54 protein-coding genes, 1 tRNA gene and 1 pseudogene (2 of these 56 cut by a window edge) are annotated in these 57,671 nt (G+C 45.6%); 21 read left to right on the forward strand and 35 right to left on the reverse strand.

Annotated elements, in window-relative coordinates:
* The 10 genes from F4V45_RS00530 to F4V45_RS00575 all read left to right on the forward strand — a co-directional run.
* Positions 1–1,020: the 3' portion of a M16 family metallopeptidase gene (locus F4V45_RS00530; RefSeq protein WP_150336585.1), read on the forward strand. 252 nt of this gene lie to the left of the window's left edge; the window shows 1,020 of its 1,272 coding nt (coding positions 253–1,272); its start codon lies beyond the left edge, outside the window; the stop codon is at positions 1,018–1,020.
* Positions 1,010–1,276 carry a hypothetical protein gene (locus F4V45_RS00535; protein ID WP_150336586.1) on the forward strand — a complete coding sequence of 89 codons (267 nt, stop codon included), beginning with the start codon at positions 1,010–1,012 and terminating at the stop codon, positions 1,274–1,276. Before F4V45_RS00530 ends, F4V45_RS00535 begins: the two co-directional genes overlap by 11 nt.
* Complete coding sequence (gene gatB / locus F4V45_RS00540) at positions 1,273–2,700, forward strand: Asp-tRNA(Asn)/Glu-tRNA(Gln) amidotransferase subunit GatB (protein ID WP_150336587.1); 1,428 nt, start codon at positions 1,273–1,275, stop codon at positions 2,698–2,700. Before F4V45_RS00535 ends, gatB begins: the two co-directional genes overlap by 4 nt.
* Positions 2,701–2,781: 81 nt before the next feature.
* The gene (locus F4V45_RS00545) at positions 2,782–3,291 is read left to right on the forward strand and encodes a hypothetical protein (protein WP_150336588.1); all 510 of its coding nucleotides are present in this window, start codon (positions 2,782–2,784) and stop codon (positions 3,289–3,291) included.
* A 46-nt stretch (positions 3,292–3,337) separates the two neighbouring features.
* Complete coding sequence (locus tag F4V45_RS00550; protein ID WP_150336589.1) at positions 3,338–4,087, forward strand: glycosyltransferase family protein; 750 nt, start codon at positions 3,338–3,340, stop codon at positions 4,085–4,087.
* A complete protein-coding gene (locus tag F4V45_RS00555; RefSeq protein ID WP_150336590.1) occupies positions 4,087–4,881 on the forward strand; it encodes a glycosyltransferase in 795 nt (264 codons plus the stop codon). Before F4V45_RS00550 ends, F4V45_RS00555 begins: the two co-directional genes overlap by 1 nt.
* On the forward strand, positions 4,868–7,522 hold the full coding sequence (locus F4V45_RS00560; RefSeq protein WP_150336591.1) for an FAD-dependent oxidoreductase: 2,655 nt from the start codon (positions 4,868–4,870) through the stop codon (positions 7,520–7,522). Before F4V45_RS00555 ends, F4V45_RS00560 begins: the two co-directional genes overlap by 14 nt.
* Before the next feature lie 97 nt (positions 7,523–7,619).
* A complete protein-coding gene (locus F4V45_RS00565) occupies positions 7,620–8,864 on the forward strand; it encodes an efflux RND transporter periplasmic adaptor subunit (protein WP_150336592.1) in 1,245 nt (414 codons plus the stop codon).
* Positions 8,861–9,553, forward strand: a complete 693-nt coding sequence (locus F4V45_RS00570) for an ABC transporter ATP-binding protein (protein WP_150336593.1) — start codon at positions 8,861–8,863, stop codon at positions 9,551–9,553. The genes F4V45_RS00565 and F4V45_RS00570 overlap by 4 nt, the downstream gene beginning before the upstream one ends.
* Before the next feature lie 10 nt (positions 9,554–9,563).
* Complete coding sequence (locus tag F4V45_RS00575; protein ID WP_150336594.1) at positions 9,564–10,778, forward strand: ABC transporter permease; 1,215 nt, start codon at positions 9,564–9,566, stop codon at positions 10,776–10,778.
* Positions 10,779–10,821: 43 nt separating this feature from the next.
* Here the strand turns inward: F4V45_RS00575 and F4V45_RS00580 are convergent, their stop codons facing one another.
* Positions 10,822–12,534: a cation:proton antiporter gene (locus F4V45_RS00580; RefSeq protein WP_150336595.1), complete on the reverse strand. Its 1,713-nt coding sequence runs from the start codon at positions 12,532–12,534 to the stop codon at positions 10,822–10,824.
* Positions 12,535–12,719: 185 nt separating this feature from the next.
* Here F4V45_RS00580 and F4V45_RS00585 point away from each other — a divergent pair, with 185 nt between their 5' ends.
* Positions 12,720–13,571 carry a cheVAW transcriptional regulator CheP gene (locus F4V45_RS00585; protein WP_150336596.1) on the forward strand — a complete coding sequence of 284 codons (852 nt, stop codon included), beginning with the start codon at positions 12,720–12,722 and terminating at the stop codon, positions 13,569–13,571.
* Positions 13,510–14,499: a hypothetical protein gene (locus tag F4V45_RS00590; RefSeq protein WP_150336597.1), complete on the forward strand. Its 990-nt coding sequence runs from the start codon at positions 13,510–13,512 to the stop codon at positions 14,497–14,499. Before F4V45_RS00585 ends, F4V45_RS00590 begins: the two co-directional genes overlap by 62 nt.
* A gap of 40 nt (positions 14,500–14,539) precedes the next feature.
* Here the strand turns inward: F4V45_RS00590 and pstC are convergent, their stop codons facing one another.
* From pstC to F4V45_RS00635, 9 genes and pseudogenes are all read right to left on the reverse strand, one after another.
* Complete coding sequence (gene pstC / locus F4V45_RS00595; protein WP_246144961.1) at positions 14,540–15,625, reverse strand: phosphate ABC transporter permease subunit PstC; 1,086 nt, start codon at positions 15,623–15,625, stop codon at positions 14,540–14,542.
* 51 nt (positions 15,626–15,676) lie between these two features.
* On the reverse strand, positions 15,677–15,889 hold the full coding sequence (locus F4V45_RS00600) for a hypothetical protein (protein ID WP_150336598.1): 213 nt from the start codon (positions 15,887–15,889) through the stop codon (positions 15,677–15,679).
* A 10-nt stretch (positions 15,890–15,899) separates the two neighbouring features.
* Positions 15,900–16,577: pseudogene (locus F4V45_RS10025) on the reverse strand (methyl-accepting chemotaxis protein); the annotation flags it as partial.
* A gap of 704 nt (positions 16,578–17,281) precedes the next feature.
* Positions 17,282–17,782 carry a PAS domain-containing protein gene (locus tag F4V45_RS00610; RefSeq protein ID WP_023929004.1) on the reverse strand — a complete coding sequence of 167 codons (501 nt, stop codon included), beginning with the start codon at positions 17,780–17,782 and terminating at the stop codon, positions 17,282–17,284.
* 93 nt (positions 17,783–17,875) lie between these two features.
* Positions 17,876–18,616, reverse strand: coding sequence for a tRNA pseudouridine(38-40) synthase TruA (gene truA, locus F4V45_RS00615; protein WP_150336600.1), 741 nt, complete (start codon positions 18,614–18,616; stop codon positions 17,876–17,878).
* Positions 18,617–18,621: 5 nt separating this feature from the next.
* Complete coding sequence (locus F4V45_RS00620) at positions 18,622–19,113, reverse strand: hypothetical protein (RefSeq protein WP_023929006.1); 492 nt, start codon at positions 19,111–19,113, stop codon at positions 18,622–18,624.
* An 86-nt stretch (positions 19,114–19,199) separates the two neighbouring features.
* Entirely contained in the window at positions 19,200–21,626 is a 2,427-nt protein-coding gene (locus F4V45_RS00625; protein ID WP_170235109.1) for a PD-(D/E)XK nuclease family protein, read from the reverse strand.
* A gap of 54 nt (positions 21,627–21,680) precedes the next feature.
* On the reverse strand, positions 21,681–22,214 hold the full coding sequence (locus F4V45_RS00630; RefSeq protein WP_023929009.1) for an HdeD family acid-resistance protein: 534 nt from the start codon (positions 22,212–22,214) through the stop codon (positions 21,681–21,683).
* A 102-nt stretch (positions 22,215–22,316) separates the two neighbouring features.
* Positions 22,317–22,910: a bacteriohemerythrin gene (locus tag F4V45_RS00635; protein WP_084330887.1), complete on the reverse strand. Its 594-nt coding sequence runs from the start codon at positions 22,908–22,910 to the stop codon at positions 22,317–22,319.
* Positions 22,911–23,042: 132 nt separating this feature from the next.
* Between F4V45_RS00635 and bioB the strand changes: the two genes are divergently transcribed.
* From bioB to F4V45_RS00650, 3 genes are read left to right on the forward strand one after another with little or no spacing between them, the layout of a single operon-like run.
* Positions 23,043–23,993 (forward strand): biotin synthase BioB, encoded by a 951-nt coding sequence (gene bioB, locus F4V45_RS00640; RefSeq protein WP_150336602.1) that lies wholly within the window; start codon positions 23,043–23,045, stop codon positions 23,991–23,993.
* Between the two features lie 60 nt (positions 23,994–24,053).
* Positions 24,054–24,545 (forward strand): NAD(P)H-dependent oxidoreductase, encoded by a 492-nt coding sequence (locus F4V45_RS00645; protein ID WP_150336603.1) that lies wholly within the window; start codon positions 24,054–24,056, stop codon positions 24,543–24,545.
* 3 nt (positions 24,546–24,548) lie between these two features.
* Complete coding sequence (locus F4V45_RS00650) at positions 24,549–25,304, forward strand: TSUP family transporter (RefSeq protein WP_150336604.1); 756 nt, start codon at positions 24,549–24,551, stop codon at positions 25,302–25,304.
* A 20-nt stretch (positions 25,305–25,324) separates the two neighbouring features.
* Here F4V45_RS00650 and F4V45_RS00655 read toward each other — a convergent pair whose 3' ends face one another.
* Complete coding sequence (locus F4V45_RS00655) at positions 25,325–28,852, reverse strand: S8 family serine peptidase (RefSeq protein WP_150336605.1); 3,528 nt, start codon at positions 28,850–28,852, stop codon at positions 25,325–25,327.
* A 121-nt stretch (positions 28,853–28,973) separates the two neighbouring features.
* Entirely contained in the window at positions 28,974–30,761 is a 1,788-nt protein-coding gene (locus tag F4V45_RS00660; protein WP_150336606.1) for an ATP-binding protein, read from the reverse strand.
* A gap of 129 nt (positions 30,762–30,890) precedes the next feature.
* On the opposite strand from F4V45_RS00660, the gene ilvC reads away from it, so the two are divergent.
* Positions 30,891–31,916 (forward strand): ketol-acid reductoisomerase, encoded by a 1,026-nt coding sequence (gene ilvC / locus F4V45_RS00665; RefSeq protein ID WP_150336607.1) that lies wholly within the window; start codon positions 30,891–30,893, stop codon positions 31,914–31,916.
* Here the strand turns inward: ilvC and F4V45_RS00670 are convergent.
* Together F4V45_RS00670 and F4V45_RS00675 are read right to left on the reverse strand one after the other, a co-directional pair.
* Positions 31,913–32,560 carry a YigZ family protein gene (locus tag F4V45_RS00670; RefSeq protein ID WP_150336608.1) on the reverse strand — a complete coding sequence of 216 codons (648 nt, stop codon included), beginning with the start codon at positions 32,558–32,560 and terminating at the stop codon, positions 31,913–31,915. The genes ilvC and F4V45_RS00670 overlap by 4 nt on opposite strands.
* On the reverse strand, positions 32,560–34,404 hold the full coding sequence (locus F4V45_RS00675; RefSeq protein ID WP_150336609.1) for a menaquinone biosynthesis decarboxylase: 1,845 nt from the start codon (positions 34,402–34,404) through the stop codon (positions 32,560–32,562). The genes F4V45_RS00670 and F4V45_RS00675 overlap by 1 nt, the downstream gene beginning before the upstream one ends.
* A 230-nt stretch (positions 34,405–34,634) precedes the next feature.
* On the opposite strand from F4V45_RS00675, the gene F4V45_RS00680 reads away from it, so the two are divergent.
* Positions 34,635–35,819, forward strand: a complete 1,185-nt coding sequence (locus tag F4V45_RS00680; RefSeq protein ID WP_150336610.1) for a hypothetical protein — start codon at positions 34,635–34,637, stop codon at positions 35,817–35,819.
* Between the two features lie 316 nt (positions 35,820–36,135).
* Here F4V45_RS00680 and F4V45_RS00685 read toward each other — a convergent pair whose 3' ends face one another.
* The 4 genes from F4V45_RS00685 to F4V45_RS09640 are packed head-to-tail and all read right to left on the reverse strand — an operon-like array spanning position 36,136 to position 39,783.
* Complete coding sequence (locus tag F4V45_RS00685) at positions 36,136–38,079, reverse strand: glycosyltransferase family protein (protein WP_150336611.1); 1,944 nt, start codon at positions 38,077–38,079, stop codon at positions 36,136–36,138.
* Positions 38,076–38,303 (reverse strand): hypothetical protein, encoded by a 228-nt coding sequence (locus F4V45_RS00690; protein WP_150336612.1) that lies wholly within the window; start codon positions 38,301–38,303, stop codon positions 38,076–38,078. Before F4V45_RS00690 ends, F4V45_RS00685 begins: the two co-directional genes overlap by 4 nt.
* 57 nt (positions 38,304–38,360) lie before the next feature.
* Entirely contained in the window at positions 38,361–39,107 is a 747-nt protein-coding gene (locus F4V45_RS00695; RefSeq protein WP_246144962.1) for a glycosyltransferase, read from the reverse strand.
* A gap of 10 nt (positions 39,108–39,117) precedes the next feature.
* On the reverse strand, positions 39,118–39,783 hold the full coding sequence (locus tag F4V45_RS09640; RefSeq protein WP_246144963.1) for a glycosyltransferase: 666 nt from the start codon (positions 39,781–39,783) through the stop codon (positions 39,118–39,120).
* 81 nt (positions 39,784–39,864) lie between these two features.
* Between F4V45_RS09640 and bioD the strand changes: the two genes are divergently transcribed.
* Positions 39,865–40,539, forward strand: coding sequence for an ATP-dependent dethiobiotin synthetase BioD (gene bioD, locus F4V45_RS00705; RefSeq protein ID WP_150336614.1), 675 nt, complete (start codon positions 39,865–39,867; stop codon positions 40,537–40,539).
* 93 nt (positions 40,540–40,632) lie between these two features.
* Here the strand turns inward: bioD and rpsI are convergent, their stop codons facing one another.
* Positions 40,633–41,022 (reverse strand): 30S ribosomal protein S9, encoded by a 390-nt coding sequence (gene rpsI, locus F4V45_RS00710; RefSeq protein WP_023929024.1) that lies wholly within the window; start codon positions 41,020–41,022, stop codon positions 40,633–40,635.
* A gap of 12 nt (positions 41,023–41,034) precedes the next feature.
* Positions 41,035–41,454 (reverse strand): 50S ribosomal protein L13, encoded by a 420-nt coding sequence (gene rplM / locus F4V45_RS00715; protein ID WP_147600339.1) that lies wholly within the window; start codon positions 41,452–41,454, stop codon positions 41,035–41,037.
* A gap of 304 nt (positions 41,455–41,758) precedes the next feature.
* On the opposite strand from rplM, the gene F4V45_RS00720 reads away from it, so the two are divergent.
* Positions 41,759–43,837 (forward strand): DUF262 domain-containing protein, encoded by a 2,079-nt coding sequence (locus F4V45_RS00720; RefSeq protein WP_150336615.1) that lies wholly within the window; start codon positions 41,759–41,761, stop codon positions 43,835–43,837.
* A gap of 227 nt (positions 43,838–44,064) precedes the next feature.
* Here the strand turns inward: F4V45_RS00720 and F4V45_RS00725 are convergent, their stop codons facing one another.
* Together F4V45_RS00725 and pyrH are read right to left on the reverse strand one after the other, a co-directional pair.
* On the reverse strand, positions 44,065–46,497 hold the full coding sequence (locus tag F4V45_RS00725; RefSeq protein WP_150336616.1) for a tetratricopeptide repeat protein: 2,433 nt from the start codon (positions 46,495–46,497) through the stop codon (positions 44,065–44,067).
* A 15-nt stretch (positions 46,498–46,512) separates the two neighbouring features.
* Complete coding sequence (gene pyrH, locus F4V45_RS00730; protein WP_150336617.1) at positions 46,513–47,226, reverse strand: UMP kinase; 714 nt, start codon at positions 47,224–47,226, stop codon at positions 46,513–46,515.
* A gap of 188 nt (positions 47,227–47,414) precedes the next feature.
* On the opposite strand from pyrH, the gene F4V45_RS00735 reads away from it, so the two are divergent.
* Positions 47,415–47,499: transfer RNA gene (locus tag F4V45_RS00735), tRNA-Leu, on the forward strand.
* A 75-nt stretch (positions 47,500–47,574) separates the two neighbouring features.
* On the opposite strand, the gene F4V45_RS00740 is transcribed toward F4V45_RS00735, so the two are convergent.
* The 13 genes from F4V45_RS00740 to F4V45_RS00800 all read right to left on the reverse strand — a co-directional run bounded on the left by F4V45_RS00740 (position 47,575) and on the right by F4V45_RS00800 (position 56,440).
* On the reverse strand, positions 47,575–47,940 hold the full coding sequence (locus F4V45_RS00740; RefSeq protein ID WP_150336618.1) for a hypothetical protein: 366 nt from the start codon (positions 47,938–47,940) through the stop codon (positions 47,575–47,577).
* Positions 47,940–48,371: a hypothetical protein gene (locus tag F4V45_RS00745; protein ID WP_150336619.1), complete on the reverse strand. Its 432-nt coding sequence runs from the start codon at positions 48,369–48,371 to the stop codon at positions 47,940–47,942. The genes F4V45_RS00740 and F4V45_RS00745 overlap by 1 nt, the downstream gene beginning before the upstream one ends.
* Entirely contained in the window at positions 48,347–48,721 is a 375-nt protein-coding gene (locus tag F4V45_RS00750; RefSeq protein WP_150336620.1) for a hypothetical protein, read from the reverse strand. Before F4V45_RS00750 ends, F4V45_RS00745 begins: the two co-directional genes overlap by 25 nt.
* Positions 48,722–49,477: a hypothetical protein gene (locus F4V45_RS00755; protein ID WP_150336621.1), complete on the reverse strand. Its 756-nt coding sequence runs from the start codon at positions 49,475–49,477 to the stop codon at positions 48,722–48,724.
* Between the two features lie 9 nt (positions 49,478–49,486).
* Complete coding sequence (locus F4V45_RS00760; RefSeq protein ID WP_150336622.1) at positions 49,487–50,137, reverse strand: hypothetical protein; 651 nt, start codon at positions 50,135–50,137, stop codon at positions 49,487–49,489.
* 125 nt (positions 50,138–50,262) lie between these two features.
* Positions 50,263–50,463: a DUF4006 family protein gene (locus F4V45_RS00765; RefSeq protein ID WP_023929038.1), complete on the reverse strand. Its 201-nt coding sequence runs from the start codon at positions 50,461–50,463 to the stop codon at positions 50,263–50,265.
* Between the two features lie 15 nt (positions 50,464–50,478).
* Positions 50,479–51,354, reverse strand: coding sequence for a cytochrome-c oxidase, cbb3-type subunit III (ccoP, locus tag F4V45_RS00770; protein WP_023929039.1), 876 nt, complete (start codon positions 51,352–51,354; stop codon positions 50,479–50,481).
* Complete coding sequence (locus tag F4V45_RS00775; protein ID WP_150336623.1) at positions 51,351–51,563, reverse strand: cytochrome c oxidase, cbb3-type, CcoQ subunit; 213 nt, start codon at positions 51,561–51,563, stop codon at positions 51,351–51,353. Before F4V45_RS00775 ends, ccoP begins: the two co-directional genes overlap by 4 nt.
* Positions 51,564–51,573: 10 nt before the next feature.
* On the reverse strand, positions 51,574–52,260 hold the full coding sequence (gene ccoO, locus F4V45_RS00780) for a cytochrome-c oxidase, cbb3-type subunit II (protein ID WP_023929043.1): 687 nt from the start codon (positions 52,258–52,260) through the stop codon (positions 51,574–51,576).
* A gap of 10 nt (positions 52,261–52,270) precedes the next feature.
* Positions 52,271–53,737, reverse strand: a complete 1,467-nt coding sequence (ccoN, locus tag F4V45_RS00785; protein ID WP_023929045.1) for a cytochrome-c oxidase, cbb3-type subunit I — start codon at positions 53,735–53,737, stop codon at positions 52,271–52,273.
* A gap of 111 nt (positions 53,738–53,848) precedes the next feature.
* On the reverse strand, positions 53,849–55,786 hold the full coding sequence (locus F4V45_RS00790; RefSeq protein WP_150336624.1) for a primosomal protein N': 1,938 nt from the start codon (positions 55,784–55,786) through the stop codon (positions 53,849–53,851).
* Complete coding sequence (locus F4V45_RS00795) at positions 55,786–56,196, reverse strand: hypothetical protein (protein ID WP_150336625.1); 411 nt, start codon at positions 56,194–56,196, stop codon at positions 55,786–55,788. The genes F4V45_RS00790 and F4V45_RS00795 overlap by 1 nt, the downstream gene beginning before the upstream one ends.
* Positions 56,189–56,440 (reverse strand): hypothetical protein, encoded by a 252-nt coding sequence (locus F4V45_RS00800; RefSeq protein ID WP_150336626.1) that lies wholly within the window; start codon positions 56,438–56,440, stop codon positions 56,189–56,191. The genes F4V45_RS00795 and F4V45_RS00800 overlap by 8 nt, the downstream gene beginning before the upstream one ends.
* Positions 56,441–56,518: 78 nt before the next feature.
* Here F4V45_RS00800 and uvrB point away from each other — a divergent pair, with 78 nt between their 5' ends.
* Positions 56,519–57,671 carry the 5' portion of an excinuclease ABC subunit UvrB gene (gene uvrB / locus F4V45_RS00805; protein WP_150336627.1) on the forward strand. It continues 824 nt past the right edge of the window, so only the first 1,153 of its 1,977 coding nucleotides appear in the window; its start codon is at positions 56,519–56,521; its stop codon lies off the right edge, out of view.

Consider the following 57,671-nt stretch of genomic DNA (forward strand, 5'->3'; position numbering starts at 1 on the left):
AGCGGCTTGCAGTCTCTAAGCTTTAGCCTAAACTTCTTGCAAGATGACAAAGAGCAGGCGATAGACTTGCTTGGCGAGCTGCTCTTAGACCCAAATCTAACCAACGAAGAGCTGCAAAAGGTCAAAACCGCCATCACAGCCCAAATCCTAGCCAAGCAAAATGATTATGACTACTTAGCTAGCAGGCTGCTAAAAAGCCTGCTTTTTGATAGCACCCCACTAGCTAGACCAAAGCTAGGCACGCAAGAGTCCATTGCCAAAATCCGCTTAGAAGATGTGAAAAAAGCCCTAGAATCTACCCTAACGCTACAAGGGCTTATCATCGTCCTAGGCGGGGACATAGATAGAGAATCCACTCTAGCTCTCCTAGCACCGATTTTATCCAAGCTCCCTCAAGGCACGCCCTACACAAAGCCTAGCTTTAGCGCGCGCAAAGAGCCTACCACACAGACCCAATACGCCCCCACACAGCAAGCCTACATCTACTTTGGCGCACCTTTGTATTTAGAAGATTTAGAGAGTGAATCCCACCTAGCAAAAGTCGCTAGCTTTATCCTAGGCTCTGGGGGCTTTGGCTCAAGGATTTTAGAAGAAGTGCGCGTGAAAAGGGGGCTAGCATATAGCGCGTCCATTAGCTATAGTATCAACCCCTACACACCCTATATGAGCGGGCATTTGCAGACAAAGCTAGAATCTAAAGATAAAGCCATAGAAGTAGTGAAGCAAACTATCGCAGACTTTGTAGCAAAGGGCGTGAGTGAAGAAGAGCTACAAGCTGCAAAGCAGTTTATCCTAGGGAGCGAGCCCTTGCGCAATGAGAGCTTATCGCAGCGACTAGGGCGTGCTTTTAATGAGTTTTATATGGATAGAGGTATAGGCTTTAGCAAAAGAGAGCTAGAGAAAATCGCTAGCCTTGATCTTACAACGCTTAATGCCTATATCAATAAGCACACAGAGATACAGAATCTAAGCGTGGCGATAGTAACAGCAAAAGAGAAGAAGCAACAAAGTGGATTCTAGGGAAAATGTGGATTGCCACGCGGTGCAAGCACCGCTCGCAATGACAGAAAAAAACGCCGCAAGTAAAAAAGTGGATTCTAGGAATAACACTAAAAAATATAACCACGCCGCAGGCGGCAGGATTTTTGATGAAAAAGTGGGGTTGTGCAGCCTTTTGTGCGGAGATAAGCCTAGTGGGCTATCGCACAAACAAAAGGCAAACTCCCCGCTTTTTCGCAAAAAGCCAACGCCAAAACCAAAAAAGGAGAAACAATGAGTGCTTTTGAAACAATCATTGGGCTTGAAGTCCATGTCCAGCTAAACACCGCCACAAAGATTTTCTGCTCCTGTGCCACAAGCTTTGGGCAAGAGCCAAACAAAAATGTCTGCCCCACTTGCTTGGGACTGCCCGGTGCATTGCCTGTGCTTAATCGTGAAGCCGTGAAAAAGGCGATTAGCTTTGGCACAGCAATCAATGCTACAATCAACCAAAACTCCATATTTGCGCGCAAAAACTACTTCTACCCAGACTTGCCTAAAGCCTACCAAATCAGCCAGTTTGAGATCCCAATTATAGGGCGTGGGGAGATTGAGATTGAAGTAAATGGAGAGCAAAAGACTATCGGCGTTACGCGCGCTCACCTAGAAGAAGATGCGGGCAAAAATATCCACGAAAGCGACTTTTCAAAAGTGGATTTAAACCGCGCTTGCACGCCGCTTTTAGAGATTGTCAGTGAGCCAGATATGAGAAGTAGCGATGAAGCAATAGCTTATCTTAAAAAGCTGCATTCTATCGTGCGATTTTTAGGCATTAGTGATGCCAATATGCAAGAAGGGAGCTTCCGCTGTGATGCCAATGTCTCTATCCGCCCTAGTGGAGATTCTAGGCTTTATACACGCGTAGAGATTAAGAATCTAAACTCCTTTAAATTTATCCAAAAAGCCATAGAATACGAAGTGGAGCGGCAGATTGAAGCGTGGGAAGATGGCAAGTATGAAGAGCAAGTCGTGCAAGAAACGCGCCTTTTTGATACCGCAAAGGGCGTAACTCGCTCAATGCGTGGCAAGGAGGAAGCGGCAGATTATCGCTACTTCCCAGACCCAGATTTACTGCCTGTGTTTATTGATGAAGAGTTAATGACACAGGGCAAGCAAATCCCAGAAATGCCCGATGAAAAAGCACAGAGATATGTCAAGGACTTTGGCATTAAGCCCTATGATGCCGGAGTGCTGACTTCAAGTTTGGAGCTAACAAAATACTTTGAATCTATGCTAGATTTTGGTGCAAGTGCCAAAGGCTCTCTCACTTGGCTGACAACCGAGCTTCTAGGGCGATTAAAAGGCGATAATACTCTGCAAACTTGCGGGATAGATTCTGCCACACTCGCCACACTAGTTAAACGCATAGATGAGAGCAAGATCAGCGGCAAAAGCGGCAAAGAAATCCTAGATGTGCTTGTGGAGCAAAAAGGCGGCGATGTGGATTCTCTCATAGATTCTATGGGATTAGCACAAGTCAATGACGATGGAGCAATCCTAGCTGTCATAGATTCTGTGCTAAGTGCCAACCCTGATAAAGTCGCAGAATTTAAAAGCGGCAAGGATAAGCTTCTAGGCTTTTTTGTAGGGCAGGTGATGAAAAATGCCAAAGGTGTAAATCCCGCCAGAGTAAATGAGCTTTTAAAAGAGAGACTACAATAGTTGCGCACAAGCCCCCGCACAGCATAGCCCGCTAGAATCTATGCTACAATGCCAAATCCACATAAGAGTAAGGACTGCAACTTGGTAGCACATAGCCAGATCATCTCTGTCGCGCTTTTGCATCATCGCTGCTCTTTAGAGAGCCTAGAGAAGCTCTACCGCGCGCTTAAAGATCGCTTCGCATATTTTGAGATCGTGCTGCTAAACCCTGTGCTAGAGCCCAAAGCCCCAAATGAGCAAAAGCTAGATTCTAGTATGGATTCTAAAGAAACATCGGCTACGCCCAAGCAGTATCCCTTGTTTTCTAAAGAAGCTACGCTTTGCCACGCAAGCACTAGTGCGCTTGCTCGCAATGACAGAAAAGTAGATTCTAGACGAACTTGCTCGCGGTGGGATTTGGGTGATAAAAATGGGGCTTACTCTTTTATATTCTCAGCACAGGATTCTAAGATTGCGGGGCTAGAATCGGGGCTTTTCAAGGCTTGCAAGGAAGATAAGACTAGTGGTCTATCGACGCCGCAAGGCGCAGAAATCCACGATTCTAGTCTGCAAGCTGAATCCCTAAATATTGCCCCCCCCCCCCGCTACTAGCATAACCCACACTATCCCAAATTGCCGCGTGCTGCAGGTGCGCTCTATGGCTGGAGATTATAAGAATCTAGGTGCGCTCTCTTATGAGATTTTCTTACGCCATTGCATTGGGGATTATGTGCTGTTTATGGATTTGCAGAGCGACCCGCTTGATGTAGCACTTGCAATACTAGAATCCTGCCATAATTATGACATCACCATAGCTAGCCGCACGCGCAAGCCCTATGGCTTTGTGCAAGCATACGCATCAAGGCTCTTCTATAAAATATTGAGAATGTTTAGCGATGGCGAGTATAGAGAAGAGCTTAGTGAGTTTTGTGTGCTCTCACGCAAGGCGATCAATGTGCTTTTACGCACGCAAGATGATATTAAGCTTTTGCGCTTTATTGATTTTGATAGCACGCTAAAGATCTGTGAGCACCCCTACACCCCTACCAAAATACCTAGAAAATCACTGCTAGATCATATCAATCTAGGGCTTGATATGATCTTTGGTCGCTCCTATAAGCTACTGCGGCTAGGCACTTGCCTGTGCTTAGCGTTTGCGGTTTTTAATGGAGTCTATGGGATCTACATCGCTATCTCATTTTACTTTATGCCCCATATCACGCAAGGCTGGACTTCGACTTCTGCCTATATGGTGCTAAGTAATATTGGGCTATTTTCTATGCTCTCAATCATCGGCGAGTATATGCGCATAATCCTACTCAAGCAAAAGGGCGCAGCCTATGAGATCATTGATGAGCAAAGCTCTGTCGTCTTAGACTACACAGAGACTAATATCAAGGACTCCTAATGCAAAAGACACTTAATATCCTGCTGCCTGTGCTAAATGAGCAAGACCGCCTAGAATCTGGGGTGCGCACGCTTGCAGCATTTATGACAGAGCACAATATCCCCTGTATCCTTACTATCATCGATAATGGCTCAACTGATGCTACGCAAGAAATCGCCCTATCGCTAGCGGATTCTAGTGGTAAAGCCCAATCGCGCATTGCCATAGAATACCTCCGCCTAAATCAAAAAGGCGTAGGCTTAGCCCTGCAAGCCGGCATAGATCACAACAACTCTAGGCAATGCAAAAGCGCGTTTATTGGCTATATGGATATTGATCTATCTACCAACCTCTGCCATTTACTTGAAGCCTATGAGAGTCTGTGCGTGGGCTCTATGGTCGTTGTAGGCTCAAGACTGCTGCAAGGCTCTAGAGTCATAGGGCGAAGCCTAAAGCGCGAAATCATCTCAAAATCGCTTAATGCCATCATCAAAGCCGCCTTGCACACGAGCTTTAGCGATGCAATGTGCGGGTTTAAATTCTACCAAGCAGACATCGCTACACTACTGCGCCAAAAGTGCAGCGATGATCCAAGCTGGTTTTACTGCGCACAAATGCTTATACAAGCCCAAGCCCTAGGGATAGAGATTGAAGAAATCCCCGTGCAATGGGAAGATGACCCCCTAGGCTCAAAGGTGCAAATCACAAAGCTTGCTAGAATCTATCTCAAAGAGATCTACCGCTTGCGCCCCCTGCGCCAAGCAATCCTAGCACATAAACGCTCAAAGCTCTCCCAAAGCAATGCAGCCAAATAAGCCTAAAGCCCTGCTTATAGGGAGTGGATACTTTGGGCAGATTCTACGCCCTTACATTGCCAAGCACTGCAAGATCCTAGCCATAGCCAACACTGCTACAAGCAACCTTAGCACCCTGCTAGTGCAAGTGGATATATGCTTTGTCATCACGCCACTAAATGCGCATTTTGAGCTAGCTAAAGCCGCCTTGCAATCGGGCTGCCACACTTTCATAGAAAAGCCAGCCACTAGCAATGCCAAGGAATACCGCGAGCTTTTATCCCTAGCCAAAGAGCGAAATCTCGTGCTTTTTACAGACTATATCTACACACTTAGCCCATCAATCCGCCACGCACTTTCACTCTGCAAGCACAAAAGCCTAGAATCTATCTATGCTAGCTTTACGCAATATGGGAAATTCTATAAGAATGAAAGCGTGCTTGAAGTGCTAGGTGTGCATTATCTAAGCGTGTTTGCTCTAATGCAAGAGCTTAGCATTATCACAGATGTAGAAGTGCAAGAGTGCGTGTTTTTAGATTCTAGTAGGCTTAGTGCTAGACTTATACTTAGTGCTAAACAAGGGGGCAAGGCTATCCCAATCACCCTAGAGTGCTCGCTTCTTAGCTCAAGTCGCCAAAGGGTGCTGCAGCTTTTCTCTAGCAAGGAGCATTGCTTGCAAATAGATATGCTAGATTCTACCCCGCTATCGCACAAAGCCGATAAAGCCCTAGAATCTAGCTTGCCTATCTTTGATGAGAGTGGCAACCTAGCCCATAGCCTAGCGACATTTATGAGCTTCATAGCAAGCGATAATCTCGCTAAGAATGTGCATTATGTGGCGCATACAAATGTGTGTGCAAGGACAGCCTGCTTGCTAGATTCAGCTTTGGGTAATCATTCCGCAGATTTTGGGGATTTTCTAAAGAAACATCGCCTAGCGGCGAGCGGTATCCCTTGTTTTAGGGCAACCGCAGACCGCAAGTCTCGCTCTACCCTAAAATCCCCAAAAAACTACGAAAGCAACACCACAAAACAAGCGATAGCGGTGCAAGGCGAAGCCGCAGCAGGTTTCTTTAGAAATCTTAGAATCTTGGAAAAAGAAAACAACCAAACCGAGCTAGAATCTAGCGTGCAAGTGGATTGCCACGCAAACGCTAGCGCGCTTGCTCGCAATGACGGAAAAACCCAGAATCTAAAGTCGGCACAGGATTCTAGGAGTTTCAACAAAAACGCTAAAAATCTAACAACGCCGCAGGCGGAAGCAAAGCTAGATTCTAGCGTGGATTGCCACGCGGACAAATCCGCTCGCAATGACGATGAAGCCACACAAACCAAAAGCCCCTGCGATTCTAAGATTTTGGAGCTAGAATCGGGGCTTTTCGAGCCGCGCGCGGAGATAAGACTTGGCGGTCTATCGCACAAGCACGGCGATGAAATCCACGATTCTAGCCCAAAACCAGCGACAGCGGTGCAAGGCGAAGCCGCAGCAGGTTTCTTTAGAAAAGCTGAATCGCCCACGATCAAAAAAGCCACAGCACACTACGACTGCATCATCATCGGCGGCGGCTTCTTTGGCACATATATCGCAAGCACCCTGCGGCAAAAATACAGAAAGATTCTCATCGTAGAGAAGGAGCGCGATCTGCTCTTGCGCGCCAGCTTGCGCAATCAAGCGCGCGTGCATAATGGCTACCACTACCCACGCTCCCTTAGCACAGCCCTAAGCAGTGCTAGGCATTTTACGCGCTTTTGCGATGAGTTTGCCCCAGCTATTCTTAATGCGTTTGAAAAATACTATGCCATCGCTGCGTATGGCTCTAAGACTTCTGCCACGCAGTTTTATAGACTTTTTAAGCAGTTTTCTATCCCTATTGAGCGGGCAAGTGATGCGGTGCAGGGGCTTTTCACACGCGAGCTAGTTGAAGAAGTCTTTTGTGTGCAAGAATATGCCTTTAATGCCAATATCTTGCGCGAGATTCTGCAAGAGCGACTGCGCACAAGTGGCATAGAAATCGCGCTCAATACACAGGCTATGCGAGTCTTTAGCGATTGGGGGGAAGTAGGGGTTAGCGTGCTAGAATCTAGTGCGCAAAGAGAGCAGACCTTGCACGCACCTCTTGTGCTAAACTGCACTTATGCAGGGATCAACGCCCTGCTAGCCCGCTCAGCTCTCCCGCCTTTGCCGCTGAAATATGAGCTTACAGAAATGGCTTTAGTCCAAGTGCCAGAGTCTCTAGCTCGCTTAGGGGTTACCATTATGGACGGGGCGTTTTTCTCACTTATGCCCTACCCTGCTAAAAACTGCTACACGCTAAGCCATGTGCGCTATACGCCACATTGTGCGTGGAGTGATAGCAGCCAAGCGTGCGACCCTTATGCCTTGCTAGATTCTCTCCTGCACCCTACAAGCAAGTCCCGAAAGCTAGAATCTAAATTCCCCCTTATGTGCCAAGATGCAGCGCGCTATCTCCCAGAGCTATCAAAGCTAGAGTATATCGACTCTTTGTATGAGATAAAGACACTTCGCACGCACAATGAAATCGATGATGGCAGACCCATAATCTTTGCCAAAGACTATGGAGTAAAGGGGTTTTGCACGATTATGGGTGGCAAAATCGATAATATCTATGAGATTATCCACGCGCTACAAGCGCATTTCTAGCACTTCATCATCGCTTCACATTATTCTTATAGAATCTGCTACAATTTTTACCCCAAAATGCGTGCATTGCGCAGAAGCTAGAATCTAGGAGATATGAGTGAGCGTTTTAGCCAAGGATATTTACGCTAGGCTCTACCCCAAGCCCACAAAGCGCAAGTGGCTTTTGTTTGCCGCTATTGCGCTGTGTCTAGTCATCGCACTTCTATGGTGGTGGCTCTACCCTAGCGCACCAAAATATACCTACAAAACCACTACTCCAAAGACTGCGACTATCACGCAAATAGTCTCTGCTGCTGGCACACTCTCGCCTATTGATACCGTTGAAGTAGGTAGTCAAATCTCTGGGCGTATCCAAGAAGTATTTGTCGATATAAATGATAGCGTGCAAGAAGGGCAAGTGCTAGCCACCATAAACCCAGAAAAACTCAATCAAACGCTAAATAAGCAAAAAGCCTCCCTAGAATCCGCGCGCGCCCAGCACGCTCTAAGTCTCATCGCGCAAGAAAAAGCCAAGTGGAACTATGACCGCTTGCAAGAGCTTTTTACCCGCACACAAGGCAAATCCCCCTCCAAGCTTGAGCTACAAACCGCCAAGCTAGAATACGAAAATGCCAAAAGCAGCGTGCAAGTCAATGCCCTTAGCATTAAAAACATAGAAGCCGATGTCAAAAGCAGTGAGATTGATATAAAAAACTCCATCATCATAAGCCCTATCAATGGTATCGTGCTAGAGCGTAGCATTGATCCGGGGCAAACCGTGGCAGCGAGCTTCCAAACGCCCACCCTTTTCAAGCTAGCTAAAAGCCTTGAAAAAATGAGCCTAGTTGTCAATGTCGCAGAAGCTGATATAGGCAAGGTGCAAATCGGGCAAGATGTGCGCTTTAGTGTTGATGCCTACCCAGATACAGATTTTAGTGCTAAAGTCGATCGCGTAAGCTATGCCGCCACGCAAGATAGCAGTAACAATATCATAAGCTATGAAACTAGAATCCTAGTCAATAACCAAGCCAAGCTTTTGCGCCCAGGTATGAGTGCTAGTGCTAATATCATTATCCAAACGCAAAAGGACACCCAGACGATCCCTGTAAGTGCGCTATTTTTCGAGCCACCTAAGCTTACTGCTAGCAAAAAGTCCTTTTCCTTCTCCACCCCACCACCGCCGCGCAGAAGCAGTGCTAAGGCGAGTAAAAAGCCTAGTAAGACCATCTATATCCTAGAAAATGGCGCGCCAAGCCCCATAGAAGTAGAAGTGGGGATCAATGATGGTATAAATGCCCAAATCCTTAGCCCAAAGCTTGCGCCAAATACCCAAATCATCACACAAGCAAGCCAAAAACAATGAGCTTTATCCTCCTAGAAAATGCGCATAAAACTTACAAAGCAGGCTATCAAGCTATGCGCGGGGTCAATCTAGCCATAGAGCAAGGAGAGTTTGTCGCGCTTATGGGTCCTTCTGGCTCTGGGAAATCCACCACCGCAAATATCCTTGGCTGCTTGGATTCTCTAACAAGCGGTCGCTATCTCTTTAATGGTGTAGATGTAACTAGCCTTTCACGCAAGCAGCGCGCTTTGCTACGGCGGTTTTACATAGGCTTTATTTTTCAAGGTTTCAATCTACTCTCGCGCACTTCTGCACTAGAGAATGTCGAGCTGCCACTTTTATATCGAGGGATACACAAGCACCAAAGAGAGCGAAAGGCTTTGCAAGCCTTAGAAATGGTGGGACTAAAGGAGTGGGCAAATCATCTAAGCAATGAGCTAAGCGGCGGACAGCAGCAGCGTGTAGCAATCGCTCGGGCAATCGCCCAAGAGCCAATGTTTCTAATCGCTGATGAGCCCACGGGCAATTTAGATTCTAAGCGCAGCGTGGAGATTATGCAGCTCCTTAGCGAGCTTAATCAAAATCTAGGCATCACAATCCTTATGGTAACGCACGAGCACGATATGGCGCAATATGCATCAAGGGAGCTACACTTCCTTGATGGGCAAATCCAGCACGATTTGACACAAACGCCCAAAATGCCTAGCTAATGGATAAGCAATGTTTCTAAATGCTCTATTTCTAGCTTTTAAGCAAATCCGCCGCAATCTCTTGCGCGCATTTTTGACAATGCTAGGGGTTATCATCGGTGTCATAAGCGTAGTTGTGATGATAGCCATAGGCAATGGCGTGAAGCAAAATATCCAAACCCAAATCAAAAACCTAGGGAGCAATATCATTATGCTAAACCCTGCGCGCGGATTTGGGAGCGGGGGTGGGAGTTTAAGGCGCAATTTTAGCAGCGCAGAAGTGGCAACATTAAAGCACAATCTAGCCTTCGCGCGCGCGGTAGCACCTGTGGTATATAGCGAAACGCTTGTGCGCTATGGTGGGAAAAATGCCCAAGTGCAAATTAGCGGAGTTGATGAAGACTACCTGCTAGCTAGTGCGTGGGAGCTAGAATCTGGGCGCGCCATAGAAGCTAGAGAGTATGACACAGGTGCGCGCGTATGTCTAGTGGGACAAAGTGTGGTAAAAGAGCTCTTCAACCAAGAAAACCCCCTTGGAGCTAGAGTGCGTGTCCGCGATAGTATGTGCGAGATTGTGGGCGTACTAGAATCTAAAGGGCAAGGCTTCCGCGGCAATGACCAAGATAATATTATCCTTATGCCCTTAAAGACATTTTCAAACTTTGTCTTTGGGACTAATAGCCCCTTTTTCATCTCACAGGTGCTAATCTCACTTGATGATGGGGTGGATAATGTAAGCTCTGTGGCAAAGCTACGGCAGATAATGCTCCAAATCCGCCCGCCACAAGAGGGGCAAAGAGAGCTATTTGAAATCTGGGATACAAAAGAAATGGCAAAGGCTATGGAGGAGACGACAAAGACGATGACGCTATTTCTAGGAGCGATTGCAAGTGTGAGTCTCTTTGTAGGGGGGATTGGGATTATGAACATTATGCTTGTCTCTGTAACGGAGCGCACAAGAGAGATAGGCACTAGGCTTGCCATCGGTGCGCTGGAGAGCGAAGTGCTTATGCAGTTTCTTGTAGAATCTGTGGTGATTAGCTCGCTTGGCGGGTGCATTGGGATTGTGCTTGGATTTTTTGGGGCATTGATCGCTAGCTATGTGCTGGTGCTACCATTTGTGTTTGATATAGGCGTGGCTTTTATGGCGTTTTGCATTTCTGTGCTTATTGGCATAATCTTTGGCTATCTACCTGCCAAAAAGGCATCAATGCAAGATCCTATCAATGCCCTGCGCTATGAGTAGCACAAGAGCAAACAAGCTAGAATCTAGATTCTAGCTTGAGAGCTTAAAACTCAACTGCCTTTTGCACAAGGAGTTTGGCGATCTCTGTGCGTGAGTTGAAATTGATCACATCAATAGCATCTAGGCTTGCTTGCACCTCCCTAGAATCCACTTTAGCGATGATTGGGATATGTGGGTCAAAATCCAGCACTTCATCACAAATATCCTTAATCGTTTCTGCATCATCGATGGCTAGGATCATACATTGGGCTTCTTTAGGTTTAAGCAGTTTAAGAAACTCCACTTGCTTGATATTGCCATACACTACGCGATCTTTAATCTTGAGCCCTAGCTCCACGCGCTCGCCATCAGAATCCACTGCGACATAGGTTTTCCCCGCCTGCTTTAATAGATCTACCACTTCTATGCCAAACTCACCATAGCCCACGACGATAATATGCCCACTTTGCAAGTCGCTTGGGATTTTTGTCAGCTCATCGCTTGGATGGGATTGGCGGATCTTTTGCTTCAGCACAAAGGCGCAAATTGGATCTAAATATTTCAAAATAAATGGCGTAGCAATCATTGAGAAAGTAACCATAAGCACAAAAAATTGGTAAATATCCCCATCGCCAAAGCTAATAATCCCAGCATCCTCCAACGCGCCAAATAGCCCACCACTCACACGCTCGGCAAAGATATTTTCCCTATTTGCCATTAAGAAAATAGCGAAGGAAAACTCCCCGATTTGGCAGAGTGAGAGAGCGGTTTTAAGCGCGCTAGTATAGCTACGAAACCACCGCAAAATCCAATACACAACCGCCGTCTTAAACACCATAACAAGAGCTAGTGCCAACATCAGCGCGAAAAACTCTTGGAACAAAAACCCCACATCAATTTGCATCCCAACGGTAACAAAAAACAACCCTAAGAAAATATCTTTAAAATGCGAGAGATCCGACTGCACTTGATAGCGGAATCTAGTCTTAGAAATACTCATACCAGCGATAAATGCGCCAAGCGACATTGAAAAGCCAAAGGCGTGAGCTAGAAGCGCAGAGCCAAGCACCAAAAACAGCACGCTTACCATAAATAGCTCATTAGTCCCAGCACGGGCTGCGCGTGAGAGCATACGCACCGCTAGCCACCGCCCGGGGATTAGCAAAAGTGCTAGCACCAGCACACCAGATATAAAGGTCTTAATGAGCATATCCCCAAGTGATGCTTGAGAGTCTGTCATTATCGCCAAAATTAGCAAGATGGGGATTACTGCAATATCTTGCATAATCAAAATCCCCACAGCATTTTTACCAAATGATGTATCAAGCTGCTTGTTTGCCTCATAGTGGCTAAGCACAATTGTCGTTGAAGAAAGCGAAAACCCCATACTCACCACAAGCGAGAAGACAAATGAGAATCCAAGAACATAGTAATTGACAATCAAAAATGCGCAAGTGGTAATGCACACCTGCAAGATCCCAAATGTCAGCACTTCTTGGCGCATAGACTTTAAGCGATCAAAGCTAAACTCCAGCCCTATCATAAACATCAAAAAAACAATCCCAAACTCCGCCACATCTGTGAGGATCTCATTCCCACGAATGTCAAACAAATACACAATAAGCACACCGGTAACGATATAGCCAATGATTGCCGGAATGTCAAAGTATTTGAGCGCGAGATTTAGCGCGATTGAAAGCCCAAGACCAGCCACAATAATAAGTGAAATAAACTCCATAAGAACAAACCAAATAATAAAATAGTAAAGGTAAAGCATACATTTACTTAGCTTAGATTCTAATTTGATCATTACGAGCTAGAGTGAGAGATTGTGTGTTTTACCCAAAATCTTTGGCGCATTAACCACAAACCAAATAAATTTTAGATAGAATGGACGCCCACTAAGACTAATAGCTTTGAAGCCCTTACAGAATCCGCAAGGCTTGAAGCAAAGGATTTTCAATGAATGATATGCTTTTAACACTTGTTGAGCAAAATCTCCCCCCACTACCAGATACGGTGATAAAACTACGCGACTATATCGATGAAAAAGGCTCAAAAATAGAGATCAAAGGCGTAGTCGATATTATTTCAAAAGACCCGCTTGCCACAGCCAATCTCCTAAAAACCGCTAACTCCGCATACTATGGATTCTCCCAAGAGATTTCTACGATCAATCAAGTTATAGCACTGCTTGGGATTGAAAATGTCAAAAATATTGTAATGGCAGATTCTCTGCGCTCTAGGATCAAGATCAATGTCAGCCCCTATGGGCTTGATACAAATCTTTTCATTGGCAACTGCGCTAAAGAAGTAGATTTCATCTCAAATTGGCTTAATGAAGAAGACCGCAAGCTCTCTCAAACCCTTATCCCGTGTGCTATGCTCTTGCGCCTTGGTATGATCCTTTTCTCCAGCGTGCTTATCAAATCCAAAAAAGATGAAGAGTTTCTCAAAGCACTTCAAGCAAGCGATTTTCAAAATATCGCGCTCATAGAGCAAGAATTTTTCGGCGTGGATCATATCTCTTTCTTAGCCTATTGCTTTGATTTATGGAAGTTTGATGAAATCCTTACCCAAACGGTTGTCTATGCGATCAACCCCCACTCCGCACCACCAAGCATTAAGAAAAAGGCTTATGCACTAGCGATCACTAATCGTATCTTTGAGCCTTATGAGGGTGGGAATGACTACAACACCAACGAAGCCTTAGCACTTGTCAAAGAAGCCGCCCAGCAAGATGTCGTTTTTGATGAAAAAAATCTTATCAAGCATATTTCTAACTTCTCCCACAATCTCCCGACTAATAACTAGCTTTACAAAGCTTGTAGCTCTGGCGTGTGTCTGTGCAGCTCACGCCAATCCTATTGGCAAAAAGCTTGATATTGATATAGAGCGAGAAGGCTGGCTCATAGATTTATCCCGTGCATCAATCAACTTCTCTTCTACCAAAATCACCAATCAAGATGACTATGCTCAATTTGCCAACAGCCGCCTTAGTGGCGACTCTCAGCTAATAATGCAGTTTTATGGCTATATGCTTGCAGATTATTATTCTAAACGATTTGTGTTTTTCAACTCCTTGCTTGCAGAATATGGTGAGACGATGGTGTTTCTCTCGCCACAAAAACACTTAAGAAATAAAACACTTGATAGGATCTTGTTCTCCACCGGATATACACAGAGAATTTGGAAGCTAGAGAGAATCGGTGGGGGCGAGATTGGTCCTTATGCGCAGCTAAGTCTGCAAAGTGAATTTACCCCTTCACTAAATCTCCCCTACCGCAAGAAGTTTTTCCGCTTTGCTGCTGGGGTCAGGCTCTTTGATGGCAAATATGTCGAAAACCTAAAGCTCAATTTCTTTGGCGAAGAAGATTTCAGCGATATTCATAATCTCATAGAATCTATGGGCGTGGAGACAGGGCTAGCACTTAAGCGCACTTTGCGCGAGGGCGTGCAGTTTAGCTCACTTCTCAACTACCGCCACTATATTATCAACAACTACCCAGACTTGCGCAACCCAGAGCACGAGCTAGAGTGCAATCTCCGCCTTGACACAACGCTATGGAGCAGCTTTAGTATCTCGCCATTTATCAGCTTCTATCTACTCAAAGGTCGCTATATCGACAAGCCAGCGAGCAATCTCTTCATCGGGGTATCGCTAGGCTATGGCAAAATCCTAAAGGACAATAAAATCAAGCCCCAAGAAGAGCTAGACACATCACACAAGCCCCTTCTCTAGCCTTTTACCAAAGCACGGAGCTTCTAGTCTGCAAACTTACTTATAGTCTTTTAGCAATGGCGCGGAAGCAGAGATTAAGCAAGAGGATAAAGGCAAATAGCACCACCCCACAAGCGATGAGCACATCGCGGTGCAAGCCCTCTGCATACCCTAGCTCCATAACGATATTTGTCGTTAGCGTGCGCACACCATCGGTTATGGATTCTGGGATTAGGGGCTGATTCCCCGCGACAATGATAACAGCCATAGCCTCGCCAATCGCGCGCCCCATACCTAGCACAATGCTCGCTAGAATCCCGCTTCTAGCCGCCTTAATCACGACAAAAAACACCGCCCTCTCTTTGCTCGCTCCTAGTGCTATGGCACCTTCATAGTAGGACTTTGGCACTGCTTCTATGCTTGTTTTAGAGATGAGAATGATTGTGGGCAAAATCATAATCGCTAGCAAAATGCTAGCAGTTAGCAAGCCTTTCCCGCCATTATCAGCAAAAAAATCCACAAACTCCACCAGCACAATAAGCCCAAAAAATCCATACACAATCGAGGGTATCCCAGCAAGCAGCTCCACGCAAGGGGTTAGAATCTTTAGCACAGATTTTTTGCAAAAATAAGCTAGATATATCGCACTTAGCACACCAATTAGCGCGCCAAACACCACAGATAGCACACTCACAAGCAAGCTTCCAATAATCATAGGGAAGATTCCAAAAACTTCACTTGTAGGCATCCACCTATCACCTAGCAAAAAGTCCCAAACTCCCACTTCCATAATCGTAGGCACCGCCTTGCCAAAGAGAAAGAAGCAAATCGCCAGCACCGCCACCACGCACAAAAGCGCGCAAAAGGCAAAGAGCATACTCATCACAAACTCTAGGCACGCCACGCGCGCTTCGTGTTTATATGGAATCTCTAGCAAAGTTGTAATCGCGTTAAAAGCCCCCACGCGCACCTTGTGCGCAATACGCTTGAGTATGGGGGTAGATTCTACCTTATGTGCATTTTCAGTAGGCTCTAGCGGCTCATCAAGCAAAGTAGCGCGCATACGCTTAATAATGCGCTTATAGTTTCTTTGCGCTAGGTGGAATTGGACTTGGACTCTTCGTGCTTGGGTTTTAGGCTTGGGCATAAGGTGCCTTTGTGTAGGTTTAGGCAATTATAATCCTACCTTGTAAAAACTCTAAGCCCTTTTGTAAAAACTCTGTAAAGCTAAGATTCTAGCCTTTGTATAAAGCTTGCGTAGCCATAGCCTTGGGTGGATTCTAGGGGGGCTAAAATCTCTTAAAATACTTGCAAGGGCGTGTCTGCCTGCTTCTCTTGCTCCTTTGCCGCGCATACACAAGGCAGAAGCAAAAGTGCTAAAAGCACGCTCGATACATAGCCGCCACACCACAATCCTATCCTTAATGCTTCTCTAGTGATTGTAGCAACTCATCAGAGACAACTTCTAGTGCCTTGACATTGTCGATAATAGCCTTAGAAGAATCTATTGTAATAGGCTCTGCAATGCGGACGATAGAATCCTTAGCGTGGTGCAAGATCTTATCTCGTATCATCTCACACTGGTGCTGCGGACAGTTTTTATACAGCCTATCTACCACACTCTCATCATCAATAAGCCTTGATATAGGCTGGGCGTTTTCCAAGTCTATTGGGGCTTGGGTGTTGAGAGAGTCATACACTCTAGTTTTAAAAGAAATGTGATCAAGCTTTGCCACAGATAGGATAAGCCCTTCTGAAAGCTGGGCAAAGATAGCATCAAGCGATGAGCTGTTTTCATCAACTTTGCTAAAGACTTCATTAAACTCTGTGATTTTAGATTCTGAATCTTGGGCGATTTGTGAGACTCTCTCGCTTCCACTTTGGATCGTCTCCATTTCTTGCTGCATTGTTTGGATAGAGACAGAGATTTGGTTTGTAGCTTGCTGGGTTTTTTCAGCAAGCTTTCTTACCTCATCTGCTACGACTGCAAAGCCTCTGCCGTGCTCTCCTGCCCTGGCTGCTTCAATGGCGGCATTAAGGGCTAGGAGGTTTGTTTGATCAGCGATGTCTGAAATGATCCCAACCACATTGCCAATATCCTTTGACTTCTCAGCAAAGCTCTCCACAGAGCTATTGTTAGCTTCGATAAGCTCTAGGAGATTGTGGATAGATTCTGTTAGCATAGTGATGTCTTTCTTGCTTTCTTTAGAAGAATTGCTGATTTCTTGGATATTAGAATCTACCTTTTTCATATAGGAAATATCTTGGTTAAGCCCATTGGCGATTTCATTCAAATCTCTTGTTTGATGAGAGAGATTGAGATTCATTAGATTCTTACTTAGGGCGTTTTTCACACTTTCTTTGGCATTTTGCTCAATTTGCGTAAGAGCGTGGTTGATACCTTGGATATTTTGCGCAAATGTCCCATCAAGCCCGCCGCTAAGTGCGTGGCGGTAGTATTCTCCCTTTTGGGAGCACTCAATGGCTGTTTGCACCTCGCGTAAAAATGCTTCTAAGTGGTCGATGAGATCATTTAGATTCTCACAAATCTGTGCCATAACGCTTGCCCCTCTAATATGCACAATCCGCCCTTCAAACTTCCCATCTGCATACTGCTTGCTAACTTCCGCAAGTGATTTAAGCAAATATGCATCGTGGCGACTAAGAAAAAGGCGAAGTCCCACCCCTACACACACGAGCAAAAGCGCGATACACGCATACCAGATAGAATCCAGCGCGATACTTAGCCCCACCCCAAGCACACTTAGTGTGATAAAAACAATATCTAGTATCTTTGCATTCATTACGCACCCCTTTGTAGCTCAAAGATAAATTCATTGTAGCTTTTGCCAGCTTGCATCAAAGCACGCTCCAAAATCGCCGTGCTAGATTCTATCGAGCCATTTCTCTCAGCTTCCACCATAGCACTATAAAGCGGCGCAATCGCTTCAAGTGCCTGTGGATTAGGCTTCCTGCGCACAGAGTAGTAGCCCACGATATTTTTGTCAATATCAATCGATGGCGTAACATTAGCAAACACCCAGTAGTGAGAGTTGTCTTTGGTGCGGTTTTTCACAAAGGCAAACACTTCCTTCCCCTGCTTGATATAGTCCCAAAGCAGCTTAAATACAGCTTTAGGCATATCTTTGTGGCGCACGATATTGTGAGGCTTGCCTAGCACTTCACTCTCGCTAAAGCCGCTATATGTGTAGAAGTCGTGATTGCAGTAAGTGATGGCACTTTTTAGATTGGTTTTTGATGTGATTAGTGTGTCGTTGTGTAGCTCCATACCTAGGTCTATCATTGATTTTCCTTGTCTAATGTTTGTAAAATTTAAGGTGCGCAATTGTAGCAAAAATACACAAATATTTGATGATACAAATTATTACTATAAGGACTAATACCACACCTTACCAAAATACAGCCCCTGCGGACTCGCTGGCATAGAGTAGCTGCGACGCACTGCGCTAAGCTGGGCTAGAAAATCTTCTTGTGTGATGATACCTTTTGAAACAGCAAGACAAGCTCCAAGCAGCAGCCGCACTTGCGCGCGCAAAAAGCCATTTCCCACAAGACGCACGACATAGCACTGCTGCCCAGCATAGATTCTAGGGCTTATACACGCGCTATAAATGGTGCGTGTGGTGGTTTTGGGATTTGAGCCGGTTTTAGAAAAAAGCGCGAAATTATGCTCCCCTACACAAAGCTGCAAGCACTCTTGCAAAGTGCGGTAATCCCCTAGCGACTCCCTTGCGATAAAAGGGGCAAAAAATGGCAGCAAATAATGCGGGCTAAAAATGTAGATATACGACCTTGCGTGCGCGCTAAATCGTGGGTGAAAGTCCTTAGACACTTCCCATAGTGCGCGAAGCTTGATATGGGGGTAAAGCTTTGGGACTAGCAGCTCATAGAGTCGCGCACTCTCCCAGCAGTCTCTAGCACAAATGCGCACAATCATTCCTAGAGAATGCACCCCTTTATCTGTGCGCCCTGCGCCAACTATGGGAGAATCTATGCCAAGTGTTAATAAAGTGGATTCTAGTGTCTCGCTAACACTTGTAATGCCAGCGGTGCGCTGCGGAGCAAACCCGCTAAAGCTCGCTCCATTATAAGCGATCTTTAGCGCGAAGTATTTCATAAGTTTTAGAAGATAAGTCCTAGTGTCAAAGCAACTTGGTGCTGTGATTGGCGGACATCTGTGCCAAGGATTTTAGGCTTCTGCCAGCTTGCATCAATACCGATACTTAGAGGCAAGATAGGAATATCAAAGTAGATTCCATAATTTAGCGCAGTTGTATCTGCATAGCCAGCATCTTTAAACCCAGACCAGCTCGCCCCGACATACGGCGTAAAGCGGAAGATCCTATACCCCATAAGTCCGCCTGCTTGGATATTAGCAAAGCCTTTTTGCTCATCTACTCCAAAGATGTAGTTATACTTCACCATAGGCGCGACTGTGAAGCCATTACCACCAAGCCAGATTCTAGCATAGCCACCTAGATCGCTTGTCTTGCTCGGCGTAGCCACACCATAGCTCACACCCGCTTCTGGATTGATCTTAAACTTCCCAATCCCAATTGCAAAGCTTGATGACACAAGCCCACAAAGTAAAGCAACTGCTACTAGCTTTTTCATAGTAGTCTCCTTAATAATTAAAATAAAGTCGCAACTATAACACAAACTTCTTTACACTTGGTTACACAAGTAAATCTAGGTAGAATCTAGCTTCTATTGCACATATTGACATACGCGCAATATTGACACTTCGTGCCATCTTGCACTTTCTCAAAGCACACTTCTTGGCTCATCTGCGCAAGAGTCTCTATAATGAGTGCCCTATGCTCTTCAAATGCATCTGGCGCGAGTATTTCTACGCGCTTTTGGAGAGTCTTAGACTCTTTTAGATAATACACTAGCGACTCTATATGGCTAGGCTTTGTGCCTTGCAAGCCCTGCGCATAAGCAGAGTCTTCAAACCTAAGTGCGCTAGATTCTAGGGCTAGGCGGTAGAATGCCAGCTGGGATAAATGCTTAGCTTTAATCTTACTATCTGCGCTAGGCTTAGAGAATTTATAGTCGATCACGCGCCAGCTGCCATCTGCTAGTATATCGATGCGATCGATTTTGCCAGCGACTTGGTAGTGCATACCACCAGCGCAAATACTAGAGCTAAACCCCTGCTCACACGCCGCCACGCGGAATCCATACCGCTTGGCAAATGCCTTCTCCTGTGTGAAAATCCCCTTTAGCCCCTGTGCGATTAGCTCATAGTCAAAGCCCTGTGTAGCATTGTCGCAAAGCTGCTTGCCTAATGCCTTCAAGCACTCCTGCCAAACCTTCTCCACAAGCTTTTCATCACACAGCGCAAGTGCCTGTGCGCCAAAGGCTTGCTCCAAAGCATTATGCACAATCACACCCAAAGCCTTAGGCTCTAAGCTAGATTCTAGTGAAAGGTCTGGCTCTTTGAGCCTAGCGATATAGCGGTAGTAAAACTTCCTTTTACACTCCATAAACATCGCCAAACTCGTAGGTGAGAAAGTAAAGTCCTTTACAAGCCCTACAATCTCTTCTTCTGCATAGGGCTTTAAAGAGCTTGGCGGAAAAAGTGCGTAGAGATTATCGCCATTATCGCGCTTAATAGCTATGCCTTGTAGCTCTAGCTCATCGAGCAAGCTAGATTCCCTAGATTCTTCATTATGTGTAAATGTGAGAAACACTCCCTTGCGCGTTTTAGAAAAAAGCTGGTAGTAATAATGCTTTTGTAGATTCTCCCTATCTTGCAAGGTGGGCATTTGCAGTCTCTCTCTAATTGCCGTGTTTAAGAACACATCGCTTTCTTTAATCCTAGGGATAAAGCCACTATTGCAATCCACCACAATCGCATAATCACACGCAAGCCCCCTAGTCTCTAAAATCCCCATAACGCGCACTTTACCCCCACGCACATCATCAACACTTAGCTCCGCAAGGCGCAAGAAAACTAGCTCAAGCAGCTGCTCATAGCTAAAATCTAGCACGCCCTCAACACGCAAATAATCTCCAATAATCTCCAAAACCTTAGCCTGCAAGCGCACGCTAATTGGGCAAGGTGGCAGCTCATCTAGCAGTGCCTTATAGCTAGAATCTAAAGGGCTTTTGCTAGAGTCTTTGGCAAGCGATTGGGTAAAAATATAACTAAAGATAGATTCTATAAAGGCAAGATTGCTGCCTTTAGGCTGCGTGAAGCCCTGCATAGTGGCATAGAGCGCATCATACCACGCGCGATTTTTAGCAGATGATAAAAAGTCTTTCCCCATAGCATAGTTGAGATTGCGCGCAGAATCTAGCAGGGCAAAATACTTGCTAAAGCTCTCATCTGGCGTGATGATAAGGATTTCATCACCGCTAACACCACTTGCTAGCAGCTCGCGCACTTTCTCTAGCACGAAGCTACACTGCCCCAAACGCAGCTCAAACGATAGCGCGCTAATGGGTGCTATCTGGGGGATTTGGGCTTGGCTAATGACCTTAGCAGATGAGCTAGAATCTGCCCCACTAGAATCTAGCACAAATGTATAGCTAAATCCGGGCTCTACACTCTCACTAAGCCAGCTAAAATACTTGTAGTTGTAGTGGTCTGTTTGGATATGGATATGCAAGGGTCTATACGCACTTAGGCAGTAGAGCTTCTCGCGCTCAATTGGGCTAAGCAGCCCGTCAAGATAGAGCTCTATCTGGCTAAAGCCCTGCACAAACTCCTTAATCACTTCTTGCTTATCATCAAACCACCCCAGCCCAAGCTCATCAAGCTTAGCGATAAAACGCGTATAAATCTCCTCCAAAATCTCCAAATGCTCTTCATAATCTGCATAAATATCGCGCAATGGGATTTCGCTCATCGCTACATTATGGCACGCGATCTCGCGGAAAAATGGCAGGAGAAACTCGCTCCCTTGCAGATACCCTAGGAAACTTCGCTCAAAGACAAGCAGCTTTGTAAGAGAGGGCTTGAGCTCAAGCAAATCACGCAAAATCGTATGGAGTAGAATCCTATAAATATGCGAAGAAGCAGCACTTTTGCTAGGAGTAAAAAATGCACGAGAAAATAGCTCTTCTATCCCCATAGCCTTAGGCATAAGTCCTTGGGGCAAGCTGGCATAAAAGCTCATTATGGCTCTTTGCGTGGAGAAGACAAAGAGCCTAGAATCTAGCGCGTGCATTGCTTAGCGACCAAACAGCGTGCGCGCACTCCACCACCCAAGCAATGAGGCAATACCAAACAACACGATAAACAAAGAAATCATAATCCCTATGGTGATCCCACCAATAGCAGGAAATGCAATAAAAATCATCGATACAGCAATGTTAAGCACACCAAGTAGCAGCACGACCCAAAACGCGCCTGTATGAAGCTGCTTAATATCAAAGGCATAGACAAACGCCAGCACCCCGCGGAACATCGCCAAAAACGCGACAAAATACACAATCGTAGCAGAAGTAGATTCTACCCCCATACTAAAGAAAATAATCGCTAGCAGGAGATTAAAAATCCCGGAGAACAGCAAGGCTTTCGCCCCGGCAAACTCTTTAACACGGAAGTAATACAAAATATCCGCCACGCCACCTACGCACAAAAATATCGGCAGTAAAAATGCCAAGCTTGCCACCACCTCTAGTGGTGTGAAGCAGCCTACCACACCGCCGATAATAATCATCACGCTAAAAAGCACCCAAATAATCGAGCCAATTACTTGCATTTGTATCCTTTCATTTAAGATAAAAACCCTTGAAGATAGAATCTATTCTTCCTGCTATGTATAGCTACACACTCTCGCGCTACTTAACTTAGCCCACACACTCTATAACTGCATATCTTGGACGAAAGAAATTTTAGCATTACATTTCTTGCAGTGGTAAGCCTGTCCACTTAAAATCTTTTGATGGATAGTCTCAAGCACGCGGAACGACTCCCTGCAATCACACTTATAAAAATGCCCGATCTCCATCTTCGCCTGCGCTATCGCATCTGCGTCCGCACCGCCTTCAAGAGATTGGGCGTTTTTATACTCTTCATACCAACGCTCGATTTTCATATCTTCTTTCATAATGTGCTCAACCAGCCAATCACGCGTGATAATGGCAAGCTTTTGCTTGAAGTCGTATTTGATATTTTGGATAAGATCAGTTACACGCTCTATCATATCTTTGTGGATTTCTCGGTGTGCTGGGAGATTTGGGTAGCCGATTTTCTCCATATAGGCTTCTTCATCGCGGAAGTGGAACTTCATATAGTCAAAGAGCTCCATCAAAATCGCTTTAATTTCATTAGAATCCACCTGCTTGTGGATTAGTATCGCTGCTTGCTTAGCAAGCTTGAAAAGCTGCTGATGCTGCTTATCGATATGCCCATTATGGACACTATATTGGTCGTCCCACTCAGGAATAAACATCATAACCTCTAGGATTTTTCCGCTAATTATACAAAATAAATAAAAATATACTAGCAAAATCCCAGCACAGAGTAAAATCTCAAAACTTCGCTATAATGCGCACTTTTATACTTGCTAAGTCTTGAAGGAGCAGCAATGTCCTACACTTTTGAAGAAGCTAAAGAGATTTTCTACCAGCCCTTTATGGAGCTACTTGCAAAAGCCCATAGTGTGCATACCAAGCACTTCTGCCCAAACACCATTCAAACAAGCACCCTGCTTAGTGTAAAAACCGGCTCTTGCACGGAGAACTGCAGCTACTGCGCCCAAAGTGCGCACTACTCCACTGGCACAAAACCGCAAAAAATGCTTGATAAAGCAAGCATTATCGCCCTAGCCAAAAAGGCAAAAGAAGCTGGGAGCTCGCGCTTTTGTATGGGGGCTTCAGGGCGCAGCCCTAGTGAAGAGGAGCTAGAAGAGATTTGTGAAAGTATAGAAGAAGTCAAAAAGCTAGGGCTAGAGACTTGCGTAACACTAGGGCTTCTCTCTAAAGAGAATGCCCTAAAGCTTAAAGATGCAGGACTAGATTTTTACAACCACAACATCGACACTTCCAAGGAGCATTACTCCCAAGTCATCTCCACGCGCACCTTTGAAGATCGGCTTGACACCATTGCTAATGTGCGTGAAGCAGGGCTTAAAATCTGCGTAGGCGGGATCTTAGGTATGGGAGAGAGCAATGATGATAGGATCAATATGCTGCTCCTACTTGCTAATCTCCCTACCCCACCAGAGTCTGTGCCCATCAATCAGCTTGTCAAAATCCCAGGCACTCCCCTAGATAATGCCCCAGAAGTTGATAAATTTGACTTTGTCCGCACTATCGCACTTGCTAGAATCCTTATGCCCACTTCCTATATCCGCCTATCAGCTGGCAGAAAAGCGATGAGTGAAGAGCTGCAGGCATTATGCTTTTTCGCCGGGGCAAACTCTGTCTTTTATGGCGATAAGCTGCTCACCACCAGCAACGCTGCTCCTTCAAGCGATGAGCTGCTTTTCTCAAAGCTAAATCTGCAAAAAGAGCCATTTTTAGAGATGAAAGCCTAGATTCTACTAGCTCCTAGTTATGCTACAATGGCTAATCTTTACACAAATCAAGGAGCTTTTATGCAAACGCTACTGCTTGTCTCACATACATTTTGGGAAGATTCTAAGGTCAATAAAGCCCTGCTAGAATCTGCCAAGTCTCTCCCTAATCTCACAATCCACAATCTCAATACCGCCTATCCAAATGGCACAATCGATGTCGCCAAAGAAGTGGAGCTACTCACAAAAGCGCAAAAGATCATTTTCCAATTTCCGCTCTTTTGGTTTAGCACACCTGCGCTTATGAAAGAGTGGCAAGATCGCGTTTTGACACATATTTTATACGGGGAGAATCCAAAGCTTCTACACGGCAAGAGCTTTCAAGTCATCACAACACTTGGTGGCAGCAAAGATAGCTATGATGGACACCACGGATATAGCCTAGAGACGATCCTAACGCCGCTTACAAGCACCTTTAGCTATTGTGGTTGCAAGGTTTTAGAGCCTTATGCAATCTTTAGTGCCAAGCCAGACTCTCTCCCCACACAAGAGTATCTCTCACTTTTGGGCTAGCGCGTGGATTTGGGGCTTGGCTGGTATATCACGCTCTTTATCGCCTCTATCATCGGCGGGCTAGTGGGCTCGCTCTCTGGTGGAGCTGGTATGGTAACTATGCCCCTACTTTTGCTTAGTGGCATAAGCCCCTTGCAAGCCCTAGCGACAAACAAGCTGCAAGCCTGCATAGGCTCTTTGACAAGTGCAGCACACTACTATCAAAGTGGCTTAGTTGATTTGAAGCAGAGCCGCGCGCTTATTGTCATCGCAGTGGTATGCGCTAGCCTTGGCGCGCTTGCTGTGCAGTTTGTATCACTAGAGTTTTTGGCTAAAGCTCTGCCTTTTGTGATGATAGGACTTGGAATCTACTTTTTACTCTCGCCAAAAATCAGCGAGCAAGATCGCGCGCACTCTATCAGCAAGCCCTATCTCTATGGCTCTTGTGCGCTTGCTAGTGTCTATGGCGGATTTATGGGGGTGGGGATTGGCTCATTTATCTTAGCTATCCTTGTAGCAGTCGCTGGCTATGGACTTAGCAAGGCTTTGGCACACTCTCGCTGGATAGTCTTTAGTATCAATCTCTCTTCTACGGCATTTTTCTTACTAGGCGGGCAGGTGTTGTGGATTCTAGGGATTATGATGTGTATAGGGCAGATGATTGGCGCAAGCCTAGGGGCGAGACTTGCTATCAAGCACGGGGGCAAGATTATCCGCCCAGCAGTGATTGTGCTCTGCTTTGCTATCTCCACACAGCTGCTTATCAAAGAGTTTTTCTAAAGTCCCTTGCTAGAATCTAGCTAAAAGTGTATCCCAGCACTTGCATTGACATTGATTGAGTAGTAGTCTGCACCTACTTGCGAGCTAAACCCAAGCCGCGCGAAATACCGCTTATAGTTTATCTGCGCATTAAGCCCACCATAAAATCCGTGCATACTTAGCTGATGATTTTGGCTAAACCACAAATGCGAAAAATCGCTAAATGCGCTTTGGCTCTGCAAGTTTGTCAAAAGGCGCAAGGTGTAGAATCCAAATCCATTGACACTAAAGCTAATGGATTCTAGCGACTTAGCATAGCCGATATGCAAGCCTAGGCTAGAGCCTAGGGTATTGTAAGTCGCGCTTGCATAAGATCTAGCAAAGATACCGCCTTGCTCGGCGTAGCTGCCTTGCGCGACTAGAGAGTAGTTGAGCAGTGCCATAGGCTTAAACACCACAGCTTTGTAGGCAAAATCCTTAGCGATCCCAACTTGCGCATTGAGCAGATACTGCATAAAAGAGCTTTGCAAACTTTGTGGAGCGGCGATGATAGATCGCGTAGTGGCGTTTGCGCCAAGCCCAGCACTAAGCGCGCTTATCAAGCTTATATGCTTCAAATCCCACATCGCGCTACCACCTAGCGAGAAAGAGTTCGCGCTAGCTTGCGTGTAGGTGTGCTTGGCTTGGTTATTAGTGAAGTCTAAAAAGCCCCCGATTATGAGAGAGCTACTCATCGCGCGCTTTGCTTGGATAGTGGTGGAGATGGCGTTAGAGCGGTAGGAGCTATGCGCAAAATGCGTGTAGTTGGTGCTAAGGGCTACTTCGTTTTTCTTACCTGCAAGAGTGCTAGTAATATCAGCAAGCAGCTTTGTTTGCAGCATATTTGTGCCAGCCACAGCCGCAAGTCTTGGGAGCTTGCGGTAGGCTAGTGGCATAGGGCTTGCAATCGCAGAGTCCGCCAAAAACGCAAGGCTATTGACGATAAGGTTTTCTTGGAGTGTAAGGGTGTCTTGCATAGCTTGGAGCGGGGCATTTTCCGCAAGGCTATCAAGGCTTGCTTGATACAATGGGCTAGCGGCGTTTGTGATCGCGCCAAAGTAGTCTTGGTAGTCTTTTGATAGGCTAGGGTCTTGAAAAATATCTTTCAGTGTCTCGCCCATCGTAGAATCCCCACTTGGCTTAAAGGCATCATCTCGCAATGTAGTGCTAAGACTTTGGCTAGCGTGGTCGTAGGTAAAATCTAGGACATTATTGCTCTTTGGCAAAATAGTGTCAAACTTCCCTGTGTGATCTTTGAGCGAGCCGAGATTGAGTTGTATCGTTTTCCCAGCAGTGAGTAAGCTTCCCTCGCCGCTATATATGGGGACAAACTCCAGCGCACCGCCTTTTATATCATAGCTATTTGCTTCTAGCTTGGAGTTGAGACTCCCACTAAAGGCGATTTGCAGTTTTGCACTAGAGTCTTGCGTATAAGAGCCATTGATTGTAAGGGTGTTTTGTGAAAGGCTAGTAATGGGCGTAGCACCAAATCCTGCCATAACAATACCGCCTAGATTCTCTACCTTGCTTGTGCTTGTCTGTATATCACTTCCTGCAGCTATGCTGCCAGAGCCGGCTAAGATTCCACCATTTGTGAGCTTTACACCAGAAGTAGAGAGAGTCGCGCCATTGGTATTTGTGCCGCCTATGACAGAGCCTAGCTGGATTACTCCGCCATTATCCGCATAGGTCGTGCCTTTAATTGTCGCGCTATTTTCAATATGCACAATTCCAAAATCTTTGGCATAAGCGTTTTTCTCTATCACACCGCCACTTAGTAGCAAAACCCCAGCACTTTCCGCATAGGCATTGCTATGGACGAGCTTACCGCTTTTACTTAGCTCTAGCACACCTTGCAAAACGCGTGTCGCACCTTCATAGGTATTTGCCCCACTTAAGGTTAGCTTCCCAGCTCCTACTTTGATAAGCCCTGCCTTTTTGATGTCTTTTAGCTCTTCTTTAGGTGAGTTCCACGCACCATCTATATGCCATTTATCTTCCCATAATCGCTGGTCTATATCATTGCTAAACTCACCGCTTAGCCCCTTTGTATCAATGGTATAAAAGGCTTGATTTTCACCCTCAAAATGCTCTACACTATTTTTATTCATACGATTGACATCAAGCCGTGCTAAACCCTTAAGGGCTTTTTGCACATCTAAAATCCCCTGCCCAAAGACTTCTTCTTTGCTAAGCTTGATAATGCCTTCAGGGCTGCCATCTACTTTAATAACACTATCCAAAATTTTTTTAAGAAAAGTCTCATCTTTATAACCTATGGCTTGCAAGTCCTTTTTTACTTGGGCTTCATCTATCTTGCCATCTGTGGTTGTTGGTATCTCATCGCCTACATAGATGATATTAGCCAACGACCCTTTGCCAAGATATTTCAGCATAAGTTTTGGAGCTTTAAAGTCATTGTTTGCCGTAGTGAGCAGCACATCAGCGATCTGCGCTCCACCTAGGAAGCCAAATTTCTGCTGCACGAGCATTGCCGCACCACTTACCATAGGCGTAGCTTGTGATGTCCCACTCATACCACAAAACTCTTCTTGCTCTCCGCCGCTACACATAGGTCTTTGATCCGCCCCCGGAAGTTTATCTGTCTTGCCAAAATACGCGTTTGCAGAGTCTATATCAACCCCCGGAGCTGTGATAGCATAAAGTGCCGCCCCTTTAAAAGCATTGCTAAAAGCTGGCGAAGCACTGCAATCATATGGATAACTACCACTGCTACACATTCCACTTTTAATTATCAATTCTCTTTTGCCACCCTCTTCTTTGACTTCAATGCCATCAGCGTTTAACGCCCCCACCACAAGCCAAGCACGCAGCTCCTCATCATAGCTTGCCGCCACAGCTGCAGCACTTGGGCTAATCCTCCCATCATTCCCAGCACCCCAAATATTAAGAATGTCTTTTTCCTTAGATATGCGGATAAGGTGTAGTGTATCGTGTTGCTTGCCACGATTGAGTTTATGTTCTAAGAGTGTATTGAAATAATAATCTGCATTGATACTGCTTGTGTCTTTTTGGATAAGCTGGTAGCCATAATCTGTGGTTACATTGATAAGCGGATAATAATTTGGGGCTTCCCAGCTATTGTTGATAATTTTGACATCCCAATTCTTTATATCTTCATATAAATTGCCTGTGTAAGTGTAGCCCGGATTATTTTTGCCAAGCCCATAATATCTGCCATTATAGGCAATGCCGTGTGGGTCATTTTCACCTAGCTTTTTACCAATGGCAATCCCAGCTACATGCGTGCCGTGCCGCATACCATCTCTATCATTTCGCCCCATATCAAAGTCATTGTTGATAAGCACATTATCCTTGCCCTGCAAACTTCTATGCGAGTCGTTAAAAACAGAATCTATAATGCCAAGATTTATCCCACTCCCATCAAATCCACTATTTTCATCATAGTTGATAATCTGCCAAGACTTTTTTAATTTATTGATTTGATCACTAGCTTGTAGCCCAAATGGCATAAAAGCTACACAAAAGGCTACCACACACTTTTTCATTACAATCCCTTAAATTTTTGCGAGATTCTAATCAAAAAAAAAAAAAAAAAAAACGCCTTAATCTAGCGCGAAATAGATAGCCATTAGTAAATTATCCACATATCCCAGAGCGTGCGCTGCCTTAGAGCACTTGGAAGCCTACGCTTTTTTGCCCATCAAAGCCGCCCTTTTGCTCTTTTGCAATCATTTGCACAAAGTCTGCTTCTTTAAACACAGGCTGCTTTTGTGCGGCGACTTGGTAGGCGGTGTTTTTTACCACTAGGGCGATTTGCGCTCCGCTTAGATCATAGTGTGCCAGCTTTTTAGCAAGCTTGCTAGCACTCAAGCCTTTGTCATAAGGGGCATTGCTAGGCAGGAACTTCTCCCACAATGCCACGCGCATAGTAGAATCTGGGCGTTTAAACTCGATCTTATGATCAAATCTCCTAGAAAACGCACTATCAATGCTCTCTACAAGGTTGGTCGTCGCCACAAGCACCCCGGGGAATCGCTCAATTTGCTCCAAAAATATATTTTGCATTTGGTTATGCATTTTCTCTGCGCCGCTGCTTGCGTGCATACGCGCACTTAAGAATTGGTCTGCTTCATCTAGGAGCAGTATGGGCGGGTTCTTGCTCTTTTGCGCGATGTCTTTGTAAGTGTCAAAAATCTTGCGCACATTTTTTTCCGACTCGCCCACATACATTGAGAGAATCTTACTGCAATCAAAGTGTAGAATCTGCTTTTTTAACGCCTTGGCTATTGCCTGCGCGCTTAGCGTTTTACCCGTGCCAGCTGCCCCGTAGAAAAGGATCTTTGCTTGCACGCCTTTATGCTTATCGATAATGCCCCACTCCCTTAGACGCGCCACTACACTAGAATCCACCTGCTGCAAGATAGATTCTAGCGTGGCACGCGTAGCACTTGGCAAGATCACTTCATCAAAGCTAGCACTAGGTGTAAGTAGCTCGAAAATATCTTGCTCCAACAGCTCGGTGGCTAGATTTTGCTTATTGCCCCTGCGCTTTTTGGGGGTGTTAATGAGCTTGCGCAGCAGCTCTTCTGGGATAAAAAATGTCCGCATAATCCCGCCAAATGGGTTAAGCACCTCGCCATAATCAAGCAAGCCCTTTTCCACAAGGGTGGATTTCTCATCGAGCAAGGCGCGATTTTGGATTTTCTCATACTCATTGTGGCTGACAAGATCGATGAGATTGTTCATATCTCGGTAGTAGCCATCACCGCCGTAATACTCCTCCTTTAACAAGGCGAAAAATATAATTTCTTCTTTTGTGTTTAGGTGGTGGTCTTTTAGCAGCTTGTGTGCTGGGATCTCGCTTTTACTCCGCTCTAGGCGCGCTTGTATGCGCTCTTCTACCGAGCGGATTTGGCTAGAGATTTTGGCACTTTTTTTCCCGCGCAAGCTAGCAAGCAGCCCAATGCGCAAAAACTGATCTGTCAAATACTCCAAATGATCTGTGTAAGGCGTGTTTGCTGGGACTTCTTGCTGCACAACGCCATCTTCTAGCAAATGATGAAAGCTTGATGATAGGCTTACTTCAAGCCCCAGCAGCTCAAGCAGTGCCATATCCTTACCCATCTCCCTATCGCGTAAGAAAGAAAAATCCACAGCATTGATCCAGCCAGAATCTAGCAGAGACTTTATCGCGCCTAAGTGCTCTGTCCGCTCGATTTTATCGCCATACTCTTGCTTACTCCAATCTTTTACACCCTTTACCTTTCTCACATTTGTAGATTTGCCAAACACCGCATCAAGGACATCAAGCACACGCTCTTCACTCTGCCCATCAAGAGCTGCTAGCACCAAGTAGCGCAGGATCGCCGCTTCTTGCTTGGTGCATTTTAGGTGGGGGTAGATGAGCGTTTTTGTAGTATCTGCTTGGGAGAGAAAGTCCTTAAGATAGCGCATACAAGTCCTTAAAAATTAGCGATTATACAAAACCAGAGCTTAAACATCTTAAAAAAATTGTAAGCATATTTGGCTACAATCACGCCATACACGCGAGCGCGCGATCATCATAATTTAAGGAGCTAAGCAATGGCATTACAAGTATATTACGATAAAGATTGCGATTTAGGGCTAATTCAGGGCAAAAAGGTAGCAGTGATTGGCTTTGGGAGTCAAGGACACGCACACGCGGAAAACTTGCGAGATTCTGGCGTTGAGGTCATCATCGGGCTATATAAAGGTGGCTCTAGCTGGGCTAAGGCTGAAGCAAAGGGCTTTAAGGTGCTAGAAGTAGGTGCGGCAACAAAAGAAGCCGATGTGATTATGATCCTAATCCCCGATGAGCTGCAAGCTGATGTATTTGCTAAAGATATTAAGCCAAATTTAAGTGAAGATAAAATCATCGCCTTTGGACACGGCTTTAATATCCACTTTGGGCAGATTGTAGCCCCAAAGGGTGTGGGTGTGATAATGGTAGCTCCAAAAGCCCCGGGGCACACGGTTAGAAGTGAGTTTGTAAAAGGTGGTGGAATCCCAGACTTAATCGCAGTAGAGCAAGATACAAGCAGGGGCGATGCAAAGGCGATTGCCCTAAGCTATGCAAGTGCTATTGGTGGTGGTAGAAGCGGCATTATAGAAACGACTTTTAAAGATGAGACAGAGACAGATCTCTTTGGCGAGCAAGCCGTGCTTTGCGGTGGGGTAAGTAACCTTGTGAAAGCTGGGTTTGAAACGCTCGTAGAAGCGGGATACCCTGAAGAGATGGCGTATTTTGAGTGCTTACACGAGCTAAAGTTGATTGTAGATTTAATCTATGAGGGGGGACTCGCAAATATGCGATACTCTATTTCAAATACCGCAGAATATGGCGATATGGTGAGCGGTCCTAGAGTGATAAACGCTGAATCTAAAAAGGCGATGAAAGAGATTCTAAAAGATATTCAAGAAGGTCGCTTTGCAAAAGATTTTATTTTGGAGCGAAAAGCTGGATATGCTAGAATGAATGCTGAGAGAAAGAATCTAAATGCGCATAAAATTGAAAAAGTCGGCGGTAGGCTAAGGGCGATGATGCCTTGGATTGGCGCAAATAAACTTGTGGACAAGGAGAAGAACTAGAATCTAGATTCTAGCTTCTGTAATGCTTCCATATCGCCTTGTATATGGAGTATTACGCCATTAGCTTCAAACTCTTCCCCACACACTCTAAGCCCTAGCTTTTTAATGCGATAGTGCATAGCACGCAGCTCGCCATACCCCACACACACCGCTCTCTCCCCACACTTGATATATGGCACGATCACGCCCAAATCTTTAGCAGATTCTAGGGCAAGCTTAGCGGCTTGAGTATAAGCGCGCACAAGCCCGCCAACTCCCAGCTTCACCCCGCCAAAATATCGCACCACCACAATGCCACACTCAATCATCTCCCACCCGCGCAAGACATTAAGCACAGGCACACCAGAGCTGCCCTTAGGCTCGCCATCATCACTACTACGCTCTACAACCTGCCCCCCTTGATACGCGCGCAAAGCATAGACAAAATGCACCGCCTTTGGGTGCGCAGCCCTAAGCGCACCAAGGGCAGAATCTAGCTCGCTACTATGCAGTGCAAAGCCTAGGAATTTCGAGCCTTTGCACTCATACACCGCATTGCTAGCTAGGGAAGTTTGCTCGCGGCAGGATTTTTTACTCTGTGCTTGTTGCTTGTAACTTTGGGATTCTAAGATTGTGGAGCTAGAATCCTTATCTATCGTCTGCATTAGCGCGTAGCTGGTGAGCCGCAGATATGGAAGCGGTGTAGCAGCTGCTCATCAATACTAAAGCCCTTTTGCTTAAGTCTCTCAATCACTTCTTTTGAGCAGTCTGTCTCTTTGGGCCAAGCCCTTGGGTGTGCGGGGCTTTGTGGCTTGTCTCTCGCATCGATGAATACTTGCTCCCCTTGGATCAGCACATCGCGCTTGGCATCGATATTATTGACAATGCGCCACACAAGCATATAGGGATTATCTAAGTCATTTTTCCAAGAATCCACCAAAATAGCGATTTTCATCATCTCGCTTACGCCACTACACGCGCGCGCGAAACTCTCCAGCGTGATCGCACCTTCTGCCTTGTGTCCCATAGAGTTTAGCCCAACAATCGCGACTCTTACTCTAGCTCCCGCCCCATACTGCCGCACGATCTCCACCCCAGAATCCACCTCCTTAAGCCTAGTTAGCAGCTCACAATCACTCACCTCCTCCATCTGCCCTACTAGCTCCTTTTCTGCGACATCTAGCCCTAGCTTGCCCCCATAGGCATACTCTGGGCTTGCGTGATCCAGCGCATCGCACACACCCTCGCTCACCACAAGCCCCTTCACACTAAAGCGATCTAGCACATACTTTAACACCGCAGGATAATCGCTCAAATCCGGCGCATCTGCCCCCACAAATATCGCGTGCTTGACAAAGCTCATCTGCCCCACCCCCCAAAATGCGTGCATAAGCTGGCGCGCGTGCCCGGGGTATTGTGGAGCGAGCTTGGCTAGGATTAGATTATGAAACACGCCATTTTCTGGCATATTGTAATCCAGCAGCCCGTGCGCACTTGTCTGCAAAAGCGGTAGAAACACCCTTTCTGTCAAATAGCCCATATATTTATCTTCTAGTGGCGGCTTGCCCACAATGGTCGCTGGGTAAATGGGCTTAGATTTATGCGTGATAGCAGTGATCTCTAGCACAGGATAGGGCTCAATAGGTGTGTAAAATCCCGTATGATCACCAAAGGGTCCTTCATCTTTAAGCCGCGTGGTATCCACATAGCCTTCTATGATTATATCCACGCTAGAAGGCACGCTTAGCGGGTTTGTGAGAGAGCGCACTACTTCCACACGCTTATCTTTAATCACCCCATAGAGCATAAGCTCATACGCGCCGTGCGGTAGCGGAGCCTGCGCACACCAAGTATAGAGCGGATCGCCACCTAGTGCGATAGTTACAGGCATTTTGACTCCAGCTCTTTTATACTCGTGGAAAAAGTGCTTAGAGTCTTTGTGTATCTGCCAGTGTAGCCCTAGCTCATTGCGAGAATGCACCTGCAAGCGGTAAAGCCCTAGATTTTTCTTGCTCCCATCTAGGCTTTGGGTATAGACTTGCCCCATTGTGATAAATGGCGCGCTATCACTCTCCCAAGTGGTCAAAATCGGCAGTTTGTATAAATCCACTTCTTTGTCTAAGTAGCGCACTTCTTGCGCGCTTGATTTGCTCACATATTTTGGGATAGCAAAGCGCAGCACGCTATATCGCCTAAGCGCATTAAGCAAGCCCTTTAGCCCCTTGGGTGGGGCGAGATTGAGCAGGTTTTTGATCCTTGTGGCGATTGCTTCAGGGGTTTTGGTGGCGATAAGCTCTACGCGCTTAAAAGAGCCAAAGACATTCATAAGCACCGGCATTGCACAAGGCTGCTCCCCACGCATAGGCTTTGTGAAAAGCAGTGCCTTGCCGCCATTTGCTCTCTTTGCCTCGATGTAGGCGAGCTGGGGGATCTCTAGGTAAATATCTAGCGGTGTGTCGATGGTCTCTAGCTCATTGTGCCTTTGCAAGAGTGCGATTGTCGCTTCCATTGCTTTCTCCATTTCTTTTATAAGGTGCAGTGTATTTGCGCGTGAGTTGGTGCATTGTAGCACATCGTAGCTTAGGGCAAAATGCGCGCAAAGCTGGCAAAAGAGCGGAAGTTTTTAAACAGATTGTAACGCTTTACAAAGTTTTTACACATTTTGTGTGGATTTTTGCAAAAAATATTTTATACTACCCACCAAGCAAGCAATTGCTGAAATAATCCCAAGGAGTTTTTATGAAAGGTTTTAACAAACTGCTTCTAGTGAGTGCTGTGCTAAGTGCCGCTCTCTCTCAAATGTCTGCGTATAAGGTAGTCGATGAAGACGATAAAGTCGTCGATGTCTATGGATCTGTCCGCGGCTATGTGGGCTTTGGCGGTAGTGCAAGTGCGACAGATACATTTGGCATCAACCCTTCTTCTCAAGCGTGGGGTCCTTATGGTAGCGCGCTCTATGGCTTGCAGAGCAACTCTCGCCTAGGTGTCAAAGCAAAGGTTGGAAATCTTGAAGCCAACGCCGAGCTAGGACTTAAAGAGGATGATAACTTTAGACAAATGTGGGGAGCTTATACATTTGGCTCTGCTGGGACCCTACTCTTTGGTAAGACAGATACACCATCAGTAGCGAAGTCGATCTTTTCTTCTGATCTAGCAGATACAGAGCAAGGTTCCGCAGGTTTTGGGGGGCTACGCACTTCAAGCCGTAAATTGCAAGTGGCTTACTCTATCGCAGGCTTGACTATCGCGCTTGTCGATGACTCTACATCCGTGATCAATGCTAGAGGCGCCCAAAATGAAGCGATCCCACGCATTGCGGCGAGCTACTACCTCCAAAACGAAGACAAAACCCTAGACTTCCAAGTCGGTGGTGCGTATAAATACTACAATCTAGGCGTGCGCGCAGCAGGAGAAGAGAACTCTCGCTTTGTGGGTGGCAGCGGCTCTGCATTCCATATCTTTACCGCAGTCAAATCCCAAATGATGGAGAAAAATCTCTATGTCTCTGGTATGCTCCACTATGGTATGAACGCTGATCTCTACGGCGAGCAAAGGACAAATACCAATACAGGTGGCTACTCACACACACAGATTTTTAATAATGTAGCAGTAAGCGATGTTCATCGCGTAGGTGCGTATGTAGAGAGCGGCTATAAATTTAGCGATATGCTAAGTGGTGTGCTAGGGCTAGGCTATCAGCTTTCACTTGCTCAATCAGCTCTTGCTGGTGGCAATGACCAAATGGCACATACCTTTATGGCGATGGCGCAGCTCCCTGTCAAGCTTGAAAAAAGTCTAACCATAACTCCACAAGTAGGTTATTATGGCGCATTGATTGATACAACTTCTAGCGGTAGTGTTCTTGTAAGCGCAAAACAACAACACGGCTTGCTAGCCTTTGTCCGCCTCCGCTACGACTTCTAAGACTCTCTTATCTCTAGCGCAAGTGCGCTAGAGTCTCCACTTTAACCCCCATCACCACAACGCAAAGCTTTATAAAATCCTAGAGCCCATATCCACACTAGAATCTACTTTCACTATGGATTGCTTCGCGCCCAAGCCCGCTCGCAATGACACTTGACTTTCACTCTCGGTTTGTTTCTTCTTCAACGATTCTAAGAATTGCGGTATTGCTTTCGTAGTTTTTTGGGGATTTTTGGGCAGAGCTAGACTTGTGGTCTGCGGTTGCCCGAAAAATACCCAAAATCTGCGGAATGACTACTCAAAGCTGAATTGCTAGTTAGATTTCTCTTTTTTGAACATAGTATCGATACAATCCAAAAGTCGCTTGCGTAAGCTCTACGCTAAAGCCATCGCCAAGCCCTTTGCGCACCGCTTCCATAGGCAAAGCTGTAATGAAGTAGCACTGCTCACACGCCGCTAGACTCTTCAATGCTTCTCTAGGATCTTTGATGAAGTGATAGAGCCGCAAGTCATTAAAGTAGATAATCGCCCTTGTCGCTCCATAATCGCTACTATGGCTATAAATCGTGGGGATCTCTTTGTCATTTTCGCGCTCTTTATCCAAGATCGGCTCCATTTGGTAGATTGGCTCACTCCTAAAGTCCGCATAATGTGGGTAGCGCAAGTAGCCCACTTGATGATAGAGCAAAAGACTTGCCCCTAGCATTACCACCACCACTCTAGCAAGTATCCCACCTTGCAACAAAAGCGGCGCAGTAGCGACCACGATAAGCAAGCTCACTAGCGGCAAGCACCCCACCACAAAGCGCAAGATCTTCCAAGGCGCGACAAACATAATCACCGCGCCAAACACCACCGCCAGCCCGCCAAGCAGCAGCGCGAAAAACGCCTCCTTGCTATGCAAATACCGCTTATATACACTAGATCCCAGCCCCCTATACCACGCAAAAGCAGCCACAAGCAAAGCCAGCAGCACAAGGGGAGTGAAGATGTTTTGCCCTAGAATCTGCCCATACACGCGCATAGATTCTAGCAAGCTTGTATCGCTCCCCCCTACCCTAGCAAGCGCGGAAGTCGCGTGCCCACCGACAAAGCCCTTATGATAAATGGGATAGAGCATATAAGTAAAGACTACTGCAAGCCCTAGCATAGCAAGGAGCAATTTCGCCTTTTTAGGCGACTCGCCAAGAGAGAGAAACCACAGCAGGGCAAAAAGCATACCCACATACAGCACGACAAAATACCCACTAAGCAAGAAGCAGGCGATAAGCAGCGCGCTTAGGATAATTGCCCGCCTAGATTCTAGCTCACTGCAAAAATAGCGCGCCATAGCCCAGCCAAACCCTAGGAACAAGCACTCCTGCAGGGCATACTCTCGTATAAGCATAGTGGCTGAGATACTCGCGCCATTACACAACGCTAGGGCGAGAAATACAGGCACAAGCACACTATTACCAAAGAGCCTAGACCCAAGCAAAAATGCAAACAAAAACGCCAGCGGATAAAAGAGCAAGAAATTTAGCCCCACGCCACGCTGGATAATCCACTCAATATCCCCCGTGCGCACGCCGATATGCCATAGGCGCAAAATCGTGTAGTATAAATTAGCGTGCGAGTGGGAGTCGCCGTTGTTTGTAAGGTAGAGATTTGCTATATCTTTTAGCGCGCTTGAAGCATCTTTGCTATGCCAAAGCTCTCTTTCTTTAATCTCTTTACCATAATACACCCCATCTTCGCACGCCCCGCCCCAAAGACAGGCATTAGAGTGCGAAGTAATCGCCACAGACCACACCTCATCGCCGTGCAAATCAACCTTCTGCCCCATATACCACCACCGCAAGCCAAAGCCCACAAGAAACACCACCGCACAAAGTGCTAGAATCCGCCTATCAAAAGCCCTAGACTCACTGCTAAAAGCAAGCTGACTTGGTAGCTTGCTATATACAATGGCTGCTAGATTCTGCAAGGCTTGATATTTATAGGCAATAGCTGCTAGCACAAGACACAAGCAAGCTAAAGCAAGATAACCATAAAGAAGCTTTAGCCACAAGCCCCTAGCAATGCTAATTGTATAATCCAGCGTGCCGCTAATGCTTGAGATAGGCTTAGTGGCTTGTAGAATCAGGTAGTTTTTATCCAAAGCGACTTGCGCGATAAGCTGCCTGCTAGGCTCACTTAGCCTAAGGCTAGAATCTAAATCTGTAAGAAGTGTGAAGTCTTTTTGATAGCGGAAGATGACGCTTGGGAAAGCAAGCTTCACGCGGTAGGTGTAGAGTGCTTGAGAGCCGATAATCTCACTAATAATCTCATTAGAAATCTCTTGGGGGGGGGGGCAATGGAAGCAGGATTATGCGCTTGTATGGTGGCTTGGTAGCTGTGAGACTTTGCATAAAAGCCTATGCCAAAAAGTGCGAGCGCACTAAGAGCAAAAAGCACGCTCAAGCAGCCTAGTATCCATAACATTAGCGTATGTGAAAATCGCATATTACAAGCCTTAAGGGGTGATTAAAGCGCGCATTGTAGCATACTTTGAGCTGCTGCTTAGATGGCTTCTTCTACAAAGTAGCGCGGACGCGCCTTGCTCTCCTGATAAATCTTGCCAACATACTCGCCGATGACTCCAAGACTTAGCAGCTGAATCCCGCTAAAAAAGCTTAGCGGTATCAGCGTAGAAGCCCAGCCATACACCGCCCAATCTGTGAAAAGCCGCACGCAAAGCACATACCCGCCAAAAAGCACGGAGAGCAAGAAAAACACAAAGCCCACCACGCTCACAAGCCTAAGCGGCACGATAGAGAAGCTTGTGATGCCATTCCACGCGAAAGAGAGCATTTTACGCAAGGGGTATTTAGACTCCCCAGCCACGCGCTCTAAGCGATCATAGCGCACAACCCCACTAGGAAACCCCAGCAAAGGCACAATACCGCGCAAAAACAAATTCACTTCCTTAAAGCTAGCAAGCGCAGCGATCGCGCGAGCAGAGAGCAGGCGATAGTCCGCGTGGTTATAGACAATGCGCACCCCTAAAAACGCCATAACTTCATAGAATCCTTGCGCACTCTTGCGCTTAAACATCGTATCTGTATCGCGGCTTTTGCGCACGCCATAGACGACTTCCTTGCCCTGCTTAAAGGCTTTGATAAACTCATCAAACACGCCAATGTCATCTTGCAAATCCGCATCAATACTAATGGCACAAGCGCACTGCTGCCCTACAAAGTCTAGCCCTGCTAGTAGAGCGTTTTGGTGTCCTACATTGCGCGAGAGTTTGAGTGCCTTTGTGCGCACTAAGGGGTAGCTAGAATCTAGCTTCGGGGGGGGGGGGGGAATCTTGTAGCGATTCAGCTTTTGAGCTCAAATGCGGGAGCGGCGAAAAATCCCTGCGGTCATTACCGCTTAGGTAACTCCCTTGTGATTTTCCTTGCAACCCACATTTTTCATCTAAAATCTTAGAATCGCAGGGGCTTTTACTAGAATCTAGGTTTGCTCGTGCTTGCGGCGGCGTATTTGAACTTTGGGTGTTTTCATCGTCATTGCGAGATTTTGCGCTAGCAAAATCGTGGCAATCCATAGATTCTAGCTTTGCTTGCGCCTGTGGCTCTTGTAGCATTTCTGCGTTTTGGGTAAAAGCCTTAGAATCCTGTGCGGAGCTGTTTAGATTCTGGGTTTTGCTGTCATTGCGAGCAAGCGCGTTAGCGTTTGCGTGGCAATCCACACTAGAATCTACAAGATCGCAAAGTATCTCCCAAGTCCTATCCCTGCTCCCATCATCAACATAGCAGATGAAGCTCTGCGTGCTAATGCTCCTAGAGTCTATCAAGCTAGCGAGCTTGTGGCTTAGTGCCTTGTGCGTGTGCTCTAGGACGGCTTCTTCGTTGTAGCAGGGCACGACCACTGCTACAATAGGCTCTTGCGCTATGTGCGGAGACATAGGCTCTTGGCGATCTTGTGGCATTTCTCTCATCTTCGCTCCTAAGGGTAAAGAGCGCATTGTAGCACAACCCTTTGGCTTTTGATACAATGGCAGGCAGCTTAAGGAGCATAAATGGCGCAAATCTATATCGCAGGGATCCACACCGACACGGGCAAAACGCACTTTAGCGCACTTTTTTGCAAGGCATTTTCTTATGGGTATTGTAAGCTTATCCAAGCAGGAGAGATAGAAGACCGCGACTTTATCCGCCGCTTTGTGCCAGAGTGCGAAGTGTTTGATAATGGCATAAGCCTGCGCACAGCAGCTTCGCCACATATCGCCAAGCTCTTAGAGCAGCGCGACTACAAAGCAGAGCAAATCTCTATCCCAAATGCGCAAAATCTCGCCATAGAGCTAGCAGGCGGGCTATTCACACCACTTGATGATAGGCTTTGCGCCCTAGAGTATCTCTACCAGAATCCAAAGCCCTGTATCCTTGTGGGGCGGTATTATTTGGGGTGTATCAATCATATCCTACTAAGTGCGCACGCCCTAAAAGCGCATAATATCCCCCTGCTATGTGTAGCGATGATGGCAGATAGCTACAATGATGAGAACCAACACAAAAGCGGTGAAAAATGTAGCGATGATTATATCGATGAGTTTTTGCAAGGACATAGCCTGCTGCAAGGTGTGCCACTTGTGCGCACACACTTTTTCACGCAAGATAGCTTTGCAAGCGTAGCCCAAAATCTAGCCATAAATCCAGCACTACTTAGAGCACTTCAAGGGCTAGAATCTAGCTAGCCAAGCACCGCGCTACTTAGATTCTAGCCAAAAGCCTTATCGTGCGCCAAAGCAAGCACGCCCAAAAAGCGCAAGCAAACGGCGTAGAAAAGCCTAGCGTTTGGAGAATTGTGGGCTTCGGCGAGCTTTTCTCTTCCCGTATTTTTTGCGCTCAACGACACGGGAGTCGCGTGTAAGCAAGCCTTTAGGCTTTAAGATCGCGCGAAATGCCCTATCGTATTCATTCAACGCTTTAGAAATCCCGTGGCGCACAGCTTCTGCCTGTGCAGAATACCCGCCGCCAAAGGCTTTAGCCACAATATCTACGGACTTTTCCTGCTTGGTTAGCACAAGAGGCTGAAGCACCTTTTTCTTAATCGCTTCGTGTCCGCCAAGCCATTCATTAAGCGTCATATCATTGACCACAAGCTTGCCGCTACCATTACTTAGCCATACTTTTGCGATTGCTGTTTTTCTCTTCCCTGTTGCATACACTTTTGCCATTTCCTATGTCCTTTACTTGCTTTTTGAGATTTGAGCTGTGTGTGGGTGCTCGCTGCCTTGATAGACTTTAAGCTTTTTAATCATCGCCCTACCAAGCTTCGTCTTAGGTAGCATACCGCGCACTGCTAGGTGGTAGAGCTTCTCTGGAGTTTTGTTAAGCATTTCTTCCAAAGTTTTAGACTTTGTGCTGCCAAAATACCCAGAATGCGTGAAATACTCTTTATCCTGTAGCTTCACACCGCTAAACTTCACCTTGGTCGCATTGATGATGACCACAAAGTCCCCGCAATCGACATTAGGCGTGTAAATGGGCTTATGCTTACCGCGTAGCAGAGTCGCCACCTCGGTGATAAGTCGCCCAAATGTCTTGTCTGTCGCATCGATTAGATGCCACTCTCGCGTGATCTCGCTTGCTTTCATCGATCGTGTCATATTCATAAGATCTCCTTTACTCTAATAGTTGCTTTATGCTTGCAAGTGATGTGTGCTACAAACACGCGCCACACGATTAAACAAGGTGTGATTCTAAGCTAGAAATACTTAAACTTGACTGAAATTGTGTGAAGTTTAAGCTTAGACATTCTTTATAAAAACAATCCCCGCAAAATAAGCTAGCACAAGAAGCACTTAGATTCTAACCTAGATTCTAGGATTTTTTAGGAATTTAAGCTCGTTTTTTTTTTTTTTGATTTAATGCTTGGGCGGTAAGCGCGATCACTTTTAAGGAGCAGTCATAATGAAAGCAAGCCAATCCACCATAAACGACTTTTTTGCCCTAACAAATACGATGTTTTCTATCCCTGTATATCAGCGCAACTACACTTGGGCGCAAACAAACTGCGCTAAATTACTAGAAGATGTTGTGAGTATCGCTAAAAATGAGAAAACGCACTTTATGGGCTCTATCACCTATATTTTGCATTTTATCGATGAAGAAAACAGCCTAAGAAAGCTGCAAGAGTTTGTCATCATCGATGGGCAGCAGCGGATCACCACGATTATGCTCCTGCTTAAAGCCCTAGAGACAAAGACACAAGATGAGAGCATAAAAGATGAGATTAGCAGGCTACTAAGTCTCTCAAAAGGACAGAAACTCCGCCTTAAGCCCATCAAGCGAGATAGAGAAGCCTTTGATCTTGTGATGCAAAATCGCTGGACAGAAATACAAGGCAAATCGCATATCAGGGAGAATTATGCATTTTTCCTAAAAGAGCTTGATAACTATCTAGCCAAGGGATATAGCATAGAGGAGATTTATGGAGCGTTTTTGCGGCTTAAGATTGTAGGTATAGGCTTAGAGCTAGGCGATGATGATCCGCAAGTGGTGTTTGAGAGTATCAACGCCACAGGCGTGCAGCTAACAGGGCTAGATCTCATACGAAATTATCTAATGATGGGCGAGAATTCTGCTAAACAGCAAGAGCTGTATGAAAAGTATTGGATACCTTTAGAAGAGTGGCTTGGCGTAGATGCAAAAGGTGAATCAAAAAATCTAAACGAGTTTATCCTAACTTATTTGCGTATTTACTATGAAGATAAGGTCAAAGAAGGGGAGCGCGAGATTTACTACAGCCTAAAAGCCCACCACAGAGAGCATTTCCCTGATGATATAGAAGCCCTTATGCGTGATATGCGCAAGTATGGCAGAATCTATCAAGTTTTTTTAGAAGGGCATCAATATGGGCTAGAGCAGCCTAATGCCACTGCGCAGCAGCTAGCAAATTTACGCAAGCTTGTGGGTGTTTTGGTAAGCATTAAATTTGGCGTGGCAAAGCCCTTTGTCCTGCGCTTGGCAAGAGACTTTGAAGAAGGCAAGCTAGATTATGAGAACTTCTATGAAATTTTACAAATCCTTATAAGCTACTATGTGCGCAGAAGTGTATGCGGAGAGCAGACTGCCGCACTTAATAAGATTCTATATAGCTTGTATAGAGATTTGGGCGATGAAGTTTCAGCTGATGGGCTGAAGCGATATTTAGGCAGGCAATTTGGCAGAGGGATTTTCCCAAATGATGATCGCATTAAGCAGGCATTTGCTACGCGTAATGCCTATTCACTAAGAAATATTTGTAAATTTATCTTGCTTGAGATAGAAAAGCTAAGCAATGTCGAGCCACCACGAGAAGAGGAGCTAGAAGTGGAGCATTTCTACCCGCAGAGTGCCACACAGGAGTGGCGCGATCTGGTAGGGGACTACTACACTTTTGAGCAAGATTATTGCAATAACTTTGGGAATCTAACCCTTACAGGGCAGAATCTAAAGCTTAGCAACAAGCCCTATGAGGAAAAGATAGAGCTAATGGACAAGCATAGCTCCTTGCATTTAAACGACTATTTTATCAACAGCACAGATTCTTGGGGGATAGATGAAGTGCTAGCTAGGAGCGAGTATCTAGCGCAGCAGTTTTGCCAAGTGGCGATGTTCCAAGATTTGCCCAAGGAATACCGCGCAAGAGAGCTTAGCAAAAGCCTTGATGATGACCTAACTTTCCATAAATTCTCAAGCATAACACTCCCCAATGGGCAAAGACACTTTGCAAGAAACGCTAGCTATCTAGCAAAATCTGTCATAGAGTATTTGCTAGAGAATGCTAGAGACGCCTTTGAGAGCTATACGGGCGATGAGCTACCAAGCTATATCTACTGGGATAGCACTAAGGCTGCTGCTAGGCGCAGAGATGGCACGCTGATCGTGCCCTTTGAAAAGCTAGGATTCTACTTTGTAAGCAATGCGGCTCTAAGAGATGTGGGCAGGAATCTTAAAAGGCTTATAGAAGGCTGCGGACTTAATCCTAGGGAGTTTGTCATCGAGTAGGTAGAATCCACTTTTCACAAGTGGATTCTAGGGCGATAGATTCAGTCTTGGGATAACATTAGCGCGATTATGGGTTTTTGAGATAGTCATTACCACTTTAGGTAACTCCTATCCCAAAAAGCCCACTAAGCCTATCCACAATCCTTGGAATCTTTTTAAAACAATGTCTTTCTCTGTGTTGCAAGTGGTGCTTGCACTGCGTGGCAATGCAAAAAGCTAGAATCTAGCTAGCGCAGTGTGGAGTGCAGCTTATCGCACGCGCCATCTTCGCCATTCTCACAGGCTTGGTAGTAGTAGATCTGCGCTTTTTGCCTGTCTTTTCCAGCTCCCTTGCCTAGCCAAAATGCATCGCCCACTTTCGAGCAGCTAGCATAACTATTGAGACGCAATCTATCCACATAGCCCGCGCGCTCAATCTCAAGCAAATCACACGCCTTTTTATAGAGCTGGGCTTGCTTAATGCCTCCTTTTGATTTGGTGGATTCTAGCCCAGCTAGCACAGCGCAGCTCTCGCTATCATCACGCGCGCAAGCAAGCTCGGCTACCGCACGCAGGCTATCTCTATATTTCTTAGGGCTATCATAAACCTTATCATAAGAGCGCATAAGTGTCCTGCACGCGAGGTTTGAGCCATCTTTGCACACCTTTTCAAACTGCGCTAAATCCGCCTTTGTCAGCTTGCCATCTTTATAAATCACTTTGAGCATAAAGGTCTTTTGCACTTCTAGGATTGCATTTGCTTTTGTTTTATCGCAGCCTTCTAGCAGGTATTCTAATGGCGCGCAAGCACTTGCTACAAGCTCTTTGGCAGAATCCACAATCTTGGCTGCTTCATATTCTTTAGCACGCGCGAGAAGCCCTAGACAGCCTAGCTCCTCTCCGCGCGCGCAGGATTTTTGCAAGTAGGGCAGTGAGCCGGCTAGATCGCGCGGAAGCGATGAGACATCAATCCCCTTGCTTGCAAAGTGCTTGATCTGCTCCTGCCTTAGCGCAAGTAGCTCACCTAGCATAGCACACGAGCCGCTATGCCCTAGCTCACAGCCCCTTTTGCTAGATTCTAGCACCTCTGTAATGCCCACTTTGCTCCCCTTAGCCTTTTCTGCGCCCTTTTTTGTATCTCTGCCCTTTGCTTCATCTTTGCTTGTTGCTTGCCCTGATAGCACTAGCTCGCTAAACATCGCGCAAGACTCCCCCACCCCTGCCTTACAATTTGCTAGCAAAAGGCTTAGATCTTTTGTGCGAGCAGCGGTGATTTGGCACGCTTTTATGCTGCCCTTTTGGCATAGCTCGCTGATTTTTTCACTTGAAAGCTTGCTGAAGTCTTGCAAGTCAAGCGCGAAGCTTGGGGATTGTATGCGCGCTAGGATTGCTTGCTGCTTGGGAGATAGGGCAGAATCTATGGGCGCTGGAGCAGGCGGCGCAGGGTCTTGCAGTGATTCTTCTAGCGATTCTTGCACAAGCTTTTGCGCGCTTTTTTGGAGCGTTTGACACATCGCGCTGGTATTTGTGGGGCTTGGGATTAGACGCAAATGCGTGGAGTCTTTTGCTTTATCTTGCTCCCTATCTTGCGTATAGTATAGCTCGAAGCAGTTCTGCCTATCTTGTAGGAAAAAGACTCGCTCTCCCCTTACCATATCTGGCAAATCACTCTGCGATATATACGCACCTTGTAAGCAGAGCTTTTGAGCTTGCTTTGGCAAAATAGCAGAATCTAGGCAGGGAGCAAGCCCACTTTGTGCCATAGATTCTAAGATCTGCTTGGTTTTGCTTTTTTGCGTGTAAAGGCGCAAGAGGTATTTAGCGCGGTAGAGTCTGGAAAGATACTCGTGTGCAAAATACCCTAGAAATGCCCCAAACCACGCATTATCCTCAAAGCCTTGCAGCTCCTTTATAAGTGGCTCAAGCTCTTTGCTAGGATAAGCACGCAAGCTCTCAAAGCCCAAGTCCTTGAATAGCTCGCCAGAATCTTGGATATTAGCAACTAGAGCAAAAAGCGCGAAGCCTTGCATACCATACCCCAAGACTTCTTGCAGCTGTGGATCTTTGCTTTGGAGCGAGCGGAAAGTATTGGCAAGATTAAATAGCTCACTCTCGTGTCCGCAGCCCCCGCTTATGCAAACTTTGGGCGGCTTGTAGCTGCTAAGAAAGTGGAAAAACTCTCCCCCAAAGCTTAGGACAAAGGCATTTTGCTCTGCCAAAAAGCTCTCCCAAGCAAGTTCTATCTTTTTGTGTGCGTGCTCTTCTTTTGGCACAACGATTTTGGATTCTACTATGGAATCTGTATCGAAGAAAGCAGCCAAGCCGCCATTATCGCGCACATACTCTGTGGCAAAGCGCAGCAAAGCCACGCGGAAAAACACTTCATAGGCTTTGACGAAGTCTCTTTGCTCCTGTGTTGTAGCAAGCTTGCGTAAATGCGCGATCGCAGGAGAAAATTGCTCCACATACTGCCCACTTAAATCCCACAATCGCACTTGAGGCGTCTTGCTAAGTGGAGGCAGTGTAGCTTGGGGCTTGGCACTGCTAGAATCCACTTTGCTCTGCTTAGATTCTAGCACCAGCGGCACAAAGCGTTCAAGCGTGGCTGGGGCATTTGCCATAGAAAGCGTGCATAGAACTCCCACAAAGCCACATAAGCGCACAACAAGTAAGCGTATCATCGCAATAGCTTAAGATTATCGCACGACAGAAAACACACCCTTGCCATCACGCACGATTTCAAGGAGATTTCCTGCTTTAAACATATTGCAGACAATGATAGGGAGGCGATTATCTTTAGCTAGAGCGATTGCTGTATCGTCCATTACCTTGATATTTTCAGCCAACGCCGCGTCATAAGAGATAGTATCAAGCCGCTTGGCATCAGGGTATTTCTTAGGGTCTTTGTCATACACACCATCAACCTTTGTGGCTTTAATCACATAGTCCGCCCCAATTTCTACCGCACGCAGCGTGGCTGTCGTATCTGTGGTGAAAAATGGATTCCCAGTCCCAGCGGCAAAAATCACCACGCGCCCCTTTTCTAAATGCCGAATAGCACGGCGGTAAATATAGCTCTCGCAAATTTCTTTAATCTCAATCGCGCTTTGCACTCGCACATCAACGCCGCTATGCTCTAGGGCTTCTTGCATAGCCACGGCATTGATCACTGTGGCTAGCATACCCATATAATCCCCACTTGTGCGGCGGATCACCCCACCTTGCGCCGCACTTACTCCGCGGATAATATTCCCCCCGCCAATGACAATGCCCACTTCTATATCCGCTTCTAGTAGCGAAGCGATTTCCTCTGCGATGTAGCTAAGAATCTTTGGCTCAATCCCAAAGCCATTCTCCCCAGCCAATGCCTCGCCAGAAAACTTCACCAAAACGCGCTTTTTCTTTTCCATTCTTATCCTTTTAAATTTTGGCGAGATTATAAGCTTTTAATATAACAAAGAGATAAATCACGCCAAGTCCAAGCCATACTCATAACTAATGCCACTAGAATCCAAGCCGCGCGCCACTACCAGCCCTTAAAGTCGCATTTTCAGCTACTTTTAAACATTATAGACTATAATGCCCATTTTATTTGTTTGCGGAAGTGGCGAAACTGGCAGACGCACCAGACTTAGGATCTGGCGCCGCAAGGCATGGAGGTTCAAGTCCTCTCTTCCGCACCACTTTCTTAAGTCCTACATCTACAATACTTAAAGCTAGAATCTATCTATACAAATCCCACCAAGATTGAGCGTGCGCTATGGTGTTAATGTCAATTCTTTCGTGCTGCGGATAGTTTGCCCTGTGCGGCGATTGATGGCTTCAATATACATAGCTACCCTATCTCCAATGATCTCAAACCCACCTATATAATCAGCATCTAGCACAAAATCCCCAGAAGTAATATGCGAGGCAAGGCAGATTCTAGCTACTTGCTCTAGCGAGCGTAGATACAAAGCAGACTGGAATCGTATATGCGAGTTTGTCAGCCTATCTAGCGTAATACCCGTGCTTGTGCGGAGACTTGTGAGAAAAAAGCTAATGAGTAGTAAAAACATAGCTGCATAGAGCAAGGCATAGGCTTTTGATACTTTGGAGTGTGGATTGGGCTTTGCTGGCTGCATTAGCGTAGCCAGCCTACACGATTGATACAAAATGTCTTACTGCCAAGATCTGTGCATACATCTATGCTAAAGGCACTATTAGGCAAGGTCTTTACATCAAATCTCGTAATATCTTGTGCCAATAACACACCATCAAGAAATAGCGCGCTTCCTTGCAGGCTAATCGTATGCGATGCGCTCTGCAGTGTAGAATCTACAAATACAAAGCTAGATTCTGTCTCTAGGTAGTTACGCACAATATCTGCGGTATTAGATAGTGAAATTTGCGCAAGGCTTACGCTAGTTTTTGCGATAGAGTGCCTGTGAAGCGATAGGGCGACTTGCACTAGTGTAATAGAGATAAGTGACAAAATCACAATACCAAACACAAGCTCCATTAGCACAAATGCCCTTGCAGTGCTGGAAGCTACGGAGACTTTGGCTTGTCGCATACTTGTGGGACAAAAAGCTTAAAGGTGCTTTGAGACTGAGTAGTGCTAAATAGCTCCCCCTCGCAAAACAATCCATCGTTACCAAGGATAATGTGCGGCTTTGGGGCGATTTTAGATTCTAGCTCTTGGAGTGCTTTCTCCTGCACGATGTCTAGCTCAGCTACGGGTAGCTCGCCACTTGCAGACCTAGAGAGATAAAACTGCGCTAGAATCCCAAACGCCACCCCAATGACAACAAGCGCAAACACGATCTCTAACATCACAAACGCATAAGAATAGCGCGCAAAATAGGAAGAAACACGCACCCGATCAATCGCACAAGCATTGGAGCGCACAATAAAATCTAGCATCTATTGTGGCTTTGGCATACTGAAAAACTCTTTTTCCAGCACGACAAAGAGATCCTTGCAGCAATCCTGTGCGCCTTGCTGTGCTGGATTTTGCTTGGCTGTAATTTGTAGCGAGATAATCCAGCGTCCTTCTGGCTCTATCTCAAATGATGGGCTTACAAACACCTGCTCCCTAGCGTCAAACATCATCTTTCCTATTGGAATCTGCGCGCCCTTATGCTCTGGAACACTCTTTACAAATGAGCCATCTTTAGTGTCATAAATATAAATCTCTTGGGCTTTAATATCGCCTATTTTTTGGATAAACACCTCGATACTAAGCTCCGGCAAGGTTTGGGATTTACTATCAACCTTGTCAGCAAGCAAGTAGATTGTATTAAGCGTTTTGGTAAGTAAGATGTTTGGCGAGTTATCTTCTTGCTTATCTCTATGTGGAGGGCGTAAGTATGGGGAATTTGGCTTTAGCACACTATCTTTTGTGGGCTTGAGATTTGCCTGAATGTAAAAATCATAATGCTCTTGCAATGCACTTGTGTCTTCAAGTAGCTGATTGATCATCGTGTCTGTATCAGAATGCTTTTGAAAAAATGGACGATCGTCATAAACCGGGTGCTTTACAGAAATATACACAGAGATACAAATCAAAATGATACCGATAAAAATCGCAAGCAAAATGCCATAGGGCCACAAATTTCTCGGCTTTTTTTGCGTAGTATTAGAATCTTGGACAGAATTATTTGAAATATTTACTCCCATATAGAATCCTTATGAAGAAGATTTACGAGAAAAATGCGCAAGCGCAAAAAGCCCCAGCAAAATCAGCACCATAGCATACATAATAAAACGCACAAAAGAGCGCACGCCCTGCTCGTTTGTGCTGATATTGTGCTCAAATTTTACAGCATATTGGCTAGCGATTATGTCAGCAATCTCAGCATAGCCATTGAGCAAAATCGCCGAAAGACGCTGCGGTGTAATGTCTTGCTCCTTTTCTGGGATAAGCGGTGCCATATAGTCAAAATACACAGAATCCAACACTTTTGCCCCAAGAAATGCCTGCAAATCACTACTGCTAATAAGGTCAAATTTCCGCTTTTGCACAAATAGCGAAACAACAACATAGGGCTGCTGAAGCTGCGCATAAACTATCGATTGATATTCTTTGCGCGCCTGCTTAGTTGGATATTTTGGAGGGATAGCAATATCATCAATAATATCAACATACACTCTAATGCCGGTCTTTTGAAAAATCTCTGCTGAGAGAAGTTGTATTAGCTCCTGTGTCTTTGACACAAGAACGCCGTGTGTATTGCCGATAACATAGCCATTAGGGGATCGGCTACTACTATCGGCATATAGTAATGCAGAAGCAAAACATAGCGCAATTAAAGCAAGTCTTTTTAAAAATAGCTTCAAGCCATTCCTTCACACTAGATGTAAAAGCCCATCAGGAATAAAGGCAATCACAATAGACACAACACCCAAAACAACTAACAACGCACCCAATAATTTTTCTGCTGCTGTAAACATCAAACTCTCCTTTATTGTGCATCTTGGAAGAAATTTTTATTTTCTACACTTTGTGCTTTAATGTCTTTGTAGTCTTTAAACTCATAGTAGTTCTGCGCGTTTGCACTTTGGACACTCACTGCCAAGAAGCCAAAGCCTATGGCAAGCACGACAACAAGCAAAACCGCCACCAAATATCCCAAAAGCCCATTTACACCAAATAGTCCATTCATCTCTTACTCCTTAAATTAGTCATTCACTGCTAGAGAGCTAATATAAGCAGCTAGTGCCTCTACTTGTCTTTCGCTAAAGTTTGCATAGTTGAAAGAAGGCATCTTGCCTATAAAGCCCTTCTTACCATTTCTCAAAACCTGCTCAACAAGCACATAATCCCCATAAGTATTAAGGTTAGAAGCAAAGCCTTCTATGCCATTTGCATTACCACTCCCATCATTAGCGTGGCAAGTAGCACAAACATTTTGATAAACAGCTTTCCCAGCTTCCACATCAGCTTGTGAGTATTTAGTAGATTTGCTAGGTGAAAAAGTCTTCATAACATAGGCTGCGACCTGTCGCTTTTCATCATCACTAGTAAGCAATCCGGGAGGCATATCCCCAGCAATATAATTAAGCCCCTTGCTTCCCATCTCTATAGTGTGGATAATGCCTTCTTCCTTGCCCCAAGCACGAAGATTTTGCGCTTGACCATTGATACCTTCAGCATTAAGTCCGTGGCATTGTGAGCACTGCACTAGGAAAATCCCCTCGCCCATATCGATCTTATCTTGTGGTGTAAGATTTTGCCACTGCTGCTCAAACTTCTCATTGCTAGCCTTGACTTCTTCATTATATTGTCCAATTTGTGAAAAGCTCTTAAGGGGATAGCCAAAAAACATATACCAGAATCCCCAAATAATGACCAAGATAAAGATTACAAGCCACCCCATAGGAATGTCGTTTTTATACTCCTTAATACCATCCCAATCATGCTCTGTCAGCTCACCATCATTCTCCGCTGTTTTCATCTTTTTAACATAAAAACCAACCACATAGATAGTGATCACCAAGATCGCCACTGCACCCAATAAACCGATTACATTGACACTATCACTCAACCAATTCATCTCTGCTCCTTTTGTGTAATTCTAGGCTCTACAAGATCATCGTGTAAGTCATCACGCACAGCTAACTCGCCATACTTCTCATAATCGCGTATTCCGTGTTTTTGCCGACTCCACATAGAAACCGCATAAGAATACAAAAACACAATAAGAACAGCTGTTACGACAAAATACACGCCCACTCGTAGATACTCTATAGTCTCCGCGCTCATATCAAACCACCTATTTTGTTCTTCGCTCTTGTCCTAAGCTGTTAAGGTAAGCTATTAATGCCACGATCTCTTTCACTTCGCCCTTTTCCAAAGCATCTTTTATCTCTTGAGACTTCATATCATCAACGATTGCTTGGGCTTCTTGCAGGTAGATTTTTTTCGCCTCTTCAATATCTGCCCCAATAGCAACACCACCCTCAGTATTATATGGCACAGCAAACACTTTCATCTGCGTGTATGCCTCAGCATACGCTGTATTGAAGTCTGCATCCTTAGTGTAAAGATGCTTATAGGCTGGCATTATAGAAGCTGGGACAACACTTTTTGGATCTAGCATATGTTTCTCGTGCCAATCAGTCGTCCTGCTATCACCAATTCTATGAAGATCTGGTCCTGTGCGCTTAGATCCCCATAAAAATGGGCGATCATAAGCATACTCACCATTGATACTTGCCATACCATAACGATCAGTTTCAGCTTGGAATGGACGAATGAGCTGTGAGTGGCAATTGTAGCAACCCTCATTTATATACACCTGACGCCCTGCTGTCTCCAGCAAAGAGTAAGGCTTAAGCCCAACGATTGGGCGAGAAGACTTAGAAAAATCAGGCAAAATCTCCACAAGCCCAGCAATAGAGAACACGATCAAAAACGCTACCGTGAAAAAGAATGGATTTTTTTCCAACCAACTAAACATAGATTCCTCCTTATGCAGCCATAGGTGAAGCAGACTTAGGCTCGCTCTCTAGCTGTCTCGCTGCTGTTATAGTCATTACAACATTGTAGATAAACATTACAAAGCCCACTAGATACATTGTCCCGCCGATCGCTCTTATCAAGTAGTAAGGGAAAAGCACGCTCACTGTGTCGATAAATTGGTAAGCAAGGTAGCCATTTTGATCCACATCTCTCCACATCATTCCTTGTGTGATACCAGCGATCCACATACTAGAGAAGTAGAATACGATCCCTATTGTCATAATCCAAAATTGTATATCCATAATCTTGCGTGAGTAGATCTCTCGCTTATACATTCTAGGAAGCATATGATAAGAAGCAGCAATAATCGTGAATCCTACCCAGCCCAGCACACCATCATGCACATGCCCAACAATCCAGTCAGTAAAGTGTGCAAGAGCATTAACAGACTTGATTGATTGAATTGGACCTTCAAGTGTGGAAAGCATATAGAATGTAGCTGCCAGCATAAGGAATTTTATCAATGGTGATTCTTTAAGCTGATGCCACTGCCCACGCATAGTAAGCAGCATATTAACCGCTGTCCCCCAAGAAGGTAGAATCAAAATCACGGAAAACACCATACCAAGTGTCTGCACCCAATCAGGAACAGTGGAGTAAATAACATGGTGTCCGCCCGCCCAAATATAGATAAACATCAAACTCCAAAATGAAAATAGCGTAAGCTTATAAGAGAATATGCTCTGCCCAGATTCTTTTGGCAAGAAGTAGTAAATCACACCAATAATCCCAGAGGTGAAAACAAATGCCACAGCATTATGCCCCCACCACCACTGGATAAGCGCGTCATTGCTACCTGCATAGAGCGAAATTGAGTGCCAGATACTTCCTGTCCCAGCGACAAAGTAAGTAGGGATAGCAAGGTTATTAAAGATAAAAAGCACGGCAATAGCAGTAAAAGTAGCGATGAAATACCACAAGGAGATATAGATCACATTTTCTCTACGCACACCCATAGAGCCAAACATACTAACACCCCAAAGCACCCATACCACAACCACAAGCAAGTCAAGTGGCCAAGCTAGCTCTGCATACTCCTTAGACTGCGTAATCCCAGCAAACAGAGTGATAACCGCCAAAACAAGTAGCAAAATATAAATCCAAAAATGCGCCAACCCCACAAACTTCAAAAATGGGTGTTGGTGGTAAGTGATCTTAAGCACTCTTTGCCCCAAATAATACCAAGCTGCCCAAATCCCACTTAGCGTGAAACCATAAATAATCCCATTTGTATGCAATGGTCGCAATCTACCAAAAATACCATACTCACCAGCAATATAATTTAGATCTGGAAACGCCAACTGAAACGCAAGCACCACACCAATAAGCATACCGATAAACCCAAATGCCAAGGTGGAGTATAAAAACAACTTTGCTATAGAATAGTCATATTCTAAGACCGCATCGCTCTGCATTTTCTCTCCTTTTTGTAAGAAATTGGGACTATTCTAGCTTATTTTTCCCTTTTGTAGTCTTAAATTTTACTTTTTGGCAGGGGAATTAATCTTTGATTAACCAAAATATCCTTACAAAGTATCAATACAATCTATATCCACTTCTATCTCGCCAAGATTCTCCATAGCACGCAGCATATCGCTATGTTTTTGCGCACTTAGCAAGATATGAAACCGCCATTTATCTGCTATGCGCTCAATTGCATTTGCCCCATACCCTAGCACTTCAACGCCATCTCCAGCCCGCAAGGCTTGCAAAATTGCCAGCATACTCTCCTGCGCTTTTGCCTTAGAGCGATGATCACAATGGATCATCGCAAGTCGTCTAAAAGGTGGGTAGGAAGATGAGCGATATGCAAGCTCCCATTGCAAAAACACTTCATAATCATCTAAAAACCCCTTAAGCCACTCACTCTGCAAGCTCTGTATAAATACTTTTCCACTCTCCTTGCGCCCAGCACGCCCAGCAATCTGGTGCAAAAGTGCCACACCACGCTCAAGGCTGCGAAAATCCCCGCCTTGCAGCACATAATCAATCCCCAGCACACACACAAGTGCGACATTGTGGTAATCGTGCCCCTTGCTTAACATCTGCGTGCCTACAAGAATGTCAATCTCCCCAGATTTAAACGCGCTAAGTGTGGCGGCAAGCTTATTTTGCGTGGTGATATGATCTCTGTCAAATATCGCAATGCGCGCTTGGGGGAAGATCGCTTGCAAGTCGGCGGCGACTTGCGCAGTGCCAATGCGCTTGCTTGAGAGATTTTCACCACCACACTTAGGACAAAGACTAGGCAGCACCTCTCTATAATCACAATAATGGCAGCACAGCATATCGCGCGATAGATGCACGCTCATATTTACACTACAAAATGGGCACACAAAGCCATAGCCACACTCTAGGCATAGCAGGGATTTAAAATTCGCGCGAGTGGGGACAAATACAATCGCTTGCTTTTGCTGCTGTAACACTTCTTGCAGTAGCAAAAGCAGCCTATCGCTTAGGGAAGTAAAAGTGGATTCTAGGATAAATTCCTTTTGCGCTTGGTAGAATCCACCTTTTATACGGAAGAGATAGCCGCCATCTTTGGCGCGTTTGTAGCTTGTGAGGCTTGGCGTGGCAGAGCCTAGCACAGCCTTAATACCTGCGTGCCTACTTAGCAAAACAGCCAAATCACGCGCATTATACCTAGGGCTACTCATCGACTTATACGCATCATCGTGCTCCTCATCGACAATAACCACCCCTATGTTTGCAAGTGGTAAAAATAGCGCACTGCGTGCGCCTGCGATGATTTTTATCTGCTGATTATGCAAACCTTGTAGGATTTCCTTCTTTTTGCGCGGCGAAACCTTGCTATGCCAAAGTGCTACACAATCCCCAAATACCCCCTGCAATCTCGCTAGAGTTTGTGGAGTTAGGGCAATTTCTGGCATAAGAAACAGCGCAGCTTTATCTTCACACAAAGCGCACGCTATGGCGTGGAAGTAAATTTCTGTTTTCCCACTACCTGTATCGCCAAAGAGTAGGCTTAAAGGTTTAGATTCTATAAACGCATAGGCTTTTGCTTGAGTGGGGCTTAGTGCGGGGAGTTTAGAGAAGATTTGCTGCTTTTGTGCGCGATTAAGCCTAGAGCGCAAGGGTATATCATAAAATCTCAAAGCTCCACTTGATAAGGGATTTAGATTCTGTCTTAATGGCGTTGCTAGCGCAAGTGTGGGGGTGTGCGCAAATGCGAGAAAAAGCTTGTAAGACTCTGGCAGATTTGCACGATAATAGTAAGCAATAAAGCGCGCTAAAAATCGCTGCACACTTCCAAAATACCCCCGCACATCTATGATATTTTTACAAGTAAAATCTGGTGCTTGTGTTTGTGCAATCACCACGCCATCATAGATTTTTTTGCGGACTTGTATGCCTACAAGTGTGCCTACTGCAAGGGGAGTTTGCGCAGTGTAGGTAAGCAAAGGCGAGCGCACCCCAAGCGGTGCGATATGGTAAAAAGGCATTATTCTGTGGTATCTTTTTGCGCAAGTGGGGATTCTTGCCTTTGTAGCAGTGGATCAAATAAATTGGGGGCGTGTGGCTCTTCTTGGATAAAAGTGGATTCTAGGTTTGTAGCAAGCTCATCGCTAGACTTGCTAGAATCTAATGGGCTATCATCTAGTGTGTTTTGCGCAGATGCTAGCAAGGCGTATCTTTGCATACTGAGATCAATCCTAGAATCCACTTCTTGGATTTTAGATTCTAGCTCGCACTTTTTATGCACGACATCTAAATACGCGCGCAAAAGTGTGAGTAAATCTGTATTATTATGTGCAAAAAGCTCTCGTATCTCCGCTCCAGCTTGCTCATTGTAGCCTTTAAGCGATATGCCAAAATCTCTCCCAGAAATCCGCACTTCTAGCTGCTCACTCATTATTGCCCCCGCTAGATTCCTGCTTGCCATCAAGCGTGGTGGAGATTTTGTTATAGAGAGATTCTACGGCGCGGTCGCGACTGCCTATCTCTTCATAAAGTGCAGAGATTTGCAAGTCTTTTTGACTAGACTCTGCGCGTAGGGTCGCTAGCTCCTTGCGTGCGGATTCTAGCTCACTTGCTAGGCTTTCATACGCGCTAAGTAGGGTTGTGATCTTTTCTTCAAGTTGAGTGATTGATGTCATTGATATTCCTTAGGAAGTATGTGTCGCAAGCCACATTGGCTATAATTGTAGCCAAATTTTCCACAAAGGCTACCGCAAATGGCGCAATTTCTCCTACATTCCCCCTACTCTCCAGCAGGAGACCAGCCCCAAGCGATTGAAAAAATCACAGACTCTATCGCACAGGGTGCGAAATACTCCACACTTGTGGGCGTTACAGGCAGTGGCAAAACCTACACGATGGCAAATATCATCGCTAAAGCGCAAATGCCAACACTCATAATGACGCACAACAAAACCCTAGCCGCCCAGCTATATAGCGAGTTTAAGGGCTTTTTCCCAAACAATAAGGTGGAGTATTTCATCAGCCACTTTGACTACTACCAGCCAGAAGCCTATATCCCACGCCGCGATTTGTTTATAGAAAAGGATTCTAGCATTAACGATGAATTAGAGCGGCTACGGCTCTCTGCCACGACTTCACTGCTAGCCTATGATGATGTGATTGTGATAGCTTCAGTATCGGCAAACTATGGGCTAGGTAATCCGCAAGAGTATTTAACAATGATAGAAAAGCTAGAAATGGGGCAGGAGCGAAATTATAAAAGCCTGCTTACAAAGCTTGTGGATATGGGCTACACGCGCAATGATGTGGTGTTTGAGCGCGGTAATTTCCGCGTAAATGGCGATAGTATTGATGTCTTTCCAGCGTATAATGAGAGGGAGTTTGTGCGCCTAGAGTTTTTTGGCGATGAGATAGAATCCATTAGTATATGGGACGAGCTAGAGCGGGTAAAAATCCGCGATAGCCAAAGTGTCGTGCTCTATGCGGCAAATCAATTTATCGTAGGGGCGAACCGCTTGCAGCAAGCTTTGAGCGATATTGAAGCGGAGCTAGATTCTAGGCTTGCGGAGTTTGAGAGAGCAGACAAAATGGTGGAATATGCAAGGCTAAAAGGGCGCACGGAGTTTGATTTAGAAATGATTAGAGAATCTGGAATCTGCAAGGGGATTGAAAACTACGCTAGACATCTCACAGGCAAAGCCCCGGGCGAAACGCCTTATTCCTTGCTAGATTATTTTGCGCAAAAGGGCAAGCCATATTTGATTATCGTTGATGAATCGCATGTGAGCCTGCCGCAATTTGGCGGAATGTATGCAGGCGATAGAAGCCGCAAGGAAGTGCTTGTGGAATATGGCTTTAGACTGCCCAGTGCGTTAGATAATCGCCCCTTGCGCTTTGATGAGTTTA

The organism is Helicobacter canis, from assembly GCF_008693005.1.
Lineage (GTDB): Bacteria > Campylobacterota > Campylobacteria > Campylobacterales > Helicobacteraceae > Helicobacter_B > Helicobacter_B canis.

Coding starts and splice junctions, on each gene's coding strand:
- F4V45_RS00660 (WP_150336606.1), bottom strand. CDS start 30,761: ATGCGCTATCTTAAGGACTTTCTCTCCCAAGCAGATACTACAAAAACG.
- F4V45_RS00645 (WP_150336603.1), top strand. CDS start 24,054: ATGCAAACGCTACTGCTTGTCTCACATACATTTTGGGAAGATTCTAAG.
- ccoP (WP_023929039.1), bottom strand. CDS start 51,354: ATGAATTGGTTGAGTGATAGTGTCAATGTAATCGGTTTATTGGGTGCA.
- F4V45_RS00590 (WP_150336597.1), top strand. CDS start 13,510: ATGAAAAAAATCTTATCAAGCATATTTCTAACTTCTCCCACAATCTCC.
- F4V45_RS09640 (WP_246144963.1), bottom strand. CDS start 39,783: ATGAGAGAAATGCCACAAGATCGCCAAGAGCCTATGTCTCCGCACATA.
- rpsI (WP_023929024.1), bottom strand. CDS start 41,022: ATGGCAAAAGTGTATGCAACAGGGAAGAGAAAAACAGCAATCGCAAAA.
- gatB (WP_150336587.1), top strand. CDS start 1,273: ATGAGTGCTTTTGAAACAATCATTGGGCTTGAAGTCCATGTCCAGCTA.
- F4V45_RS00635 (WP_084330887.1), bottom strand. CDS start 22,910: ATGATGTTTATTCCTGAGTGGGACGACCAATATAGTGTCCATAATGGG.
- F4V45_RS00690 (WP_150336612.1), bottom strand. CDS start 38,303: ATGCGATTTTCACATACGCTAATGTTATGGATACTAGGCTGCTTGAGC.
- F4V45_RS00620 (WP_023929006.1), bottom strand. CDS start 19,113: ATGAAAAAGCTAGTAGCAGTTGCTTTACTTTGTGGGCTTGTGTCATCA.
- bioB (WP_150336602.1), top strand. CDS start 23,043: ATGTCCTACACTTTTGAAGAAGCTAAAGAGATTTTCTACCAGCCCTTT.
- F4V45_RS00655 (WP_150336605.1), bottom strand. CDS start 28,852: ATGAAAAAGTGTGTGGTAGCCTTTTGTGTAGCTTTTATGCCATTTGGG.
- F4V45_RS00610 (WP_023929004.1), bottom strand. CDS start 17,782: ATGATAGACCTAGGTATGGAGCTACACAACGACACACTAATCACATCA.
- F4V45_RS00585 (WP_150336596.1), top strand. CDS start 12,720: ATGAATGATATGCTTTTAACACTTGTTGAGCAAAATCTCCCCCCACTA.
- F4V45_RS00740 (WP_150336618.1), bottom strand. CDS start 47,940: ATGCAGCCAGCAAAGCCCAATCCACACTCCAAAGTATCAAAAGCCTAT.
- ilvC (WP_150336607.1), top strand. CDS start 30,891: ATGGCATTACAAGTATATTACGATAAAGATTGCGATTTAGGGCTAATT.
- F4V45_RS00625 (WP_170235109.1), bottom strand. CDS start 21,626: ATGAGCTTTTATGCCAGCTTGCCCCAAGGACTTATGCCTAAGGCTATG.
- F4V45_RS00745 (WP_150336619.1), bottom strand. CDS start 48,371: ATGCGACAAGCCAAAGTCTCCGTAGCTTCCAGCACTGCAAGGGCATTT.
- F4V45_RS00725 (WP_150336616.1), bottom strand. CDS start 46,497: ATGATACGCTTACTTGTTGTGCGCTTATGTGGCTTTGTGGGAGTTCTA.
- F4V45_RS00630 (WP_023929009.1), bottom strand. CDS start 22,214: ATGCAAGTAATTGGCTCGATTATTTGGGTGCTTTTTAGCGTGATGATT.
- F4V45_RS00755 (WP_150336621.1), bottom strand. CDS start 49,477: ATGGGAGTAAATATTTCAAATAATTCTGTCCAAGATTCTAATACTACG.
- F4V45_RS00570 (WP_150336593.1), top strand. CDS start 8,861: ATGAGCTTTATCCTCCTAGAAAATGCGCATAAAACTTACAAAGCAGGC.
- F4V45_RS00775 (WP_150336623.1), bottom strand. CDS start 51,563: ATGAGCGCGGAGACTATAGAGTATCTACGAGTGGGCGTGTATTTTGTC.
- pyrH (WP_150336617.1), bottom strand. CDS start 47,226: ATGGAAAAGAAAAAGCGCGTTTTGGTGAAGTTTTCTGGCGAGGCATTG.
- rplM (WP_147600339.1), bottom strand. CDS start 41,454: ATGACACGATCGATGAAAGCAAGCGAGATCACGCGAGAGTGGCATCTA.
- ccoN (WP_023929045.1), bottom strand. CDS start 53,737: ATGCAGAGCGATGCGGTCTTAGAATATGACTATTCTATAGCAAAGTTG.
- F4V45_RS00750 (WP_150336620.1), bottom strand. CDS start 48,721: ATGCTAGATTTTATTGTGCGCTCCAATGCTTGTGCGATTGATCGGGTG.
- F4V45_RS00720 (WP_150336615.1), top strand. CDS start 41,759: ATGAAAGCAAGCCAATCCACCATAAACGACTTTTTTGCCCTAACAAAT.
- F4V45_RS00575 (WP_150336594.1), top strand. CDS start 9,564: ATGTTTCTAAATGCTCTATTTCTAGCTTTTAAGCAAATCCGCCGCAAT.
- F4V45_RS00580 (WP_150336595.1), bottom strand. CDS start 12,534: ATGCTTTACCTTTACTATTTTATTATTTGGTTTGTTCTTATGGAGTTT.
- F4V45_RS00675 (WP_150336609.1), bottom strand. CDS start 34,404: ATGGAAGCGACAATCGCACTCTTGCAAAGGCACAATGAGCTAGAGACC.
- pstC (WP_246144961.1), bottom strand. CDS start 15,625: ATGCCCAAGCCTAAAACCCAAGCACGAAGAGTCCAAGTCCAATTCCAC.
- F4V45_RS00680 (WP_150336610.1), top strand. CDS start 34,635: ATGAAAGGTTTTAACAAACTGCTTCTAGTGAGTGCTGTGCTAAGTGCC.
- F4V45_RS00670 (WP_150336608.1), bottom strand. CDS start 32,560: ATGCAGACGATAGATAAGGATTCTAGCTCCACAATCTTAGAATCCCAA.
- F4V45_RS00560 (WP_150336591.1), top strand. CDS start 4,868: ATGCAGCCAAATAAGCCTAAAGCCCTGCTTATAGGGAGTGGATACTTT.
- F4V45_RS00550 (WP_150336589.1), top strand. CDS start 3,338: ATGGCTGGAGATTATAAGAATCTAGGTGCGCTCTCTTATGAGATTTTC.
- bioD (WP_150336614.1), top strand. CDS start 39,865: ATGGCGCAAATCTATATCGCAGGGATCCACACCGACACGGGCAAAACG.
- F4V45_RS00790 (WP_150336624.1), bottom strand. CDS start 55,786: ATGCCTTTTTACCATATCGCACCGCTTGGGGTGCGCTCGCCTTTGCTT.
- F4V45_RS00795 (WP_150336625.1), bottom strand. CDS start 56,196: ATGAGTGAGCAGCTAGAAGTGCGGATTTCTGGGAGAGATTTTGGCATA.
- ccoO (WP_023929043.1), bottom strand. CDS start 52,260: ATGTTTAGTTGGTTGGAAAAAAATCCATTCTTTTTCACGGTAGCGTTT.
- F4V45_RS00765 (WP_023929038.1), bottom strand. CDS start 50,463: ATGAATGGACTATTTGGTGTAAATGGGCTTTTGGGATATTTGGTGGCG.
- F4V45_RS00555 (WP_150336590.1), top strand. CDS start 4,087: ATGCAAAAGACACTTAATATCCTGCTGCCTGTGCTAAATGAGCAAGAC.
- truA (WP_150336600.1), bottom strand. CDS start 18,616: ATGAAATACTTCGCGCTAAAGATCGCTTATAATGGAGCGAGCTTTAGC.
- F4V45_RS00800 (WP_150336626.1), bottom strand. CDS start 56,440: ATGACATCAATCACTCAACTTGAAGAAAAGATCACAACCCTACTTAGC.